Source organism: Atopomonas sediminilitoris (assembly GCF_022601735.1).
GTDB lineage: Bacteria > Pseudomonadota > Gammaproteobacteria > Pseudomonadales > Pseudomonadaceae > Atopomonas > Atopomonas sediminilitoris.
In genome coordinates this window covers 342,435-384,567 of sequence record NZ_JAKUMM010000004.1, presented here as the reverse complement: position 1 = coordinate 384,567, position 42,133 = coordinate 342,435, and the positions used below count along the sequence as shown (strand labels likewise).

Annotated in this window: 39 protein-coding genes (1 of these 39 running past the window's edge); 21 read left to right on the top strand and 18 right to left on the bottom strand. The window is 54.3% G+C overall.

From position 1 onward, the window contains the following. Window positions 1–1,858 precede the first annotated feature (1,858 nt). The 9 genes from MKI83_RS08430 to MKI83_RS08390 form a co-directional block, all read right to left on the bottom strand. Window positions 1,859–2,215, bottom strand: a complete 357-nt coding sequence (locus tag MKI83_RS08430; protein ID WP_241584863.1) for a hypothetical protein — start codon at window positions 2,213–2,215, stop codon at window positions 1,859–1,861. Between the two features lie 164 nt (window positions 2,216–2,379). After that, window positions 2,380–2,778 carry a hypothetical protein gene (locus MKI83_RS08425; RefSeq protein ID WP_241584862.1) on the bottom strand — a complete coding sequence of 133 codons (399 nt, stop codon included), beginning with the start codon at window positions 2,776–2,778 and terminating at the stop codon, window positions 2,380–2,382. Between the two features lie 87 nt (window positions 2,779–2,865). After that, a complete protein-coding gene (locus MKI83_RS08420) occupies window positions 2,866–3,189 on the bottom strand; it encodes a hypothetical protein (RefSeq protein WP_241584861.1) in 324 nt (107 codons plus the stop codon). 840 nt (window positions 3,190–4,029) lie between these two features. Further along, window positions 4,030–4,389: a lysozyme inhibitor LprI family protein gene (locus tag MKI83_RS08415; protein WP_241584860.1), complete on the bottom strand. Its 360-nt coding sequence runs from the start codon at window positions 4,387–4,389 to the stop codon at window positions 4,030–4,032. Between the two features lie 782 nt (window positions 4,390–5,171). Beyond that, the gene (locus MKI83_RS08410) at window positions 5,172–5,714 is read right to left on the bottom strand and encodes a HEPN domain-containing protein (RefSeq protein ID WP_241584859.1); all 543 of its coding nucleotides are present in this window, start codon (window positions 5,712–5,714) and stop codon (window positions 5,172–5,174) included. Window positions 5,715–6,146: 432 nt separating this feature from the next. Next, complete coding sequence (locus MKI83_RS08405; RefSeq protein WP_241584858.1) at window positions 6,147–6,509, bottom strand: hypothetical protein; 363 nt, start codon at window positions 6,507–6,509, stop codon at window positions 6,147–6,149. 447 nt (window positions 6,510–6,956) lie between these two features. Next, window positions 6,957–7,316 (bottom strand): DUF6966 domain-containing protein, encoded by a 360-nt coding sequence (locus MKI83_RS08400; RefSeq protein WP_241584857.1) that lies wholly within the window; start codon window positions 7,314–7,316, stop codon window positions 6,957–6,959. Window positions 7,317–8,048: 732 nt separating this feature from the next. Beyond that, window positions 8,049–8,720, bottom strand: a complete 672-nt coding sequence (locus MKI83_RS08395; RefSeq protein WP_241584856.1) for a hypothetical protein — start codon at window positions 8,718–8,720, stop codon at window positions 8,049–8,051. A 600-nt stretch (window positions 8,721–9,320) separates the two neighbouring features. Beyond that, complete coding sequence (locus MKI83_RS08390; protein WP_241584855.1) at window positions 9,321–9,638, bottom strand: hypothetical protein; 318 nt, start codon at window positions 9,636–9,638, stop codon at window positions 9,321–9,323. An 892-nt stretch (window positions 9,639–10,530) separates the two neighbouring features. Between MKI83_RS08390 and MKI83_RS08385 the strand changes: the two genes are divergently transcribed. From MKI83_RS08385 to hda, 5 genes are all read left to right on the top strand, one after another. After that, window positions 10,531–11,496, top strand: a complete 966-nt coding sequence (locus tag MKI83_RS08385; RefSeq protein ID WP_241584854.1) for an integron integrase — start codon at window positions 10,531–10,533, stop codon at window positions 11,494–11,496. A gap of 320 nt (window positions 11,497–11,816) precedes the next feature. Continuing rightward, window positions 11,817–12,869, top strand: coding sequence for a DUF2066 domain-containing protein (locus tag MKI83_RS08380; protein WP_241584852.1), 1,053 nt, complete (start codon window positions 11,817–11,819; stop codon window positions 12,867–12,869). Window positions 12,870–12,878: 9 nt separating this feature from the next. Next, complete coding sequence (locus tag MKI83_RS08375) at window positions 12,879–13,442, top strand: CDP-alcohol phosphatidyltransferase family protein (protein WP_241584850.1); 564 nt, start codon at window positions 12,879–12,881, stop codon at window positions 13,440–13,442. Then, window positions 13,439–14,527, top strand: a complete 1,089-nt coding sequence (locus MKI83_RS08370) for an AI-2E family transporter (protein WP_241584848.1) — start codon at window positions 13,439–13,441, stop codon at window positions 14,525–14,527. Before MKI83_RS08375 ends, MKI83_RS08370 begins: the two co-directional genes overlap by 4 nt. After that, the gene (gene hda / locus MKI83_RS08365; RefSeq protein WP_241584846.1) at window positions 14,527–15,231 is read left to right on the top strand and encodes a DnaA regulatory inactivator Hda; all 705 of its coding nucleotides are present in this window, start codon (window positions 14,527–14,529) and stop codon (window positions 15,229–15,231) included. The genes MKI83_RS08370 and hda overlap by 1 nt, the downstream gene beginning before the upstream one ends. 27 nt (window positions 15,232–15,258) lie before the next feature. On the opposite strand, the gene MKI83_RS08360 is transcribed toward hda, so the two are convergent. From MKI83_RS08360 to arsC, 3 genes are read right to left on the bottom strand one after another with little or no spacing between them, the layout of a single operon-like run. Then, window positions 15,259–15,621 carry a DUF2069 domain-containing protein gene (locus tag MKI83_RS08360; RefSeq protein WP_241584844.1) on the bottom strand — a complete coding sequence of 121 codons (363 nt, stop codon included), beginning with the start codon at window positions 15,619–15,621 and terminating at the stop codon, window positions 15,259–15,261. Then, entirely contained in the window at window positions 15,618–16,217 is a 600-nt protein-coding gene (gene wrbA, locus MKI83_RS08355) for an NAD(P)H:quinone oxidoreductase (RefSeq protein WP_370867371.1), read from the bottom strand. Before wrbA ends, MKI83_RS08360 begins: the two co-directional genes overlap by 4 nt. Continuing rightward, window positions 16,214–16,567, bottom strand: coding sequence for an arsenate reductase (glutaredoxin) (gene arsC, locus MKI83_RS08350; protein ID WP_241584842.1), 354 nt, complete (start codon window positions 16,565–16,567; stop codon window positions 16,214–16,216). The genes wrbA and arsC overlap by 4 nt, the downstream gene beginning before the upstream one ends. Before the next feature lie 91 nt (window positions 16,568–16,658). Between arsC and MKI83_RS08345 the strand changes: the two genes are divergently transcribed. Together MKI83_RS08345 and MKI83_RS08340 are read left to right on the top strand one after the other, a co-directional pair. After that, window positions 16,659–17,894, top strand: coding sequence for a YihY family inner membrane protein (locus tag MKI83_RS08345; protein WP_241584840.1), 1,236 nt, complete (start codon window positions 16,659–16,661; stop codon window positions 17,892–17,894). A 63-nt stretch (window positions 17,895–17,957) separates the two neighbouring features. Next, entirely contained in the window at window positions 17,958–18,170 is a 213-nt protein-coding gene (locus MKI83_RS08340; RefSeq protein ID WP_241584838.1) for a hypothetical protein, read from the top strand. A 17-nt stretch (window positions 18,171–18,187) separates the two neighbouring features. On the opposite strand, the gene MKI83_RS08335 is transcribed toward MKI83_RS08340, so the two are convergent. Then, entirely contained in the window at window positions 18,188–18,592 is a 405-nt protein-coding gene (locus MKI83_RS08335) for a hypothetical protein (protein ID WP_241584836.1), read from the bottom strand. A gap of 123 nt (window positions 18,593–18,715) precedes the next feature. Next, on the bottom strand, window positions 18,716–20,092 hold the full coding sequence (locus tag MKI83_RS08330; protein ID WP_241584834.1) for a PilZ domain-containing protein: 1,377 nt from the start codon (window positions 20,090–20,092) through the stop codon (window positions 18,716–18,718). On the opposite strand from MKI83_RS08330, the gene MKI83_RS08325 reads away from it, so the two are divergent. After that, a complete protein-coding gene (locus tag MKI83_RS08325; protein ID WP_306423239.1) occupies window positions 20,036–20,593 on the top strand; it encodes a TlpA family protein disulfide reductase in 558 nt (185 codons plus the stop codon). The genes MKI83_RS08330 and MKI83_RS08325 overlap by 57 nt on opposite strands. A gap of 2 nt (window positions 20,594–20,595) precedes the next feature. On the opposite strand, the gene MKI83_RS08320 is transcribed toward MKI83_RS08325, so the two are convergent. Together MKI83_RS08320 and MKI83_RS08315 are read right to left on the bottom strand one after the other, a co-directional pair. Beyond that, the gene (locus MKI83_RS08320) at window positions 20,596–21,534 is read right to left on the bottom strand and encodes a hypothetical protein (protein ID WP_241584830.1); all 939 of its coding nucleotides are present in this window, start codon (window positions 21,532–21,534) and stop codon (window positions 20,596–20,598) included. A gap of 5 nt (window positions 21,535–21,539) precedes the next feature. After that, a complete protein-coding gene (locus MKI83_RS08315) occupies window positions 21,540–23,255 on the bottom strand; it encodes a proline--tRNA ligase (protein ID WP_241584827.1) in 1,716 nt (571 codons plus the stop codon). A gap of 97 nt (window positions 23,256–23,352) precedes the next feature. Here MKI83_RS08315 and MKI83_RS08310 point away from each other — a divergent pair, with 97 nt between their 5' ends. The 6 genes from MKI83_RS08310 to creD all read left to right on the top strand — a co-directional run bounded on the left by MKI83_RS08310 (window position 23,353) and on the right by creD (window position 29,185). Next, window positions 23,353–23,769, top strand: a complete 417-nt coding sequence (locus MKI83_RS08310; protein WP_241584825.1) for a PaaI family thioesterase — start codon at window positions 23,353–23,355, stop codon at window positions 23,767–23,769. Between the two features lie 155 nt (window positions 23,770–23,924). Beyond that, window positions 23,925–24,668: a substrate-binding periplasmic protein gene (locus tag MKI83_RS08305; protein ID WP_241584823.1), complete on the top strand. Its 744-nt coding sequence runs from the start codon at window positions 23,925–23,927 to the stop codon at window positions 24,666–24,668. A gap of 90 nt (window positions 24,669–24,758) precedes the next feature. Then, complete coding sequence (locus MKI83_RS08300; RefSeq protein WP_241584822.1) at window positions 24,759–25,511, top strand: MgtC/SapB family protein; 753 nt, start codon at window positions 24,759–24,761, stop codon at window positions 25,509–25,511. 72 nt (window positions 25,512–25,583) lie between these two features. Next, a complete protein-coding gene (creB, locus tag MKI83_RS08295; protein WP_241584819.1) occupies window positions 25,584–26,273 on the top strand; it encodes a two-component system response regulator CreB in 690 nt (229 codons plus the stop codon). After that, window positions 26,273–27,715, top strand: a complete 1,443-nt coding sequence (creC, locus tag MKI83_RS08290; RefSeq protein ID WP_241584817.1) for a two-component system sensor histidine kinase CreC — start codon at window positions 26,273–26,275, stop codon at window positions 27,713–27,715. The genes creB and creC overlap by 1 nt, the downstream gene beginning before the upstream one ends. 108 nt (window positions 27,716–27,823) lie before the next feature. After that, window positions 27,824–29,185 carry a cell envelope integrity protein CreD gene (creD, locus tag MKI83_RS08285; RefSeq protein WP_241584815.1) on the top strand — a complete coding sequence of 454 codons (1,362 nt, stop codon included), beginning with the start codon at window positions 27,824–27,826 and terminating at the stop codon, window positions 29,183–29,185. Between the two features lie 226 nt (window positions 29,186–29,411). On the opposite strand, the gene MKI83_RS08280 is transcribed toward creD, so the two are convergent. Next, window positions 29,412–29,852: a universal stress protein gene (locus tag MKI83_RS08280; protein ID WP_241584814.1), complete on the bottom strand. Its 441-nt coding sequence runs from the start codon at window positions 29,850–29,852 to the stop codon at window positions 29,412–29,414. Window positions 29,853–29,894: 42 nt separating this feature from the next. On the opposite strand from MKI83_RS08280, the gene MKI83_RS08275 reads away from it, so the two are divergent. The 3 genes from MKI83_RS08275 (at window position 29,895) to fadA (ending at window position 34,013) form a co-directional block, all read left to right on the top strand. After that, a complete protein-coding gene (locus tag MKI83_RS08275; protein ID WP_241584812.1) occupies window positions 29,895–30,335 on the top strand; it encodes a hypothetical protein in 441 nt (146 codons plus the stop codon). Window positions 30,336–30,660: 325 nt separating this feature from the next. Beyond that, the gene (gene fadB / locus MKI83_RS08270; protein WP_241584810.1) at window positions 30,661–32,808 is read left to right on the top strand and encodes a fatty acid oxidation complex subunit alpha FadB; all 2,148 of its coding nucleotides are present in this window, start codon (window positions 30,661–30,663) and stop codon (window positions 32,806–32,808) included. Window positions 32,809–32,837: 29 nt separating this feature from the next. Further along, window positions 32,838–34,013 carry an acetyl-CoA C-acyltransferase FadA gene (fadA, locus tag MKI83_RS08265; protein ID WP_241584809.1) on the top strand — a complete coding sequence of 392 codons (1,176 nt, stop codon included), beginning with the start codon at window positions 32,838–32,840 and terminating at the stop codon, window positions 34,011–34,013. A gap of 70 nt (window positions 34,014–34,083) precedes the next feature. On the opposite strand, the gene MKI83_RS08260 is transcribed toward fadA, so the two are convergent. Continuing rightward, entirely contained in the window at window positions 34,084–35,889 is a 1,806-nt protein-coding gene (locus MKI83_RS08260) for an alpha-amylase (protein ID WP_241584808.1), read from the bottom strand. Window positions 35,890–36,148: 259 nt separating this feature from the next. Between MKI83_RS08260 and malE the strand changes: the two genes are divergently transcribed. From malE to malT, 4 genes are all read left to right on the top strand, one after another. Continuing rightward, the gene (gene malE / locus MKI83_RS08255) at window positions 36,149–37,336 is read left to right on the top strand and encodes a maltose/maltodextrin ABC transporter substrate-binding protein MalE (RefSeq protein ID WP_241584807.1); all 1,188 of its coding nucleotides are present in this window, start codon (window positions 36,149–36,151) and stop codon (window positions 37,334–37,336) included. Between the two features lie 66 nt (window positions 37,337–37,402). Then, entirely contained in the window at window positions 37,403–38,974 is a 1,572-nt protein-coding gene (malF, locus tag MKI83_RS08250; protein ID WP_370867370.1) for a maltose ABC transporter permease MalF, read from the top strand. An 11-nt stretch (window positions 38,975–38,985) separates the two neighbouring features. Next, the gene (malG, locus tag MKI83_RS08245) at window positions 38,986–39,876 is read left to right on the top strand and encodes a maltose ABC transporter permease MalG (protein WP_241584805.1); all 891 of its coding nucleotides are present in this window, start codon (window positions 38,986–38,988) and stop codon (window positions 39,874–39,876) included. A 134-nt stretch (window positions 39,877–40,010) separates the two neighbouring features. Continuing rightward, window positions 40,011–42,133, top strand: the 5' portion of a protein-coding gene (gene malT / locus MKI83_RS08240) for an HTH-type transcriptional regulator MalT (RefSeq protein WP_241584804.1). 622 nt of this gene lie beyond the right edge of the window; only the first 2,123 of its 2,745 coding nucleotides appear in the window; it begins with the start codon at window positions 40,011–40,013; its stop codon lies off the right edge, out of view.

Genomic DNA, 42,133 nt, shown 5'->3' with positions numbered 1-42,133 from the left:
ATTTCAAGCGCCCTAACGATTAAGCTAACGGGCTGACAAAAGCGCAGCTTTTGGCAGTCCAGCGAGTGAAACGAGCGACGTTGAGCGCATTGTTAGGATGCACAGTTGTAGCTGCGAAGCTACAGGCCACACCCAAACGAAATGGCGATTCACGCCGAAGCGTGCGGTTGGCTAAGTAGTTATTTGCGACTCGATCCATGCTGTCAAAACCTTCCTTTGCTTACCGCAAATAACCCGACGGCGAACCTGCAAACGGCACCGCGGGGCTTGAGCGAAGCAGCAAAACTAACGACAAAACAGCGCGCTGAAAAGCAGCGTGTGGCTGCGTTGTGGCGAGGTGTTTGATAACCACGATTCAAATGCGCCTAACGATTAAGCTAACGGGCCGACAAAAGCGCAGCTTTTGGCGGTCCAGCGAGTGAAACGAGCGGCGTTGAGCGCATTGTTAGGATGCGAAGTTGTGGCCGTGAAGCCGCAGGCAACACCCAAGCGGAAGGACTCAAAACGCCGAAGCGTGCGGTTGGCTAAGTAGTTATTTGCGACTCGATCCATGCTGTCAAAACCTTCCATTGTTTACCGCAAATAACTCGCTGGCGAACCTGCAAACGGCGCCGCCGAGCTTGAGCAAAACACCAAAGCTAACGACAAAACCGCGCGCTGAAAAGCGGCCTGTGGATTCGTTGTGGCGAGGTGTTGGATAACCACGATTCAAATGCGCCTAACGATTAAGCTAACGGGCTGACAAAAGCGCAGCTTTTGGCAGTCCAGCGAGTGAAACGAGCGGCGTTGAGCGCATTGTTAGGATGCGAAGTTGTAGCCGTGAAGCCGCAGGCAACACCCAAACGAAATGGCGATTCACGCCGAAGCGTGGGGTTGGCTAAGTAGTTATTTGCGACTCGATCCATGCTGCCAAAACCTTCCATTGTTTACCGCAAATAACCCGACGGCGAACCTGCAAACGACACCGCGGAGCTTGAGCAAAACACCAAAGCTAACGACAAAACAGCGCGCTGAAAAGTGGCCTGCGGCTGCGTTGTGGCTGGGTGCTTTATGACCACGAATTGAATGCGCCTAACGATTAAGCTAACGGGCTGACAAAAGCGCAGCTTTTGGCAGTCCAGCGAGTGAAACGAGCGGCGTTGAGCGCATTGTTAGGATGCGAAGTTGTAGCTGTGTGGCTACAGGCAACACCCAAACGAAATGGCGACACTCGCCGAAGCTGGCGGTTGGCTAAGCAGTTATTTGCGACTCGATCCATGCTGTCAAAACCTTCCATTGTTTACCGCAAATAACCCGTCGGCGAACCTGCAAACGGCACCGCGGAGCTTGAACGAAACACCAAAGCTAACGACAAAACAGCGTGCTGAAAAGCAGCGTGTGGATTCGTTGTGGTTGCATGGCTTACCAACACGATTTCAAGCGCCCTAACGATTAAGCTAACGGGCTGACAAAAGCGCAGCTTTTGGCAGTCCAGCGAGTGAAACGAGCGGCGTTGAGCGCATTGTTAGGATGCGGCGTTGTGGCCGTGAAGCCGCAGGCAACACCCAAGCGGAAGGACTCAAAACGCCGAAGCGGGCGATTGGCTAAGCAGTTATTTGCGACTCGATCCATGCTGTCAAAACCTTACATTGTTTACCGCAAATAACCCGCTGGCGAACCTACAAGCGGCACCGCGCGGGCAAAACAAAACACCAAAGCTAACGATAAAACAGCGTGCTGAAAAGCAGCGTGTGGACCCGTTGTGGTTGCATGGTTTGCCAACACGATTTCAAGCGCCCTAACGATTAAGCTAACGGGCGGCCAAAAGCGCAGCTTTTGGACGTCCAGCGAACGAAGTGAGCGACAGTTGAGCGCATTGTTATGCCATTTCTCGGACTGTCTTTGAGATTTCAGAAAATATACTGATATGAATCCCGAAATCGTTCTCTGCTAGCTCGGAGCGAATTTCTGAAACCTCATAGGCCTTGTATTTCTTGGCTAGTGGGCTGGAGAGCTCGCCGATGATGGGACGCTCAATCTCTTCAAATTGGTCGGCAGTGATGTCGTAAATTTCTTTACCTGATTTAAGCCAGAAATGCCGCCCATGCCCAGCTAACTCAGCCTTGACCATGAATATTTCTTTTTCAGGGTATTCATCAACCAGCACTTTGCCCAGAACAAGCGATGCTATTTCACAGCAGTTGCGCGGAAACATACTTAGAAAGGGAAGATCCAAACCCGCATGGTTTGCCTCAAGGAAATTTCTTGTTTTCTGGGCAAGGTTTTTCAGGGCGCAATCCTCTTTAAGGTATAACGTTTGGTTAAGGGGCGGCCAAAAGCGCAGCTTTTGGACGTCCCAGTGAGCGAAGCGAACGACTTGAACCGCTAGTTAGGTGCGACTCAGATGTATATTGATTCATTTGTGACAAAAACGTACCTGGCGTTTCTGTAGACGGGCTTGTCGCCGTAACCTTTGCCCAAAATATAGTTGTGACATTTTGGGCAGCGCGGAGCTGCCATGTAACGGAAATGGGCGCCACAAGAACATAGCGGAAAGTGTTTCTCTGTTTCTGCAAAGTATGGGAGAAGGTGCTTGTCATATTCCTGCCATCCTTTGTCGCCAGCCATAAGATTTGGAAATGCAACTCCGATTTTACTGTAAAAATCAGGATCTTTGATGAGCAATACATTTGGGCAGCGCTCACAATATACTGCCTCCATATCACTGAACCCTAAGTGATAAAGCTCGCCTGATACTTCGGATTTACAGCAGCTGCACTGCTGCGTGTGGTGAGTCATAGCAGCACCTAACGATAAGCTAACGGGCGGCCAAAAGCGCAGCTTTTGGACGTCCAGCGAGTGAAACGAGCGGCGTTGAGCGCATTGTTAGGCTGCACCTGCACGTTTGCTGTTTATTGCTGCGCCAATATATGCGCCGATAGCAATTAGTATCGGCGATGCGAAGTAGTATAGAAACCAAATGTTGGCAGAGTCTGGTGATTTTTCTTGAAGAATACTGAAAATGCCTATAGCTAGAAATAGGGCGTTTAAGCCAGAAAACCCTCCGATGGTGGTTTTCTTTGAGGCTTCAAAGTATGCGGAAATTCCGGCCCAAATCCAGTGCGGAATTGAGAACATTGTGTAGTAGATGGGTAGGCTGGAAATGATGCTGTGACTCTCGCCGAAAGCACCAAATAGTGCCAAGAGCACGTAGACTGCTGCGGGGATTATTAGATTCGCTACGTAGTACATGTGTTGCCTAACGATTAAGCTAACGGGCTGACAAAAGCGCAGCTTTTGGCAGTCCAGCGAACGAAGTGAGCGGCGTTGAGCGCATTGTTAGGATGCGAAGTTGTAGCCGTGAAGCTACAGGCAACACCCAAACGAAAAGGCCAAGAACGCCGAAGTGGAAGATGACCCAAGTAGTTATTTGCGACCCGATCCATGCTGTCAAAACCTTCCATTGTTTACCGCAAATAACCCGCCGGCGAACCTGCAAGCGGCGCCGCGGAGCTTAAGCAAAACACCAAAGCTAACGACAAAACAGCGCGCTGGAAAGCAGCGCGTGGGTTCGTTGTGGCTGGGTAGTTTATAGGCATTTTTCAAGCGCCCTAACGATTAAGCTAACGGGCTGACAAAAGCGCAGCTTTTGGCAGTCCAGCGAACGAAGTGAGCGGCGTTGAGCGCATTGTTAGGATGCGAAGTTGTAGCCGTGAAGCTACAGGCAACACCGAAACGAAAAGGCCAAAAGCGCCGAAGCGGGCGATGACCCAAGTAGTTATTTGCGACTCGATCCATGCTGTCAAAACCTTCCATTGTTTACCGCAAATAACCCGTCGGCGAACCAGCAAACGGCACCGCGGAGCTTGAGCAAAACACCAAAGCTAACGACAAAACAGTGCGCTGAAAAGCAGCGCGTGGGTTCGTTATGGCTGGGAAGTTTCTAGGCATTTTTCAAGCGCCCTAACGATTAAGCTAACGGGCTGACAAAAGCGCAGCTTTTGGCAGTCCAGCGAACGAAGTGAGCGGCGTTAAGCGCATTGTTAGAGGCTACCACCCGTATGTGTCAGTAGTTGCTTTTAACTGGTTTGCTAGGTTTACCATGCACTCTGACTCACGCACTGACTGCCATTGCCCTCCGTAGGTCTGGCTTACTGACTTGCAGAATAAATTTCTAAACTCCACCCAATGCTCCTTTGCCTTTTTGAGCTGCTGGGCTGGTTCTTTATTTGGCTCTGCTTCGGCTTCTGACAGGAGGCGATTGTAGCTTTCTTCCATTAACTGGTTCTGCTGCTGCCAAGAGGCATGCGCTTTCTCTGCATATTCCGCTTGTGATTCTGCGCTTGCATAACTGCTTGCGATAGATAGCCAGATAACAGACGCAAGAGCAGGGATTTGGCGATCAGGCATTTTTGCCTCTAACGATTAAGCTAACGGGCTGACAAAAGCGCAGCTTTTGGCAGTCCAGCGAACGAAGTGAGCGGCGTTGAGCGCATTGTTAGGATGCGACGTTGTAGCCGTGAGGCCGCAGGCAACACCCAAACGAAAAGGCCAAAAACGCCGAAGCGGGCGGTTGGCTAAGTAGTTATTTGCGACTCGATCCATGCTGTCAAAACCTTCCCATGCTTGCCGCAAATAACCCGCTGGCGAACCTGCAAACGGCACCGCGGAGCTTGAACGAAACACCAAAGCTAACGGCAAAACAGCGTGCTGAAAATCAGCGTGTGGTGTCGTTGTGGTTGCATGGTTTACCAACACGATTTCAAGCGCCCTAACGATTAAGCTAACGGGCTGCCAAAAGCGCAGCTTTTGGCAGTCCAGCGAGTGAAACGAGCGGCGTTGAGCGCATTGTTAGGATGCGAAGTTGTGGCTGTAAAGCTACAGGCAACACCCAAACGAAAAGGCCAAGAACGCCGAAGTGGAAGATGACCCAAGTAGTTATTTGCGACCCGATCCATGCTGTCAAAACCTTCCATTGTTTACCGCAAATAACCCGCCGGCGAACCTGCAAGCGGCGCCGCGGAGCTTAAGCAAAACACCAAAGCTAACGACAAAACAGCGCGCTGAAAAGCATCGTGTGGCTGCGTTGTGGCTGAGTGCTTTATGACCACGAATTGAATGCGCCTAACGTTTGGTTAAGGGGCGGGCTTTAGCCCGTCCCAGTGAGCGAAGCGAACGGTTTGAACCATTTGTTAGAGATTGCATTCCAGGTATGAGTCGGTTGCTTTTACCAGCTCTTTGATGAAACGTATGACTTTTTCGAGCTCGTCGCGCTTTATGAGGTGGGCCGCAGGGGAGCCATTGTTTATTGGCTTGGAGCGATGTACTGCATCACCTCTTTTGGATATCCACTCGTTCAGTGATTTCTTGGCTTTTTCTGGGTCGTTATTTGCCCAGTTCCAGCCTTGAGTGATATCGATGCCGAGATAGTCAAGGAATAAACGTTTTGTTTTATCTGATGTTGGGTTGTGGAACTGCTTAAGTTCTTGCTGCAGTTTCTTTTGAATGAACTCGCCGACATAGCTTCCTGCAACAGCTGCAAGTCTCTTGTTCATTGCCTCCGTTACACGATCTTCGACGTATGTTTCCCATGCCGTAAGCGCCATCACTAGTCCTGCACGCTTTAAAACCTCTGCATTAGGAGGTGGGGGATTGGCATTAATTGCGTCGAAGTGAGCCAAAAGCTCCTCTGCATCTCTTATTCCGTGCTCGAATGAAGCTTTGGCATGGGACATCTTGTGATCTCTAACGATTAAGCTAACGGGCCGACAAAAGCGCAGCTTTTGGCGGTCCAGCGAGTGAAACGAGCGGCGTTGAGCGCATTGTTAGGATGCGAAGTTGTGGCTGTGAAGCTACAGGCAGCACCCAAACGAAAAGGCGAAACGCACGCGGTGTAAAGACGAAACACGTAGTTATTTGCGACTCGATCCATGCTGTCAAAACCTTCCAATGCTTACCGCAAATAACCCGACGGCGAACCAGCAAACGGCACCGCGGAGCTTGAGCAAAACACCAAAGCTAACGACAAAACAGCGCGCTGAAAAGCGGCGTGTGGATTCGTTGTTGCTCGGTAGTTTCTAGGCATTTTTTAATGCGCCCTAACGTTTGGTTAAGGGGCCGGCTTTAGCCGGTCCCGAGCGAGCGAAGCGAGTGGCTTGAACCAATTGTTATGTTTCATCTCTCGGTTTTGTATCGATAATTATGACGTTTGTAGATTTGGGAAGGAATTTTTGGACTTCCGCAGCAGAGTAGCCTTTGGCATGTATTACCTCGCCGGTTTCTGTGTGAATTATTATTTCTCGGCTTTTTCTTGCTTCTATCCACGCCACAATGATTTTTGAGAGAGCACTCCAAGGCATTGCTTCTGAGAGAGCAGTGATAGTCTCGACTATGCCAGACGCTTGAGGCCTACCCGTGAACATATGGATCGGGCCATGGGGGATGTTAGCCTCGTCCAATGCAGCCAAGAATGAATCTCCGCCATGTTTAAATAATGTTAGGCGGATTGAGCTGTACTTTCCGTTGCTCATGCGTACTCCTTGGCTGGATTGAAACATAACGATTAAGCTAACGGGCTGACAAAAGCGCAGCTTTTGGCAGTCCAGCGAACGAAGTGAGCGGCGTTGAGCGCATTGTTAGGATGCGAAGTTGTAGCTGAGAAGCTACAGGCAACACCCAAGCGGAAGGACTCAAAGCGCCGAAGCGTGGGGTTGGCTAAGTAGTTATTTGCGACCCGATCCATGCTGTCAAAACCTTCCCTTGTTTACCGCAAATAACCCGCCGGCGAACCTACAAGCGGCACCGCGGATCTTGAACAAAACACCAAAGCTAACGGCAAAACAGCGTGCTGAAAAGCAGCGTGTGGCTGCGTTGTGGTTGCTTGGTTTACCAACACGATTTCAAGCGCCCTAACGATTAAGCTAAGGGGCGGGCTTTAGCCCGTCCCAGTGAGCGAAGCGAGCGATTTGAGCGCCTTGTTAGCCGTGACACACGCCAATAACCATCAGGTTTAAAGCATTTTTGTAGACAAGGCTAATTATGTTTTCTGGGTTACCGTATTTTTGATACCAAGCTGAAGACTCCTTGGTGTTCATGGGTGGCACATAATCATTAAAGCTACCCATGCCGCCAAATACATTTCGTACTGATATAGAAAACTCATTTAGTGAAGCCTGATCAAAACCATTGGCCAAAAAATGATCAGTGGTTTGCAGGCAACGCTCAAAGTGAGCCAACCAATAAGTTGGCTTGTCTAGACGAAGAAGTTCGCACAGCGGCATGAGTGCCTTCTGTAACTCTTCAAGTTGTTGTATGCGGACGCTGACTTCTATTGTCATGGCTAACGATTAAGCTAACGGGCTGACAAAAGCGCAGCTTTTGGCAGTCCAGCGAACGAAGTGAGCGGCGTTGAGCGCATTGTTAGGATGCGCAGTTGTAGCTGCGAAGCCACTGGCAACACCCAAACGAAATGGCGATTCACGTCGAAGCGTGGGGTTGGCTAAGTAGTTATTTGCGACTCGATCCATGCTGTCAAAACCTTCCATTGCTTACCGCAAATAACCCGTCGGCGAACCTGCAGGCGGCACTGCGGGGCTTGAACACAACACCAAAGCTAACGACAAAACAGCGTGGTGAAAAGTGGCCTGCGGCTGCGTTGTGGTTGCATGGTTTACCAACACGATTTCAAGCGCCCTAACGATTAAGCTAACGGGCTGACAAAAGCGCAGCTTTTGGCAGTCCAGCGAGTGAAACGAGCGGCGTTGAGCGCATTGTTAGGATGCGAAGTTGTAGCTGTGAAGCTACAGGCAACACCGAAATGAAAAGGCCAAAAGCGCCGAAGTGGAAGATGACTAAAGTAGTTATTTGCGACTCGATCCATGCTGTCAAAACCTCCCATGTTTACCGCAAATAACCCGCCGGCGAACCCACAAGCAGCACCGCACGGCTTGAACAAAACACCAAAGCTAACGACAAAACCTTGCGCTGAAAAGTGGCATGTGGCTGCGCTGTGGCTGGGTGCTTTATGACCACGAATTGAATGCGCCTAACGTTTGGTTAAGGGGCGGGCTTTAGCCCGTCCCAGTGAGCGAAGCGAGCGATTTGAACCAATTGTTATATTTTTTAATGCGATTTACTTTATCGATTTGTTCTATGGCTCTTTTAATCATGCTTTCAATATGTATGTACTTGTTGATTAGGTCGACTTTTACAATTTCTTGATTTTCCGTAGAAATATTTGAGTCAAAAGTCATGAAGAAATATTTTTCAGCTAGGGCTACTTCTGAGTTTAATATCTCGATTCGATTTTTCAATTCAAATATTTCTACTTGAAGATCTGATGAAAATAATGAAATCTCGGAGAGATGCATATTGACAAATAGGAGGGAGAATTTTTGTAAACTCAAACCTGTACCTTCGGGTTTGGCTTGATGGTGTATCATGGCTTGAAGCACTTCATCGCTAGACTCTAGCTGCAAACGGTAGAGTTTTAATATTGTGGGCTCTGCAGATTTAATTTTTTCATAATTTTCTAGCAGCCACTTGATAAGCTCTCGATCGTATGAGCCTGTTGTGTGGGAAATTGTATCGAGAGTTAGTATTAATCGTTCTTTAATGTGATTAATTTCTTTGGATATCCCTGAGTGCAAGTCATTTCTTTTATAGTATCTATAAATTCTACTTACAATCACTGGGCTAAGCATTCCTAGAAGCCATCCTAGAAAAATAGATGCTATGTCCAATAAACTCTCCTAAAAATATAACGATTAAGCTAACGGGCGGCCAAAAGCGCAGCTTTTGGACGTCCAGTGAGCGGAGCGAGCGGCGTTGAGCGCATTGTTAGGATGGCTCGTTGTGGCTGTGAAGCTACAGGCCAAACCCAAACGAAAAGGCCAAAAACGCCGAACTGATGACTTTCTAAAGTAGTTATTTGCGACTCGATCCATGCTGTCAAAACCTTCTGATGCTTACCGCAAATAACCCGCCGGCGAACCCACAGGCGGCGCCGAGAAACTGGCAGATAACCACAAAGCTAACGACAAAACAGCGCGCTGAAAAGCGGCGTGTGGATTCGTTGTGGCGGTGTGGTTTCTGAGCATTATGTGAAGCGCCCTAACGTTCAAGCTAAGGGGCGCTGCGCGGCTTTATGCGCAGCGTCCCGCTTGAGCGCAATGTTAGGCATTTGCTTTCTGCTTGCTTTTTTTATCGACCTCAGCTTGGCAGATTTTGCATATTCCGTTATGACCATCGGGCTTTGTCTTATTCCTATGGAAATCAGACAGGCTCTTCTCGACCTTGCACGATTGGCACGTTTTTCTTACCGTACTCTTCATTTCAACCCCCTACACAATTTCAGCTTTGAAAGGAATTACGCCTTTTCTCTGTGATTCAGCGAGATACATTCTAATGTCAACTTCTGACACGCCAATACGCTGGGCGATCTGCCTAGCGTCAATTTTCCCCTCTTCGCGGATCATCTCCAATGCAAATGCAGATGCTTGTTTCACTCGTTTAAGGTATTGATTTCCATAGTAGGTCAAGACGCCACCGCCAATAAGCATCATAAATCCCCCTCCTGCTGCGTCGTTTACCTCATTACTACCTATAAGCGCCAAAACACCCAGCACCATTAGAGCGATACCCCAAGCAAATCTTTTCATTCCATTTCTCCTTGCCCCGTTGAGTAAAAAACCGTCAAGCACCTGGGCGTAATGAGTGCCTAACGATTAAGCTAACGGGCTGACAAAAGCGCAGCTTTTGGCAGTCCAGCGAACGAAGTGAGCGGCGTTGAGCGCATTGTTAGGATGCGGCGTTGTGGCCGTGAAGCCGCAGGCAACACCCAAGCGGAAGGACTCAAAACGCCGAAGCGTGCGGTTGGCTAAGTAGTTATTTGCGACTTGATCCATGCTGTCAAAAACTTCCTTTGTTTACCGCAAATAACCCGCTGGCGAACCTGCAAACGGCACCGCGGAACTTGAACGAAACACCAAAGCTAACGGCAAAACAGCGCGCTGAAAAGCGGCGTGTGGCTGCGTTGTGGTGAGGTGCTTGATCAGCATGATTCAAATGCGCCTAACGTTTGGTTAAGGGGCGGGCTTTAGCCCGTCCCAGTGAGCGGAGCGAACGGTTTGAACCAGTTGTTATGCGTACATTCGTTAAGTATTTGTTATGCAAAAATAAACTTGATTATTAAAGTGAATTTCCGTCCCACTCATGTTTAGGGTCGGGTATAAATGTTAATCCCGAGCCTTCATTGTTTGATGCTGATACTAACCAGCCTCCTGGAACCTTGGTTCTATATATGTATGGACAAAATCCGCCATCACTTTTCATTGCTTCCCATATTAGGGTTGGTGAATTGCGTGAACCACTTGAGAATATTCCCATTAAATCCTCCGAGCTAGAATGTCGTATAACTATAAGTAGACGACAAAAGTGGGGTAATTTTTTCCGCCACTTGTGTCGCATAACGTTCCTTGTCAGTCGGTAATCTCTTGACTAGCCTTGATCTCGCGCGGTTAAACGCGACATTGATCAGGGAGTTTTTGCGACATGGATGACAAGCCTAAGCTGCTCGACTTGGTGCGCGAGCAGATCCGTCTGCGACACTATTCGATTCGTACCGAAACTGTCTACCTAGAGTGGATGCGGCGTTTCATTCGCTTCCATCAGTATCGCCATCCGCAAGAGATGGGCGGTCCAGAAGTTGAGGCGTTTTTGACCCATTTGGCGGTACGCCGTGATGTGGCCGCTGCCACGCAAAATCAGGCCTTGTCGGCGATTTTGTTCCTTTATCAGCAGGTGTTGAAACTTGAGCTGCCTTGGCTGGAGGGTGTGGTGCGCGCGCGGCGGCCTCAGCGGCTGCCGGTGGTGTTGACGCGTGAGGAGGTGGCGAATGTGTTGGCGCAGTTGGATGGCAGCGTGGGTTTGGTGGCGAGGCTTTTGTACGGCTCTGGTATGCGTTTGCTCGAGGCGCTGCGCTTGCGGGTTAAGGATGTGGATTTCAGTCGGCTTGAAATTGTGATTCGTGATGGCAAGGGGCAGAAGGACCGCATCACCATGTTGCCGGCTCGACTGGTGGCGCCTTTGCAGGAGCACTTGTTACGGGTTCGTTGCTTACATGAGCAGGATTTGGCGGCTGGGTTTGGAAACACTAAGTTGCCCAATGCGTTGGCGCGTAAGTATCCGAATGCGGGGCGCGAGTGGGGCTGGCAGTTTGTCTTCCCGTCTAAAAACCGCTCTGCCGATCCGCGCTCGGACGGTACGTTTCGCCATCATATTCATGAGAAAACGGTGCAGCGTGCAGTACGCAATGCAGTGCGCCGGGTGGGGCTGGCCAAGCCGGCAACCCCGCATACATTTCGCCATTCGTTTGCAACTCACCTGCTGGAGAGCGGTCAGGATATTCGCACGGTGCAGGAGTTGCTGGGGCATGCCGACGTGAAAACCACGCAAATCTATACCCATGTGCTGAATCGCGGTGGCTTTGCTGTGCGCAGTCCCTTGGATCGGGTGTGAGGTGTCGGCTTTGCGGCGGCATGCCTTGTTGATCTTACCCACCTGCCGTGGGCACCTCGTTAAGCGATAAATGACGACGAGGCGAATCCAAGTAAGACAAGTCAGCACCGTGAAAAACGTAGTTTGGTTATCACTTTGCATTAACCACCAAGGTGCTTTGCCAGCGGGGATCACCATACAACCTGTGAACTTTGCTTGTAGGTGTGCTGCGTGGCGGAATAGGCCAATCTTTAACGCATAAATGGTGTTGAATGCTTGCCCCCATCGCGGCGCGCTTTTAAGGTATGCCAGCTTTGTTACTCCGCCTAGGGTTTGTCGCCATGCCTCGCCTGTTCTGTGTGTTGCTGTTGTCCCTGTCGACCATGTTGGCGAGTGCCGCTGCTGTCGATAATTTGTATGACGTGAGTGAGCCGGTCGCCGGTCAACAAGCCGAGGAGCGTGATGCGGCGTTGTCGCGTGCGTTGGCGGTGTTGGTGCAGCGTCTCAGTGGTAGTCGCACAGCGCTGGATAACAGTGTGGTGCAAGAGGCGCTGAAGGCGCCGCAGGGTTTTGCTAATCAGTACGGTTATCGTGAGTTGCCGAATGGCTTGATGCTTGAGGCTGCGTTTAATCCACTCATGGTGGATAACCTTCTGCGGCAAGCGGGGGTTGCGGTGTGGGGCGCGAGCCGCCCAGCGGTTTTAACCTGGTGGTTAAATCAAGCCAGCGATGAAACCGTGGCTTTGGTGGGTGATGGTTCGGAGCAGGCCGCCAGCCTGCGTAATGGCGCGCAGTATGCTGGGCTGCCAATCAGCTTGCCGTTGGCTGATTTAGATGAGCAATTACTGGCCAGTCTTGAAACCGTGTCGGGGCAGCCACAAGGGCTAGAGGCGGCGTCACAGCGTTACACTTCTGACGCGCGTTTAGCCGTGGTGGCTAAACCCGTTGCGGCTGGCTTTGAAGCGCAATGGCAGGGTTGGATGGGAGAATGGCAGGTGCGCGGGAGTGCCTCTGGCGCTGATCAGATGGCCTTGTCGCGCGATGTGTACCAGCAGTTGGCAGCGCAGCTGGCTGCTCGCTTTGTCGTGGCTGATACAGCACAACAGGGCCAGTTTATGCTCGTGGTGCATGGCGTGACTGACTTAGGCCGTTATGCACAGCTTGAGCGTTTGCTGGAGCCGTTTAACCCTAAATTGCTAGGCGCTCAAGCTGATCGCATGAGTTATCAGCTGCAGGCGAGTCGTGAGCAACTGGCAGCGCAGTTAGGTCTGGCGGGCATCATTGCTGCGCCAGAGGCGCGCCCACAGGTTCAGCCTGGGGTTGATGCCAATGGTCAGCCAGTGCTGCCTGCTGCCGACAGTGCGGGTATGGCTGAACACTATCGCTGGCCCTAAGGAGCCTCTATGCCCCAGCGCTGGATGCGCCAGTTACCCAATGCTTTAACCATCATGCGCATGCTCTTGGTGGTGCCGATTGCATGGTTATTGTTGGCCGAGCGTTTCGGTCAGGCGTTGGGGTTGTTTGCCTTGGCGGGGGCGTCAGATGCGTTGGATGGTTTTTTAGCGCGACGTTTTGCTTGGACCAGCCGAGTGGGCGCGATGATTGATCCGCTGGCCGATAAATTACTGCTCGTCACCAGCTATCTGTGCCTCAGCATTACTCAGGTGATTCCGTGGTGGCTAACCGTGTTGGTGCTGGCTCGCGATACTTTTATTGTCACGGGCGTCATGCTCTATCGACATCTTGTGGGTGCATTGCGGATCGCGCCGACGGTGCTGGGTAAGTTATCAACCGTGATGCAAATACTTTTGGTGTTGGTCGCTTTGATTGAGCTGAGTGTGTGGGCAGCGTTCGCCGATTATCGACCCCTGCTGATTGTTGCCGTGGCGGTGTTGGCGATTTGCAGCGCAGCGCAGTATGGATGGCAAGGATGGCGACATTATCGACATGCGAGGACACTGGAATGACCGTTGCTAATCGCTGGCTTTGGCTCGCGGGGTTAGTCCTGCTAGGGTGGCTGATCGCGCAATTGCAGCCGATTCTGTCACCGTTTTTATTGGGTTTTTTGATTGCCTATTTAGGTGATCCTCTGGCCGATTGGTTGGAGGCTAAGGGCTTGGGCCGCACTTGGGCCGTTACCTTGGTGTTTGGCGTTTTTACCTTATTCATGCTGGTGGCGTTACTGGTCGTGCTGCCTTTGTTGGGCCGTCAGCTGGTCAAGTTGGCTGAGTTTTTACCGCAATTATTGGACTGGCTGCAAAGCCAAGGGCTGCCATGGGTGCAGTCGCAGTTGGGCTTGGCAGATGATTTTTGGCAGCTCGATCAGCTAAAGAAGACGCTGGTGAATCACTTGGGTGATGCCTCGGGCTTGATGAAAAACCTGCTCAAGGCCGCCAGTTCATCGGGCATGGCCGTGATGTTGATGATGGCTAACTTGGTGTTGGTGCCGGTGGTGAGCTTTTATTTGCTGCGCGACTGGGACGATGTGATGGCGCGTCTGCGCAGCCTGTTGCCGCGTCGGCAAGAAGGCGTGATTGTTGCGCTTGCCGGTGAGTGCCATGAAGTAATTGGCGCTTTTTTGCGCGGGCAGCTGCTGGTGATGTTGGCCTTGGGCACGGTATATGCGCTTGGGTTGATGCTGCTCGGTTTAGATCTGGGGCTCTTGATCGGCATGCTGGCTGGCTTGGCGAGTATTGTGCCGTACATGGGCTTTGCCGTGGGCATAGTCGCGGCGCTGGTGGCGACGCTGTTTCAGTTTGGTGTTGATCCGTACATGTTGCTGGGCGTCGTGGCGGTTTTTTCTGTTGGGCAAATGCTCGAGGGCATGTTGTTGACGCCGCTATTGGTGGGCGATCGCATTGGCTTGCACCCGGTGGCGGTAATCTTTGCCATCATGGCTGGCGGTCAGTTGTTTGGCTTTGTGGGCGTGTTGTTAGCCCTGCCAGTGGCTGCGGTGATCATGGTTTTGCTGCGTCATGTGCATGATTTATATAAACTTTCCGATCTTTACGGAAAGCCGGCGGAACCTGCTCCGCCTTCGCAAGAGTCTTGATGAAACCGGTTCAATTACCCTTAGGCGTTCGTCTGCGTGATGACGCTACCTTTGCCAACTTTTATCCCGGCATCAATGCCGCGGCACAAGGCTATGTGGAGCGCTTGTGTGAAAGCGATGCCGGCTGGGTAGAAAGCTTGGTTTACCTGTGGGGCGCACAAGGCGTCGGCCGGAGTCATTTGTTACAAGCTGCGTGTCATCGCCTTGAGCAGCAAGGCGTGCCGGCGTTGTATTTGCCGTTGGCAGAAGTGGCCGCCTTTGCACCCGATATGCTTGAGGGGCTGGAGCAGTTTGAGCTGGTTTGTTTGGACGGCTTAGAGTGCGTCACAGGCAATGAACAGTGGCAAGAAGCACTGTTCCATTTGTTTAATCGCCTGCGCGATGCCGGCAGACGACTGTTGATTGCGGCCGATGTTTCACCGCGCGAGTTGCCCTTAACCTTGGCCGATTTGCGCTCGCGCTTATCGCAAGCGTTGGTGTTTCAGGTGCATGAGTTGTCGGATGAGGACAAGTTGCGCGCCTTGCAGTTGCGCGCCTTTCGCCGTGGTCTGCAGATGCCTGAGGAAGTCGGGCGCTTCATTCTCACGCGAGCGGGGCGCAGTATGAATGCGCTGTTTGAGGTCTTGGAGAAGCTTGATCAAGCCTCTTTGCAAGCACAGCGCAAGTTGACCATTCCCTTCTTAAAAGAAGTGCTGGGCTGGTAGCCGGACGTCCCTGTCCGACGAGACCGCTTACAGTCCTAATGCGCGGCGCGCGCGCTGCATGTCGGCGCGGGCATACAGCATGGCGCTAATAAACACGGCTGTGGTGAGCAGCGCTTCACTGGTGCCTAGCCATAAGCGGCCGGGCTCAAAGGCGGTCGTTACGCCCTGAATAAAATACAGATTCAGTACAAAGCACAAACCCTGAAAGGCTTTGCGCCGTCCGGCGATGAGCCACGGTATAAAAATCAGCAGCGGCACAATGTGGACGCTGAGCACGGCAAAGGGGTTGCCGCCGTGCAAGTCGCGAATCAGCAGCACCCACACGCTTAAGAAGGCGAGCAGGGCGGCGAATAAGATCAGGGTGCTCCAGTACCAAGGGCGCGGATTCATGCTGGAGTCTCCAGTTGCAAGGCAAGACGTCCGACACGCTCACCAAGAGCGCGGCAGAGGCGTTTTTCGTGATCATCAATAGCGCGTTTGCCGTCTTGGCCGGCAAAGTGACTGGCGCCGTAGGGCGTGCCGCCACCGCGCGTTTCTAGAAGTGCGCTTTCGCTGTAGGGCAGTCCGCAGACCAGCATGCCGTGGTGTAACAAGGGCAACAGCATCGACAGTAAGGTGCTCTCTTGGCCGCCATGCAAGCTGGCGGTTGAGGTAAACACGGCCGCGGGCTTGCCGACCAGAGCGCCCGACAGCCATAAGCTACTGCTGCTGTCGATAAAGTGCTTGAGTGGCGCGGCCATGTTGCCAAACCGTGTCGGGCTGCCCAATACCAAGCCACTGGCGTGCTGCAGGTCATCTAACGTGGCAAAGACAGCACCGCTATCGGGCACTTCGGCCTGGCTGGCGTGGGTGTCGGGCGACACTTCGGGCACGCAGCGCAGGCGCGCTTCAATGCCTGTGGCCTCAACGCCGCGGGCAATCAGTTGCGCCATCTCGGCGGTTGCGCCGTGGCGACTGTAATACAGCACTAGAACATACGGGCTCACGCTAACAGCTCCAGCACACGCTCGGGCGGCCGGCCGATCACGGCGCGATCACCGGCGATAAAAATAGGGCGCTCGATCAGTTTGGGGTGCTCTGTCATGGCGGCGATCAGCGCTGCATCGCTGACGCTTGGGTCTGCCAGATTTAAGTTTTTGTAGGCCTCTTCCCCTGTGCGCAACAGCTCGCGTGGGCTGATCCCTAGTTTGATCAGCAGTGCGGCGATTGCCTTTGCGTCTAAAGGCTCATCGAGATAACGCACGATAGTGGGTTCAATGTTGTGTTGTTGCAGGATTTCCAAAGCGCCGCGTGATTTTGAGCAGCGTGGGTTATGCAAAAGCAGTAGATCAGACATGGCTAATTCGCGGTCGCAGTCATAACGGAGGACAGCTATTCTAGCCGCAAGCCGGCACGATGACGAAAGCCGGATCAGTTAAGGAGTGGCAATGCTGCAACGGATACGCGACGCCTGGGACTTTGTCGGCTTTGTGCTGGGCCGCTTTGTGGAAGATAAAGCCCTCGATAGTGCGGCTGCGCTGACTTACACCACCTTGTTTGCGGTGGTGCCGATTATGACCGTGACCTTCATTATGCTGGCTGCTGTGCCTGCATTTCAGGGCGCGGGTGAGGCAATCCAAGATTTCATCTTTCAAAACTTTGTGCCCTCAGCCGGCAGCGTGGTGCAGGAGTACCTGCGCGGCTTTGCTTCGCAAGCGCGTAATCTGACCTGGATTGGCGTGGCTGTGCTGGCGTTTACCGCTTTCATGATGTTGGTCACCATCGAGAAAGCCTTCAATGCGATTTGGCGAGTACAGCAGCCACGCCGTGGCGTATCTAGCTTTTTACTGTATTGGGCAATTTTGAGCTTGGGGCCTTTGTTGCTAGGCGCCGGTTTTGCGTTGAGCACCTATGTGACGTCACTGTCGATCTTGTCTGGGCCGGAGGCGCTGCCCGGTATCGCCACCTTGCTGCGTTTTGTGCCGTTTGTTCTCAGTGTGGGTGCGTTTACCTTGCTGTATTCGGCGGTGCCAAACGCGCGCGTTAAGGTCGGCCGTGCGCTGGTGGGGGCCTTGGTGACGGCGCTGCTGTTTGAGGCGGCGAAAGCGACTTTTGGTCTGTACGTGAAGATGTTTCCCAGCTTTCAGCTGATTTACGGCGCGTTTGCGGCCTTTCCTGTGTTTTTGCTCTGGATTTACCTGTCGTGGATCATCGTATTGCTCGGCGCTGAGCTGGTGTGTCACTTGAGTTCAAGCGGCGCTTGGCGGCGGATGTCTTTACCGCCTGTGCTGGTGTTGATGGGCGTTCTGCGGGTGTTTCACGAGGCGCAGCATCGTGGCTCAACCGTGCGTCTAAAAGACGTGCAGCGCGCTGGCTGGCCCTTACCCGAAGCGGACTGGGCGGATATGCTGGCGCTGTTACAAGCGCTGGATATGGTCTGCCGAACCAGCGACGGTGATTGGGTGCTGTGCCGTGATCTGGACCGTCTAAGCTTGTACGAGTTGGTGATTGCTTGTCCGTGGCCGTTGCCGGCGCCCGAGCAACTGCCCGAGACGTTAGAGCAAGATGCCTCATGGTATGACGCATTGCGTGTGGCCTTGGTGGCATTGCATGACGAGCGCGAGCGCGTTCTCTCGCCCAGCGTCGCCAGCTGGTTAGAGGGTGAGGTTAGCTCGCGTCATTGAATGAGTTAAAAGGCTGGCAGGTAGCTGGCACGACTTTGGCTTTAACGGAGAAGGAGTTTCCGTATGAGTGATGACATGAAAGCGGCAGATAAGGTAGTAGCCCTGAATCAACAATGCCCAGAGCAGGCGTTGCAGCGGCTAAATCGCATCACTGGATTGCACTTCCATAGCTTGCCTGAGTCATTGGTGAATCGCCCAGGTACGGCCGACAACGAGCCGTCCAGCACGGAAAGCACAAAGGGCGCGATGTCTCCATCGCGCCCTTTGTGTGGTTAACGCTGAGGCTGTGTGCGTTAGCTGGCGGCGTAAAGCTGCACTTGTGGCGTTTTGGCCAGCTCAACAGGCTGCACAAACAACTCCTCGATCAATACCTTTTGCAGCGTAATGCCGCTGCGCACTTGCACGCGCAGCTGGGTCAGGGCGCGGCGTACCGGCAGACGGGCAATGCCTGAAAGCATGACCTTGCCCTGTGCGTTTAGGCGGCCATGATCAATCTGCACTTCACGGGTTTGGCCGCCGTCTTGGTAACTCATCAATAGACTGATTTGTAGGTCGTTCAAGCCTGGCAGTTGTAGCCAGCTGGCAACGTTAAACTCGACCACCTTGCCCTCGTAGGGCGTTTGCAATACGCGAGCGCTGTTGATCATTTTTTCTGGGACATTGCCTAGGGTGTAGGCGGGGGTGCTGTTCTGAGTCATGGCCGAGTCTCACGCGCGGTTCAAGCTGTAGTGGGGCCAGTGTATGGCCTTTAAAGCGCGCAAAACTGTGCGTCACACCGCGAAATGATCGGTGTTGGGTGCGTGAAATGTTAAAAATGTGACCTAGAGCGTCAGTGGGTGGCGCGAGACCCAGCGAGTGCTATGCGTTGGCGTGGCGAGATGAATGGCTTGATTGGCGTGGTTTTCTAATTGCAGAAACACATCTTCCTGCAAGGTGAACTCACCGGCGTTGAGCCATAGGGTGTGCTCCCAATTTTGTCCCGGTTGCGGCGTGCTCAGCAGCAGCGCTTGATGCGCGCGGGTTTCCGGTGTGCGGCGGACTAAGCCAGCACGTACCGAGCCTTTGAGGTAGCGCAGGCCAACGTGAAGGGTTTGACTGTCTTGGTGGCGCCACTGCACCAGAGCGAGCACACGCAAGTTGCCGGTGGTCATCAAAACGAGCTGCCCGACGGGCATGTGCAGGCTGGCTGCAGCTAAACGTAGGCGCGCGCCACCCGGACTGGTGTCGCACAAGACGCCGTCAAGCAATGGGGATTGGCCGTTACCTAGCTGATTGTGGATGGCGTTAAGCCCCATGATGAGACTGCAGGGCGTTTCACGATCTTGTCGCTCGTGCTGTCTTTGTTCGCTGTTAAGCCAGTGCTTTTGTGCATGGATCAGTAGGCGATTTTGCTCATCGCTGCGCAGTGGCGCATGTTGCTTGGCCGTCACTAAGACGGCGGCCAAGTTAAGTTGACGCAAGCTCTGATCATGCTCGTCGATATCTTGCAGCTGGCGTTTGGGCCCCGTACCGCCCATGTCAACCCACGGGCCCGTGCTGATGTGCGGCGAAAAAGGCTCTAAACGCGCTTGGGCCGCCAGCGGTGCGAGCGCGGTAAACAGCTGATGCAGCTCGTGGCTAGATAAATGAAAGGGGCTAGACAGTGCCAGTAACAGTGCTTGCTGGTAGGCGCCGCGCAGGCTGCTGGCGGGCGTAGGGGTAAACGGTACAGATAAAGGCTCATCGAGGCATTCGCGATGCTCAGCCAATAGATAAATAAGGTGGCAGTCTCGCCATAGGCCGCTGTGTGGCTCTTGGTAGCGCTGCAGGTGGCGCAGGATGGACTGCACCAAAAACTGCATGATCATGAACAAACACCAAGCTAAGTGCGCTTGCGAAGGCTGTCGGCCTTGTAGAATTTGCAGCAACAAACGCTTGTAGCCGGTGGCAAGGTGCTCGCTCCAGTCCAGTAGCGTCTCATTGGGTGCGCGGTCATCTAGCTGGTGGCTGCGCTTGGCAAAGCGATCAGTGAGCTGTTGCAGCAGGCGCTGACGCTCCAGTAAGTTGAGTGGCGTTTGGTTGATTTCATGGGTGATTCGCGCCAAATTGCGGTCATCTTGCTCAGGCAATGCTTGTACCGCGTCCACCCACTCATTCAATGAATGCGGGTTGTGGGGCAACAGTTCCGGCACATCCAAGTGCAGGCTTTGCAAATTCATGCCCATCCCTCACTGATCGAACGACAGGCAGATTCCAGCATCATGCAGAAGCAATTCCTTGTAATCATATGGTTTGCATTAATAACGCTGGCAGGGTGTTCAGGCGAATCTGCCACTTTAAGTACAGGTAAGACGTTAACGGTTGCCAAGGCTGATGGCCAGTGGCTTGTAGTGAATTATTGGGCGCCGTGGTGTGGGCCGTGCCGCGCAGAAATTCCTGAGCTCAATGATTTGGCTGCTCAAGCACAGGGTTTTGAGGTCTTGGGCGTGCATTTTGATGATGCGCAAGGCGAGTTGTTGCTCTCTGATATGCGCCAGCTGCAGGTGCGGTTTCCGGTTTTATTGAGCGACCCTGCGCTGACGTGGGGGCAGGCCCGCCCGGCCGTTTTGCCCAGTACGTGGTTGGTGGATGGGCAGCGCACCGTGCGCAAAGTGCTCACGGGGCCGCAAACCGCCGAGGCGATTGCCTCGGCATTACGTGAGCAAGGCGTGCTTGAGTAGCTTTATTGATCGGCGCTTTGCTGCAGGGCTTCGATAAACGCTTGTTGTAACTCTGGGTCGTTGGCGGTCAGCGCGAGCAGGCTTTGCTCAAGGTTATTGGCCTCGTGCGTGAGGTTAAGTGCCTTTAAGCGCTGCACGCGATAAACCCATTCGTCGACCTCGTCCTCTTCGAGATCATCGAAGATTAGCTGGTGCGCTTCGCGCAGCGTTTGACTGAGGCCTTTGTCGAGCTGGAGAGTGCTCTGCGTACTGGTGTCATCCAGCGGGTCGGTGATGGTGAGGGTGAGCTTGCGTGCGCGACTAAAGTCAAAGCTGGCAAAGGGCTCTTGCAGCAAGTTAAGGGGCAGCACACCGTTTGCATCGGTGAGCAATTCCTGCTCGTTATACCCGTCAATGAGCACGCCTACGGGGCGCTCTGACCACGGCAGGTTGAGGGTTTCTACCCGTTGTTCTAGCTGCTTTTGTTCGAGGCGTTGAAGGCTTTGTTGAGCGCGGCTATTAGATTCAACGTTCATGGCAGGGTTGAGGCCGTCGAAGCCGTACTTCAGCCAATCACGCGTTACCGAAGTGGGGAGGCTGTCTAAGGTCAGCAGATTAACCACGTTAGCGCCAAGTCCTGCGACGATGGCCACGGCGCCCATCGGTACCTCATACAGTTCACGCCATGGTTGATAGGGCGTGTAGCGCTTTAAGTAACGTGTTTCTTCAAACTCGGTGACTTCAAAAGTCTTTTCTTCGCGCACACGGATATTGCGTTGCGGTAATGCCAGCGCTTCGCTTTGCCCTGCATCAATGCTCAGGCTGTGCTGTAACAGTTTGCGCTCGTAGCGTGACTCGATGTCTTTACGCTGCGGTAGCGGGTTGGCACAGCCGATCAGTGCGACGGCGAAGGTCGCACTGATCAGAGCTTGCAAGGTGAGGCGAGGGCGAAGTGCTGGCATAGGCATTAACGCTGAGTGCGATCCTTAAGCAGAGCGACAACACCGTCGATGGCGACTGTTTGAGCTTCGCTGTCGCGGCGGTTTTTGTATTCCAGCTGACCTTCATTGAGGCCGCGCTCGCTGATGACGATGCGGTGCGGAATGCCAATCAACTCCATGTCGGCAAACTTAACACCGGGGCTGGTTTTGCGGTCGCGATCGTCCAACAGGACTTCGTAACCGGCAGCCGTCAACTCGGCGTACAGCTGGTCGGTGGCGGCGCGCACGGCTTCGGTCTCGTACTTCAAGGGCACCAGTGCTACTTGGAAGGGCGCTAAGGCGTCGCTCCACAAAATGCCGCGCTCGTCGAAGTTTTGCTCGATGGCGGCAGCCACTACGCGGGTCACGCCGATGCCATAGCAGCCCATGGTCAAGACGATGGGTTTGCCGCTCTCGCCCAGCACCTGGCAATTCATGGCTTCGCTGTACTTGGTGCCGAGCTGGAAGATGTGCCCCACCTCGATACCACGCTTAATGCTCAGCGTGCCTTGGCCGTCTGGGCTGGGGTCGCCTTCGACGACGTTGCGTAGATCGGCGATCTCAGGCAACGGCAAGTCGCGCTCCCAGTTAATGCCGAAGTAGTGCTTGTCATCGCTGTTGGCGCCGGCGGCGAAGTCGCTCATCAGGGCCACGCTGCGATCGATGATGCAGGGAATGTTCAGGTTGACGGGGCCCAATGAGCCAGGGCCGGCGCCGATGGCGGCACGAATCTCAGCTTCGCTAGCAAACACCAGAGGGCTGGCGACTTGCGGCAGATTGGCCGCTTTGATTTCGTTCAGGCTGTGGTCGCCGCGCACGATCAAGGCAATCAATTGGCCTTTTTCGGTGCCGTGTACGACGAGCGTTTTCACGGTTTTGCTGATGGCTAACGCAAACTGCTCAACCAACTCGTCGATGGTTTTGGCGTTCGGGGTGTCGACCACGCGCATTGCTTCGCTGGCAGCACCGCGCTCCGTCTCTTGCGGCAGCGCTTCGGCTTTTTCGATGTTGGCCGCGTAATCAGAGGTATTGGAGAAGGCGATGTCGTCTTCTCCAGACTCAGCCAGCACATGAAACTCGTGCGAGCCAGTGCCGCCGATCGAGCCGGTGTCAGCTTGCACTGGACGAAAGCCAAGGCCTAGGCGGGTAAAAATATTGCAATAGGCTTGGTGCATGCGATCGTAAGTGATCTGCAGCGAGGCTTGATCGGCATGGAAGGAGTAGGCGTCCTTCATGATGAATTCGCGACCGCGCATCACGCCAAAACGTGGACGGATCTCGTCGCGGAATTTGGTTTGGATCTGATACATGTTGATCGGCAGCTGCTTATAGCTGTTGAGCTCGTTACGCATCAGGTCGGTGATGACCTCTTCGTGCGTAGGGCCTGCGCAAAAATCGCGTTGGTGGCGATCTTTCATGCGCAGCAGCTCAGGGCCGTATTGCTCCCAGCGACCGGACTCTTGCCACAGCTCAGCCGGCTGCACGCTCGGCATCAGCACTTCGAGAGCGCCAGCGGCGTTCATCTCTTCGCGCACGATGTTCTCTACTTTGCGCAGCACACGTAGGCCCAGAGGCAGCCAGGTGTACAGGCCAGAGGCGAGTTTGCGGATCATGCCGGCGCGTAGCATCAGCTGGTGACTAATCACCACCGCGTCGGAGGGAGTTTCCTTTAAGGTAGAAAGCAGATACTGACTGGTACGCATGTTTGGCCGTTTCGTCGGTTTCAGAGGGAAAAACAACGCGGCATTGTACGGCTCTCGCTAGCAACCGTACAGGTTGCCAATCTGATAGGAGAGGGCAATGACACAATTAACCGCCAGCATGGTCGAGCAAGTGATTCGCCAAGGCGTACCGATGGCAGAGGATATTGATCTAAAGGTCGAGCGCATCGATGCGCACTTTGCCCGCGCGCGCGTGCCTTTTCAGGCCAAGATGGTGCGTCCGGGCGGCACCTTGTCGGGGCCAGTGATTATGTCCTTGGCCGATGCGGCCATGTATGCGGTGGTGTTGGGGGCGTTGGGTAAGGTGGAAATGGCGGTGACTTCGCACCTCAATATCAATTTCTTAGCCAGACCAAAGCCTGAGGACTTGATCGCCGATGCGCGCATCATCAAATTAGGACGGCGTCAGGCGGTGTGTGAAGTGGTGCTGTTTTCTAGCTCGGATGAAGACAACCCCGTAGCACACGTCACCGGTGCGTATGCATTGCCTATGTGAGGCACCAACAGTGCTAAGCGCGCTCGATGGCGGCTTGTCTGTTAGCGTCGGGCGTTTATTGGCGTGTCTCAAAAAGCTGACAGCAAGGTGATTTCTTCTTGTATCGCCAGCAGCTACTCTTTAATTGCCTAGTCAAATCAGGGAGAGCACAAGGCATGAAGGCGCGTTTACTTAAGTGGTGTACCGCAGGCGTTGCTTTGTTCTGTCTGCCGGTTTTGGCAGAAGAGTTGCTCGTGGGTTTTGGCCCACACCGACCACCGTATGTTTTTGAAAACGAACCGCAAGGCTTGGAATACGAGTTATTTGTAGCCGCCGCCAGCGCGTCAGGCTTTGACGTAAAAGCACACTATGGCCCCACGCCACGTTTGGCGCTGATGTTTAATCAGCAGAAGCTCAGCGCCATGTCTTCGATGTTTCTGAGTGGTCAGCTGCACGGACACTTTACCGAGCCCTATGTAACCTACCAAGACATGGCCGTGGCTTTGGCTAAGCGCAATCTTGAGATCAAGACGGTTGCTGATTTGGAGCGTTACTCTGTCAGCAGTTTCAAAGATGCGCGGCGCTTACTGGGTGACGAGTTTGCCACCATGGTTCAGCGCAACCCTGCTTATCGAGAGGAGCCACGGCAAATCAACCGTAATCTGCTGTTATACGGCGAGCGGATTGATGTGGTTGTGGGGGATCCTTTGATTATTCAGTTTTTTAATCCACACATCGCCAAGCAGGTCGATACGCGGCAGCCCTTGCGTTGGTATCCGTTGTTTCAGCCGATCAATTTTCAAGCGGTTTTCCACACTAAGCAGCAGCGTGATCGCTTCAATGCGGGGTTGGCGGCGATTCGTAGCAATGGGCTTTACCAACGTATCGAGCAGCGCTACCGCAGTGCCTCGCTAAATTAAGTATTTGCGCAAGCTGCGCCTGCTAGGCGTGGCAGCTTAACGATGCTCAGCCATACTTCATGATAACGACGTTGTTATGGGAGTGGTTGTATGCATCCTTTGTCCCCTGAAATGCTGCTCGATTATTGGTCGCTGGATATGTTGCAGACCAATCTATTGATTGTGCTGCATTTGCTTGGCGCATTATTTCTCGGATGCATTGTTGGCTACGAGCGTGCCTATCGTGGGCGCGCCGCGGGGATGCGTACCTATGGTTTGGTGTGCATGGCTTCGGCGGCGTTGACCGTGCTGTCTGGTTTGTCGAGCACTTGGTACGGCGGACATGGCGTCACCTCACCCATGGGGGTTGACCCCACGCGGGTCATTCAAGGCGTAGTCACCGGCATCGGCTTTTTAGGTGCCGGGGTGATTATGAAAACCGGCCTTAACATCAGCGGCTTAACCACGGCCGCTTCTATCTGGGCTTCCTCGGCTATCGGCGTGTTGGTGGGCGTTGGCTTTTACACGTCAGCGCTCCTTATGGCATTGCTGGCTGCGGCCAGCATGATGGGGCTGGCGCGGCTGGAGATGCGCTTGCCACAGCGCCCGGCTATCGGGGTGCAGCTGTTGTTTGAACCGCAATTTGCGCCTAAAGAAGGCGAAATTCGGGCTTTTTTAATGGGCCACGGCTTTGATATGGCCATGGGGTCGGTGGCGGTGAGCTGCAAAGATGCTGCGATTGAGTGGCGTTTTGTGGCCGTGGCGCATTGTCGGCGCTGCGGCACGCCGATGATCGATTTGGCGCAAAATCTGCGCGAGCATCCAGGTGTGCACAGTTTCCATATTTCGCATGCGCGCAATTGATACCTGAGCTTGACCCATTGATCGTTTGCGGCCAGCCTGCAGCCTGATTGTTTAGATGGATTTTGCAGGTATATGGCCAAGTTGTTATTGGTAGAGGATGAGCCGGCGATTGCGGACACCTTGCTCTTCAGTCTGCGGCGCGAAGGGCATGAGGTTCAGTGGCTAACGTTGGCCGAGCCTGCACTGGCCTTGCTGAATAGCCAGTCGGTTGACTTGCTGATTTTAGATGTTGGCTTGCCCGATATTGATGGCTTTGAGGCCTGTCGGCGACTGCGGCGCTTTTCACAAGTGCCGGTGTTGTTTTTGACCGCGCTCGATAGTGAAATCGATCGTGTGGTGGGCTTCGAAATTGGCGCAGATGATTACGTGTGCAAGCCTTTTAGTCCGCGTGAAGTGGGTGCGCGCATAAGAGCAATCTTGAAGCGTATGGAATCTGTGGTTGCGCCAACCACGTTGCCGCACACTGCTGGGCCTTTCACCGTTAACGTTGAGCGGGTGCAAGTTCATTACCGTCAGCAGTTACTCAACTTAACCGCGCACGAATTTAAGCTGCTGCAAGCACTGTTGGCGCAGCCTGAGCGGGTATTTAGCCGCGAGCAACTGCTCGATGCCTTAGGTGTGCCAAGTGATGCAGGCTATGAGCGCAATATCGACAGTCATATCAAGGCCCTGCGCAGTAAATTGCGCGAGATTATTGCGACTACCGAGCCGATCAAGACGCACCGCGGGCTAGGTTATAGCTACCAGCCGAGCCAAGCCTGATGCGTTTGGGTATTCGTATTTTTGCCGTGTACTTCTTGTTCGTTGGTCTTGCGGGTTATTTTTTGCTCAACACGGTCAATGAAGAAATTCGTCCGGGGGTGCGTCAAAGCAGTGAAGAGACCCTTGTCGATACCGCGAACTTACTGGCCGAGCTACTGCGCGATGATTTGAAAGCAGGGCGGCTGCAACAGAGTCGTTTTGTTGATCTTCTGAAGGCCTATGGCGCGCGCCAGCCGCAGGCAACGATCTGGGGCATTGAAAAGCAGCGGGTCAATCATCGCGTCTATGTGACCGATGCTAAGGGCTTGGTGTTGCTTGACTCCAACGGGGCCGCCGTAGGCCAAGATTACTCTCGCTGGAATGATGTGTACCTGACCCTCAAGGGTGAGTATGGCGCGCGTTCAAGTCGTGAGGTAGCAGACGATCCGGATTCCTCGGTAATGTACGTCGCCGCGCCGATCAAAGACGGCGATACCATCATTGGCGTGGTCTCGGTGGCTAAGCCAAATCGCACCTTGCAGCCATATATCGTCCGTACCCAGCAGCGCCTAACCGTGTTGGCAGTAGGCTTGATTGTGCTGGGTTTGCTGATTGGCGCGGCATTGTCTTGGTGGTTGGCGCGGTCGTTGCGGCGTTTAGGTCGCTATGCCGATGCAGTCAGTGCGGGGGAGCGCATTCAGGCTCCTCAGTTTAAAGGGGGCGAGCTGGCGCATTTGACCAAAGCCCTTGTGCGGATGCGCGCAGAGTTGGATGGCAAACAGTACGTCGAACGCTATGTGCACACCCTAACGCATGAGTTAAAAAGCCCTTTGGCGGCCATCAAGGCATCGGGTGAATTGTTGCAAGAGCCGTTGCCGTACGAAGATCAGCAGCGTTTTGCCGATAACGTGGTCGCGCAAAGTGGGCGAATGCAACAGCTGATTGAGCGCTTGCTTAATTTGGCTTTGCTAGAGCAGCAACAAGCGTTAGTTGAGCCTGAAATCGTGTCGTTACACACCCTATGCCATGCCGTGGTTGAAGCGCAGCAAGCGAGAATTGACGCCGCCAGTATTACGCTGAGGCTGAGTATCGATGCGGGATTAGTCGTGCGGGCCGAGCGTTTGTTGCTCGAGCAGGCACTGCACAATCTGCTGGACAATGCGCTGGACTTCACTCCAGACGGCGGCCAAATCATCTGGCAGGCCACGCAATTGGGGCGCAATGTGGTGCTGGAATTGCTCAACCAAGGACCGTCAGTGCCCGACTATGCTTTGCCACGCTTACACGAGCGTTTTTACTCGTTGCCGCGCCCAAGCACAGGCGCTAAAAGCACCGGGCTTGGTTTGAACTTTGTGACTGAAGTGGCACACCTGCATGGTGGCCGCTTACAGATAAAAAATTGTACGCAGCCCTTTAGTGGCGTGGTTGCTGGTTTGGTGTTGCCGCTGCCCGCTTTAACCTAAGAGTTTGCGTGCTGTCAGGAAAACCATCTAAAAACCACACGCCCACCCTATTAGCCCCACACTCACACAACAGACTTTGCACTCCTACCGATTGCAAGGATTTGTCCTATGAGCCGCACACTGGGTTTTAAGGTGTTAACCATTGCGCTGTTGGCGCTGTTGCTGTTGATTCCGTTACTAATGATTGATGGCTTGGTTCAGGAGCGTCAACGACTGCGCTCGGGCGTTGAGAATGATATTGCTCGCTCTAGCAGTTATGCCCAACAAATAACCGGCCCCGTCTTAGTGGTGCCATATGTGGAAATTCAGCGCAGCTGGAAAACCGATCTACAAACGGGTGAGCGTTACGAAGATGTGCGCGAGATCGAGCGCAAGCTGTACTTCTTGCCGCAACGCTTGAATGTTAATGGCCAGCTGCAAAGTGAGGTCCGCGAGCGCGGTATTTACCAAGTACGTTTGTATCAAAGTAACAGCGCGATTACAGGGCACTATGTATTGCCGAAGCACTTGGGGCTAGCCGGCTCGATCGATCGCTATCGGCTAGGCAGGCCATTTCTAGCGGTTGGCATCAGCGATATTCGCGGCATCAGCAACCAGCTAACCGCGAAGGTCGATGGTCGTGCTTGGTCTTTCTTGCCGGGCACCAATACCTCGGTGCTTGCTTCGGGCGTGCATGCTCCTCTGCCTGCACTGACTTTGGGGGATGAGCACACACTCACCTTTGCATTTGATCTGCAACTACAAGGCACAGGCCATTTTAGCGTGGTGCCTGTAGGCGAGGAGACGCGGGTAAGCCTTAGCTCGGATTGGCCGCACCCAAGCTTTTCTGGGGAATACTTGCCCCGTGCGCGGGAAGTCACGCCGCATGGTTTTACCGCGCAGTGGCAAACCAGCTTTTTTGCTACCGATATGCAACAAGCTTTGCTTGATTGTCGTATGCGGCAAAAGTGTGGCGCTTTTCAAGGACGAGTGCTGAGTGTCAGCTTGATCGACCCTGTTGACCAATATCTCAAGACAGAGCGTGCGATGAAGTATGCGTTGCTGTTTATTGGGCTGACGTTTGCGGTGTTTTTCTTGTTCGAGGTGCTTAAGAGCTTGGCTATCCATCCTGTGCAATATGCTTTGGTGGGTCTGGCGCTGGCGTTTTTCTATTTGCTACTGCTCTCGCTTGCCGAGCATATGGCCTTTGCTAAGGCTTATCTGATTGCAGCGGCTGCGTGCATTGGCTTATTGGCGGTGTATAGCCACAGTGTGTTGCGTGATGCTTATCGAGCCATAGCCTTCAGCGCGTTGCTGGCAGGCTTGTATGGCATGTTGTATGTGCTGCTAAGTGCCGAGGATTTTGCTTTGTTGCTGGGTTCGGTGTTGGTGTTTGGCTTATTGGCGGCGTTTATGCTGTTGACGCGTAAGCTGGACTGGTACGCCGTTGGTCGCTTAAGTGATAACGCAAAGGCGGTGCAGCATGACTAAGCCAGTAAAGGCATTGCAGCTGTGTGATGGTTGGTCATTGCGTAAAGAGCGACAGCGGTTAAGGCAGTGGTTGTTGAGTCAGCAGCGCTATTGGCCATCACCATAAAGCCGATTGTAAACAGCGCGCTTGAGGGCGCGCTGTTTAGTTTGTGGGCACAACGCCTTGAAAAATTTGCGGCCCTTTGTTTTTGGGGCCGTGGAATGCCCTGTAGGAAGTAAGCCTTAATCAGTCTTCGCGATGTAGGCGCACGGCCAATACGTCGCACGGCGCCCCATGCAGCAAATCATTCGCGGTTGAACCTAACAGTAACGCCAGGCCATGCCGGCCGTGGCTGCCCACCACGATTAAGTCACACGCTAGCTCTTCTACTAAGCGGTGAATCTCGGCACGGGGTTGGCCGTAGGTCAGGTGCCAAGCGCTGCTTTGAATGCTGGGGTAGCGGTTACTGAAGCCCTTCAGATGTTCTTGAGCTTGCTCTTGTTGCTGCTGCTGAAGCAGCGATAAATCCATAGGAACCTCGCCGCTAAAGGCCATGGCCATGGGCTCGATGGCGTGACAAAGCGATAGGCGTGCCTTATGGGTTTGCGCCAGCGTGCTGGCGCGCTCCACCACTGCGTGACATTCTTCGCTCAAATCGACGGCTACCAAAATATGTTGGTAAGGCATGGTGTGGCCCTCATCAGTGTTTATCTTTATTAAGGATACGCCATGAATTGGACTTGGCTATGGGTAGTGCTTGGCTTGTTCCTGATTATCAGTCCGGCTTTTTGGTTGTTGCCATCGCGTCGGCAGAAGGGACAAATGGCGATGCGCCTTGCCGCCGGTCGGCAGGGTATTCGTGTGAGCATGGTACGGCCGGATTGGCCGCATTGGATGCTTGATCACGTCGCCAATGAAACGGCGCAATACACTTGGGTACGCAAGCGTGCGAGCCAGCCGCTTGTGCAGTTTTGGCAGGTGAGTGCGCAAGTCTGGCACAACAAATGGCGCGAGCCTCTAGAAGATCAAGACCTGCTTGCGCACCTGCAAACGCTACCTGCGGATGTGTGGAGTATCGAAATCGGCCCTGCAGCCGTGCAGTTAACTTGGGCTGAACGTGGCGAGGTGAGCGGGTTAGAGGCGGTTAGTCAGGTGTTAAAGTCGCTCTGACAAACAGGGCTGCAGGTCTTGAGATATCTTCTAAACTCTGTCGAGCCCTACGGGTACGTGGGTCTAAACACGGTTTTGTGACAAATCGTCGCGGTGTGGCTCGCGCCTTAAAGGTCAAGATTGACATTTGTGGGCTTTTCCCCGATGGTGTGCTCACCCAAATCAAACAAGCGTATGAATCGAGCGTTTGGTATGCGCTCATAGATTCAACGCCGCTAGGGTAAGCGAGCACTGGACGGTTGAATAACATCAACCAAGTGCCGTAGGACCATATAACACAGGGATGAACCTGGGTTTCACTCTTCCAACGCGTGGAGATCTGTTGATGATTTACGAAGGTAAAGCCATCACGGTTAAGCCTCTTGAGGATGGTATTGTCGAATTGAACTTCGACCTCAAGGGCGAGTCCGTCAACAAATTCAACCGACTGACGCTGTCTGAACTGCGTGCCGCAGTTGACACCGTCAAGTCTGACAGCTCAATCAAAGGCCTCGTGGTCACCAGTGCCAAAGACGTATTCATCGTCGGCGCTGACATCACTGAGTTCGTTGATAACTTCAAAATGGCCGATGAAGAGCTGATGGCTGGCAACCTCGAAGCCAACCAAATCTTCAGCGATTTTGAAGACCTGCCATTCCCCACAGTGGTTGCCATCAATGGCATCGCGCTGGGTGGCGGCTTCGAAATGTGCTTGGCCGGTGACTACCGCGTCATGTCCAGCAGCGCCAAAGTTGGCCTGCCGGAAGTTAAGCTGGGTATCTACCCAGGCTTCGGTGGCACCGTTCGTCTGCCACGTGTTGTCGGTGCCGACAACGCGGTTGAGTGGATTGCCTCGGGCAAAGAAAACCGTGCTGACGACGCCCTCAAAGCGGGTGCCGTAGACGCTGTGGTTGCACCGGCAATGCTGCACGCTGCCGCTGTTGACCTGGTGAAGCGCGCAATCTCTGGCGAGATGGACTACAAAGCCAAGCGTCAGCCTAAGCTGGAAAAGCTTAAGCTCAACGCGATGGAGCAAATGATGTGCTTCGAAACCGCCAAAGGTTTCGTTGCTGGTCAAGCGGGCCCGAACTATCCGGCGCCGGTTGAAGCCATCAAAACCATCCAAAAGGCTGCGAACTTCGGTCGCGACAAGGCCTTGGAAGTAGAAGCTAAAGGCTTCGTTAAGCTGGCCAAGACCACCGTTGCATCTAGCCTGATCGGCTTGTTCCTGAACGATCAGGAACTGAAGAAAAAAGCTAAGCAGTACGACGAACAAGCCGGTGATGTGAAACTGGCCGCCGTATTGGGTGCTGGCATCATGGGTGGCGGTATCGCCTATCAGTCTGCCGTTAAAGGCACACCGATCATGATGAAGGACATCCGCGAAGAAGCGCTGCAGTTGGGCTTGAACGAAGCCACCAAACTGCTGGATAAGCGCGTTTCTAAGGGCAAGCTCAGCGCCGTGAAAATGGCCGAAGCCCTGAACGCGATTCGCCCAACCCTGTCTTATGGCGATTTCGCCAATGTTGACATCGTGGTTGAAGCGGTTGTGGAAAACCCCAAGGTCAAGCAAGCCGTACTGGCCGAGCTAGAAGGTAACGTGAAGGAAGATGCCATTCTCACTTCCAACACTTCTACCATCTCGATCAGCCTGTTGGCACAAGCGCTGAAGCGTCCAGAAAACTTCTGCGGCATGCACTTCTTCAACCCAGTGCACATGATGCCGTTGGTAGAAGTGATCCGTGGTGAGAAGTCCGGCGCTAAAGCCGTGGCAACCACCGTGGCTTACGCGAAGAAGATGGGCAAGACCCCAGTCGTGGTTAATGACTGCCCGGGCTTCTTGGTTAACCGCGTTCTGTTCCCATACTTCGGCGGTTTCGCCAAGTTGGTGAGCTTGGGTGTGGACTTCCAGCGCGTTGACAAGATCATGGAACGCTTCGGTTGGCCCATGGGCCCTGCGTACCTGATGGACGTCGTCGGCATGGACACCGCTCACCACGCGCGTGACGTGATGGCTGAAGGCTTCCCAGATCGCATGAAGGAAGACAAGAAAACTGCGGTTGACGCTATGTACGAAGCCGAGCGCTTCGGCCAGAAGAACGCCAAAGGTTTCTACGTCTATGAAACTGACAAGCGTGGCAAGCCGAAGAAGGTTTCTGATCCGGCAGCCTACGAAATCCTTAAGCCAGTGGTGTACGAGCAGCGCGAGCTGAGCGACGAAGAAATCATCGAAATCATGATGGTTCCGCTGTGTTTGGAAACTATCCGCTGCCTGGAAGAGAACATCGTCGACAGCGCTGCTGACGCCGACATGGGCTTGATCTACGGCATTGGCTTCCCTCCCTTCCGCGGCGGCGCGCTGCGCTACGTCGACACCCTGGGTGTTGCCGAGTTCGTAGCCATGGCTGACAAGTACGCCGACTTCGGTGCCCTCTACCATCCGACCGCTAAGTTGCGTGAGATGGCTGAGAAGGGCGAGAAGTTCTTCGGTTAACGCGGACCAGTTGAGAGCGAGATAGATTTATGAGCTTCAATCCGAGAGACGTTGTCATTGTTGACTTCGGCCGCACCCCGATGGGGCGCTCCAAGGGTGGTATGCACCGCAACACCCGTGCCGAAGACATGTCTGCCCATTTGATCCGTGGCGTGCTGGACCGCAACCCTAAGGTTGACCCAGCTGAAGTCGAAGACGTGATCTGGGGCTGTGTAAACCAGACTCTGGAGCAGGGTTGGAACATCGCGCGCATGGCGTCGCTGATGACCCAAATCCCGCACACTGCAGCTGGCCAAACAGTAAGCCGCCTGTGTGGTTCTTCCATGAGCGCCCTGCACACTGCAGCGCAAGCCATCATGACCGGTAACGGTGATGTGTTTGTGGTCGGTGGTGTTGAGCACATGGGCCACGTTGGCATGATGCACGGTGTCGATCCAAACCCGCACATGTCGCTGTATGCGGCGAAAGCGTCGGGCATGATGGGTCTGACCGCTGAAATGCTGGGCAAAATGCATGGCATTAGCCGTGAAGCCCAAGATCAGTTCGGCTACCGCTCGCACAAGCTGGCTCATGAAGCCACGCAAAAGGGCTGGTTCAAGAACGAAATCATCCCGATGGAAGGTGTCGACGAGAACGGCTTCCTGAAGGTTTTCGACTTCGACGAAACCATCCGTCCTGAGACCACCGTTGAAAGCTTGGGCGCTCTGCGTCCGGCCTTTAACCCGAAGGGCGGTACTGTGACTGCGGGTACTTCCTCGCAAATCACCGACGGTGCTTCGTGCATGCTGGTGATGTCTGCACAGCGCGCTAAAGATCTGGGTCTGGAGCCTCTGGCTAAGATTCGTTCGATGGCCGTTGCTGGTGTAGATCCAGCCATCATGGGTTACGGCCCAGTTCCATCCACACAGAAGGCACTGAAGCGTGCTGGCCTGACCATCGACGACGTCGATCATGTCGAGCTGAACGAAGCCTTCGCTGCCCAAGCACTGCCGGTTCTGAAGGACCTGAAGTTGCTGGACAAGATGGAGCAGAAGGTCAACCTGCACGGCGGCGCGATCGCTCTGGGTCACCCCTTCGGTTGCTCAGGTGCGCGTATCTCCGGCACCTTGCTGAACGTGATGAAGCAACATGGCGGCACCATTGGTGTATCCACCATGTGCGTTGGCCTTGGCCAAGGCATCACCACCGTCTTCGAGCGTCTGTAATTAGCGCTGGTTGATGGGTAGAGAAACCCGCATCTTCGGATGCGGGTTTTTTTATGCCTCAGGATTTGTCTTAGCGGGCTTGCACCACGACCACTACGTCGTCGTCCAGCTGGCGCATAAACGCATAGGGTTGAGTAGCGAGTTGGCTGTGCTGGCCGGCGCCAACGGCGGGGTGGCGCATGCGAAATTGCCCCAGTGTTTGCCAGTGCTTGAGTAAGGCGGCGTGTGTGGGTTGGTTTAACTGCGCCCAGTTCATGTCAGAGCGCGTGCCTTGCTGAGGGTCGGAGCCGGATGGGCCGGCAGGGCGTGCCGTTTCATCGCCGTAGTAGATTTGCACAGTCCCAGGTGTCAGCAGTAGAGCCGCGGCTAAGCCTTGTTGGCGTTTGAGGTCTTGGCTTGTGGTGGTAACAAACAGCGACGTGTCATGGCTTGAGGCATAGCTCATAAAGTTGTGCGTTGGATTCTTCGCAAGGCGTGAGGCGTAATCGCGATAGCCTTGTTCGGCTTTGCGCAGGCACTGACTAGCGGGGCCGGCGATGTCTTGCTGAAAAGCAAAGTTGATGAGGGCGTCGAAACCGTTGTCTTGGTAGTGGCTTTCGTCAGGGCCGTGGCCGAATACTTCACCGACCATCCAAAAGTCGCTGCCAGCCATTGGGTCTGACGGGTTGGCTTGTGACCATTCGGTGCGAGCTTTGTCCGCGGCTTGCCGCAGGGCCAGCCAAGCGTCTGGCTCAACATGCTTGACTGTGTCGGCACGAAAACCATCGACGCCATAGTCACGCACCCATTGGCTAAGCCATGTCACTAAGTAGTCGCGCACGGTGTGGTTGGCTAAGGTTGTCGCGCCGGTATCGGCTTTGTTGCGCAAGAAAGCTGGCAGGGCGACGGCTTTGCTGGCTTCGGTTTTAAAGTCAGGTAAAAACGCCAGCGAGCCTTTAATCGGGTCGATCACCGCACTTGGTGGATTGTCATAGTCGGCAATGCCGGCGCGTACCCAGTCTTGGCCCCACCAGTTCGCCCAGTCGGGGTGATCGTAGTCGATCAGGTTGTGGTAAGCGTGCAGGTTTTCATGGCTTTGCGGTTGCCACTGCCGCCAGTTATCGGGCAAGTAGCGCTGCATCCCTTTACGCAAACCGCCAAAGTTAAGGCGTTGCATGTCGGCCAGTGTGGCGTAGCCGGGGTGGTTCATCACGATATCAAACAGCACCCGAATCCCTCGGGCGTGGGCTTGCTTGATCAGTGTGTGCAGGTCTTCGGGCGTGCCCATATTGGCGTCGAGTCGGGTGTAATCCAATGCGTAATAGCCGTGATACCCATAATGGCGGAAGTCGCCTTTATCGCCGCCGCCCACCCAGCCATGGATTTGCTCGTAGGGAGCGCTAATCCATAAGGCGTTAACGCCGAGCTGCTGTAAATAATCGAGCTTGCTGGTAAGGCCTGCTAAGTCGCCGCCATGAAAGGTACCAATTTCATCGTCGCCGTCGGGCTGGCGCCCATAGCTGTGGTCGTTGCTGGTATCGCCATTAGCAAAGCGGTCGGTCAGCGCGAAATACACAGTGGCGTTGCGCCAATTAAAGGGCGCGGCGCTTTTAGCAGGGCTCTGGTCGCGTTCGAGCAGAAACAAGCCATGCGCGTTGGTCGTAGGCGTTAGCGTGACTTTGCCGTGTTTAACGGTAAGTTTTTGTTGGCTGAACACTTCGCGCAGCTGAGTGCCGTGGCTGAAGGCCTGACTGACGTCGACAGTGATAGGCCTACTGTTCAGCGTTTGGCAGTCGCTGTGGCTAAACGGCTGATTGTCTGCGGCGAGCGTTGTGGGCGGGGTTGCGCAAGCGCAGAGGGTGAGGGCGAGGCGCATTGATCTCAGCGTCAGCTGCATGGCGTTGTCCTTGGTTTTGTTGTTTTATGCGCGTTATTAAACAGGGCTGTGTAGGCCGTTGTGCAGGCGTAGTGGCTGATGAGTGCAGGCTGGTAGGGGCGGACTACGCCTTTTTGCTACGCCCCGCACCCTAAGGGTGGGGATGATGTAGGGCTTGCGGGGCTGTTTGAGTATCCCTAAACGCGAAATCCATTGCAGTGCTGATGTGAGAACGCGCCAACGTTGTGGATCAACAATAAGAAGCCACGAGGGTAAACGAATGAACAAGAAGTTGTTGGGTGTTGCTGTGCTGGGTTTGGCAGCCACCATGAGTCTGCCACTGTCAGCCTATGCCGCCATTGAAGAAGGCAAGCTGGTCATCTGGATTAACGGCGACAAGGGCTATAACGGCCTTGCCAAGGTGGGCGAGAAGTTTACCGCCGACACTGGAATCAAAGTGGAAGTGGCGCATCCCGATAGCGCAACCGACAAGTTCCAGCAGGCCGCTGCCACGGGTAATGGGCCCGATATCTTTATTTGGGCGCACGATCGCTTCGGTGAATGGGCGCAGAGTGGTTTGATTAGTCCGATCAATCCCAGTGCCGCCACCAAAGAAAGCATCGCTGACTTTGCTTGGGAGGCGGTGAGCTTCAAAGGCAAGAGCTGGGGCTACCCGATCGCGGTGGAGGCCGTTGGCCTGATCTACAACAAAGCGCTGGTGCCGACACCGCCGAAAACCTTTGATGAGGTCATGGCGCTGAATGACAAGCTGGCCAAAGACGGCAAGCGCGCGATTTTGTGGGACTACAACAACACCTATTTCACTTGGCCGCTGCTGGCCGCCAATGGCGGCTATGTGTTTGAAAATAACGCCCAAGGCTACGACGTGAAAAACGTTGGCGTGAACAACGCAGGCGCCAAACAAGGCGCTGCGGTGCTTAAAGCTTTGGTGGACAAGGGTGTGATGCCTAAAGGCGCTGATTACAGCGTGATGGAAGCGGCCTTTAACAAAGGCGAGTCGGCGATGATGATCAGCGGCCCATGGGCTTGGTCGAACATCAAAAAAAGTGGCATCGACTTTGGTGTCGCGCCAATCCCCGCCGTGGGTGACAAAGTCAGCCGGCCGTTTACTGGGGTGATGGCCGCCGCTTTAAATGCTGCCAGTCCAAATCAAGCGCTGGCCACTGAGTTTCTGGAAAGTTACTTGTTGCAAGTTGATGGCCTAAAAACCGTCAACGCCGATGTGCCATTAGGTGCCGTGGCGAATAAGGCCTATATGCAAGAGTTGTCGAGCGACCCTTACATTCAAGCAACCTTTGACAATGCACAGCTGGGCCGGCCAATGCCGAACGTGCCTGAAATGGGCGCTTTCTGGTCCGCAATGGGGCCGGCGCTGTCTAACATCACCTCGGGCCGTCAGTCGGTGGATGAAGCACTGGACGACGCTGCCAAGCGTATCGCCAAGTAAAACCTGACTAGCGCCGGGGTAGCCCTCTCTACCCCGGCGCTAGTCTTTTATGAGGCTAAAACCAAAATGTTTGCCGTGAATGCTGCTGAGCGCGTAACTCCTACGATGATGAAATCAACAACACGATTGCCCATGGCCCAGTGGGGCAAGGGGTGCAAGTGGGGCCTGTGGTTCGCTTTTAATGCGCTGGCCTTGTATCTGGTGGTGGTGCTCTATGCCCAGCAACAGACCGCCTTTGCCCTGTTGGGTTTGGTGGTCACGGGTATTGCCAGTTTTGTGTTTATCAACAAACGCGCTTATGCGCATCGTTACACCTACCCGTCGGTGGCGGGTATGTTGGTGTTTGTGATTTTTCCGCTGCTGTACACCGTGGGTATCGGCTTTACCAACTACAGCGGCAGTAACCTGTTAAGCCTCAGTCAGGCGCAGGAATACCACCTTAAACAAACCTATGTCAGTGGTGCGCGGCATCCCTTTAGCTTGCATGACGGAGCAAGTGGTCAGCGGTTAAAGGTCACGATCGGCGATCAGGCGCTGGTTTCTGAGCCACTGAATGCCGAGTCAGCGGGTGACGGCGCCAGCGTACCGCTCATGCCAGCCAGCAACGTCACAGCACTAGGCGCGGCGCTACCGCTGCGTGATGTGATCGCTCAGCGCAAAGCCTTGGAAACATGGACGTTCATCGCGCCAAACGGTGTAGAGCTGCGCTTGTACGGCTTGCGTGAAGTGGCGACGGTAAAGCACCTCTACCGTTTGTTAGACAACGGTGATTTGCTCAATAACCGCTCGGGTGAGCGGCTGAACTTAGATCACCAGCAAGGCTTTTATGTCGACAGGCACGGCAATACAGTGGCGCCGGGCTTCACTGTGTATGCCGGTTGGAGCAACTTTGCGCGAGTGCTCAGCGATAAGAGTATCCGCGATCCGTTTTTGCAGATTTTTGCATGGACCGTGGTCTTTGCTGCTTTAACCGTGGTGTTCACCTTGGCGGTTGGTTTGGTGTTGGCCAGTTTGCTGCAGTGGGAATTGGTTCGCGGTAAGGCTTTCTATCGCATGATGCTGATCTTGCCGTATGCGGTGCCGGCGTTTATCTCGATCTTGGTGTTTAAGGGGTTGTTTAACCAAAACTTTGGTGAAATCAACCTGGTGCTCGACAGCTTATTTGGCTCGCGGCCTGACTGGTTCAGTGACCCGACGCTGGCGCGCAGCATGATTTTGATCGTCAACACGTGGCTGGGTTATCCCTACATGCTGCTGTTGTGCATGGGCTTACTGCAGGCGATTCCGCGCGACTTGTATGAAGCCTCGGCCATCGACGGTGCCAGTGCGCTGGATAACTTGCTGCGCATCACCTTGCCGCTGTTGATGAAGCCTTTGATGCCGCTGTTGATCGCAAGCTTTGCCTTTAACTTCAACAACTTCGTGTTGATCACTCTGCTCACGCAAGGCGCGCCGGACATCATCGGTGCCACCACGCCAGCGGGCACCACCGACTTGTTGGTGAGTTATACCTACCGCATCGCGTTTCAAGATTCCGGGCAGAACTTTGCCTTGGCTTCGGCGATTGCCACGCTGATTTTCATCTTGGTCGGCGCAATGGCCTGGCTCAACCTCAAACTCACCAAGGTTAAGGTTTAAGGAGTACGACAATGGCTATGGTTTATCCCAAGTCGACCCGCTATCGCGTGTGGTTTACGCATCTGACCTTATTGGGCTTTATTGCCTTGATCGTCTTCCCGTTGTTGATGGTGGTGTCGATTTCTTTTCGTGAGGGCAATTTCGCCACCGGCAGTTTGTTTCCGGATCAGCCAACCTTGGAGCATTGGTCGCTGGCGCTGGGGATTCCTTACACACAAGCGGATGGCACAGTGCTGCAGCCGCCATTCCCAGTGCTGACGTGGTTATGGAACTCGCTGAAAATTGCCTTTATCAGCTCGGTGCTGATCTTGATGTTGTCGACCACCAGTGCCTATGCCTTCGCGCGGCTGCGCTTTGCTGGCAAAGGGCCGATCTTAAAGGCCATGCTGATTTTTCAGATGTTCCCGCCGGTACTGACCTTGGTGGCGATCTATGCCTTGTTTGATCGCCTGGGCCAGCACATCAGTTGGCTTGGGGTGAACAGTCATGGCGCGGTGATCGTGGCGTCGCTCGGTGGCATGGCACTGCATATCTGGACGATCAAGGGCTATTTCGAAAGCATCGATGCTTCGCTTGAAGAAGCGGCCATTGTTGACGGTGCTACTACGTGGCAAGCCTTTGTGCACATTCTGCTGCCGATGAGCGTACCGATTTTGGCCGTGGTGTTTATCTTGGCCTTTATCACCAGCATCACCGAATACCCCATGGCCTCAGTGCTGTTGATGGATATCGACAAGCTCACTTTGTCGGTGGGCGCGCAGCAGTACTTGTATGAACAAAACTACCTGTGGGGCGACTTCGCCGCCGCGGCAGTGTTGTCGGGCCTGCCTATTACCGCCGTGTTTTTGTACTGTCAAAAATGGATTGTCGGTGGCCTGACTGCCGGCGGCGTCAAAGGCTAACGCGCGTATTGATCTAGCCCAACACGCCAGAGCGTGATGCTCTGGCGTGTATGTTGGTATAAAACCCGTAGACTCCAACGCTGCCCGCACTGCCAGAGCCGTCGCAGTGACATAACAACAAAGGGGAGAGCGATATGACATCTGCCATGCCAACGGTGCTGCCACTGATACCGGCCAAACTCAGCTTGCCGTACCTGCCGGAAGGGGTCATTCGGCGTCCGCGGTTTGATGAGTACCTCGAGCGCTTGGCGCACATCCGTTTGGTGGTGTTGCAGGCGGCCAGTGGCTTTGGCAAAACCACCCTTGCGTGTCAGTGGGCGCAAGACTATGCCGGGGCTACGGCGTGGTTAACCCTTGATGGCAGTGATAACGATCCCGTGCAGCTGGGTCGTTACTTGGTCAATGCCTTGCATAGCGAGCTCAGCCAAGGTTGCCCCAACACCCAAGCCTTAGCCGAGCAGGGCGCGTATTCATTGCCGGCATTGCTCACGCATTTGCTGGCGGAGCTGCCGCCCAGTCACGAGCCGCTGTTGTTGGTGTTGGATGAATTCGAAACCCTTCATCAGCCAGAAGTGATTGAAGGTTTGCGCTTGTTCCTCCGCCACATGCCGGTGTGGATGACCTTGTTGGTGTGCAGTCGCGGTCTGCCTGATTTGGGTGTGGCGCAATTGCGGGTTAAGCACCAGTTGCTGGCGCTGGATGCCAGTCACTTGGCGTTTGAAGATAACGAAGTGCAAGCCCTGCTGGAGGGTGGCTTAAGTTTTGCCGTTAACCGTGAGCAAGTAGAACGCCTCAATCGTCGGATTGGCGGTTGGCCATGCGCGTTGCAGCTGGCCTTGCAGGAGGTGCAAACCGGCCGTGGCATGGATGTGTTCTTAGACAGCCTACAGCTAGGCCACCCCTACATTCGTGATTACCTGCGCGAACAAGTGCTCAGTGAGTTGGATGCACCCACTGAGGACTTTTTATTTTCCACCTGTGTGCTGGAGCGCTTCAGTTCGGCGCTGGCCGACCGCTTAACCGCCAGCTGTAATGGCCGTGAAATGCTCGAGCAGCTTGAGCGCGCAGGGCTCTTTATCCAGGCGGTGGATAGCCTGCGTCAGTGGTTTACCTACCATCCGCTGTTTGCCACCTTTTTGCAGGGCGAGCTGCGCACCCATCGGCCTGCGCGTATCAACGAGCTGCACCTCGCCGCCGCCGCGGCGTTGCTGGAAGAGGGCATGCCGCAAGAAGCCGCCCGCCATGCGGTACAGGCCAAAGCCGCGGCGCAGGTCAAGGCCATCATTGATCAATATGGTCGCCAGTTTTACCGCCAAGGTTTGCTGGATTTGCTGCAAAGCTGCCTAGAAACCCTCAGTGATGACGAGATTGCCGGCTCTATCTTGCTCACCTTGCTGCAAGCGTGGGTGATGCAAAGCCAGTTCCGTTTTGATGAGGTCGAGCGTTGGCTTAAGGCCGGCGAGGCGGTGCAGCAGGAGCACTATTCGCCGCATGAGTGGGAGCGTATCGAAGCGGACTTTAAAGCCGTGCGCGCCCAAGTGGCGATGAACCAAGGGCAGCATCAGCGGGCCATCGAACTCGTGCGCGAGGCGCTCCGTTATGAGCCCATGACCATGCGCACCTCGCGTGTGGCGGCGATGTCCGTGTTGGCGGAAGCGCACTTTGTACAGGGCGATCTGCGTGAGGCGCAGGCCGAGCACGAGCAAGCGGAAAAGCGCGCCCGCGAGATTCATGCCTCACAGCCGGTACTGTGGAGTTTGGGCCAGCTATCGGAAATCGCCATGGCGCGCGGTCAGTTGCAAAAGGCCTACAACATTCAAGAACGCGCCCTGCAATACATCGAGCAAGAGCAGTTGCCTGCGACGCCGATTATGGAGTTTATCCATCGCGTGCGCGGCCAGTTGTTGTGGGAATGGCACCACCTCGATGCGGCCGAGCAGTGCGCGCTCCAAGGCATCGCGATTTTGGACCAAGTTGGCCAGCGCTGGTTTTTGCAGTGTTACGCCTTACTGGCGCGGGTCGCGTTTGCCCGTGGGCAGCAAGATGTGTGCGCCGACTACATCAATAAAATGCAAAGCATGTTGGCCGACGATAACTACCACATCGACTGGCTCGCCAATGCGCATGCGGTCATGCTGAATTTTTGGGAGTCCACCGAAGACGTTGAAGCGGTGCGCCGCTGGTTGACCAGCGCGCCGTCGCTGCGCCCCGGTAGCAATCATTTCACCCAGTGCAACGCCCGCAACCATGCACGGGC

What these genes read in the sequence shown, in the direction of transcription:
- MKI83_RS08425 (WP_241584862.1), bottom strand. Translation starts at nt 2,778, where the DNA reads ATGACTCACCACACGCAGCAGTGCAGCTGCTGTAAATCCGAAGTATCA.
- MKI83_RS08415 (WP_241584860.1), bottom strand. Translation starts at nt 4,389, where the DNA reads ATGCCTGATCGCCAAATCCCTGCTCTTGCGTCTGTTATCTGGCTATCT.
- MKI83_RS08410 (WP_241584859.1), bottom strand. Translation starts at nt 5,714, where the DNA reads ATGTCCCATGCCAAAGCTTCATTCGAGCACGGAATAAGAGATGCAGAG.
- MKI83_RS08405 (WP_241584858.1), bottom strand. Translation starts at nt 6,509, where the DNA reads ATGAGCAACGGAAAGTACAGCTCAATCCGCCTAACATTATTTAAACAT.
- MKI83_RS08400 (WP_241584857.1), bottom strand. Translation starts at nt 7,316, where the DNA reads ATGACAATAGAAGTCAGCGTCCGCATACAACAACTTGAAGAGTTACAG.
- MKI83_RS08390 (WP_241584855.1), bottom strand. Translation starts at nt 9,638, where the DNA reads ATGAAAAGATTTGCTTGGGGTATCGCTCTAATGGTGCTGGGTGTTTTG.
- MKI83_RS08385 (WP_241584854.1), top strand. Translation starts at nt 10,531, where the DNA reads ATGGATGACAAGCCTAAGCTGCTCGACTTGGTGCGCGAGCAGATCCGT.
- MKI83_RS08380 (WP_241584852.1), top strand. Translation starts at nt 11,817, where the DNA reads ATGCCTCGCCTGTTCTGTGTGTTGCTGTTGTCCCTGTCGACCATGTTG.
- MKI83_RS08375 (WP_241584850.1), top strand. Translation starts at nt 12,879, where the DNA reads ATGCCCCAGCGCTGGATGCGCCAGTTACCCAATGCTTTAACCATCATG.
- MKI83_RS08370 (WP_241584848.1), top strand. Translation starts at nt 13,439, where the DNA reads ATGACCGTTGCTAATCGCTGGCTTTGGCTCGCGGGGTTAGTCCTGCTA.
- hda (WP_241584846.1), top strand. Translation starts at nt 14,527, where the DNA reads ATGAAACCGGTTCAATTACCCTTAGGCGTTCGTCTGCGTGATGACGCT.
- MKI83_RS08360 (WP_241584844.1), bottom strand. Translation starts at nt 15,621, where the DNA reads ATGAATCCGCGCCCTTGGTACTGGAGCACCCTGATCTTATTCGCCGCC.
- arsC (WP_241584842.1), bottom strand. Translation starts at nt 16,567, where the DNA reads ATGTCTGATCTACTGCTTTTGCATAACCCACGCTGCTCAAAATCACGC.
- MKI83_RS08345 (WP_241584840.1), top strand. Translation starts at nt 16,659, where the DNA reads ATGCTGCAACGGATACGCGACGCCTGGGACTTTGTCGGCTTTGTGCTG.
- MKI83_RS08340 (WP_241584838.1), top strand. Translation starts at nt 17,958, where the DNA reads ATGAGTGATGACATGAAAGCGGCAGATAAGGTAGTAGCCCTGAATCAA.
- MKI83_RS08335 (WP_241584836.1), bottom strand. Translation starts at nt 18,592, where the DNA reads ATGACTCAGAACAGCACCCCCGCCTACACCCTAGGCAATGTCCCAGAA.
- MKI83_RS08325 (WP_306423239.1), top strand. Translation starts at nt 20,036, where the DNA reads ATGCGGGTTGTGGGGCAACAGTTCCGGCACATCCAAGTGCAGGCTTTG.
- MKI83_RS08330 (WP_241584834.1), bottom strand. Translation starts at nt 20,092, where the DNA reads ATGAATTTGCAAAGCCTGCACTTGGATGTGCCGGAACTGTTGCCCCAC.
- MKI83_RS08320 (WP_241584830.1), bottom strand. Translation starts at nt 21,534, where the DNA reads ATGCCAGCACTTCGCCCTCGCCTCACCTTGCAAGCTCTGATCAGTGCG.
- MKI83_RS08315 (WP_241584827.1), bottom strand. Translation starts at nt 23,255, where the DNA reads ATGCGTACCAGTCAGTATCTGCTTTCTACCTTAAAGGAAACTCCCTCC.
- MKI83_RS08310 (WP_241584825.1), top strand. Translation starts at nt 23,353, where the DNA reads ATGACACAATTAACCGCCAGCATGGTCGAGCAAGTGATTCGCCAAGGC.
- MKI83_RS08305 (WP_241584823.1), top strand. Translation starts at nt 23,925, where the DNA reads ATGAAGGCGCGTTTACTTAAGTGGTGTACCGCAGGCGTTGCTTTGTTC.
- MKI83_RS08300 (WP_241584822.1), top strand. Translation starts at nt 24,759, where the DNA reads ATGCATCCTTTGTCCCCTGAAATGCTGCTCGATTATTGGTCGCTGGAT.
- creB (WP_241584819.1), top strand. Translation starts at nt 25,584, where the DNA reads ATGGCCAAGTTGTTATTGGTAGAGGATGAGCCGGCGATTGCGGACACC.
- creC (WP_241584817.1), top strand. Translation starts at nt 26,273, where the DNA reads ATGCGTTTGGGTATTCGTATTTTTGCCGTGTACTTCTTGTTCGTTGGT.
- creD (WP_241584815.1), top strand. Translation starts at nt 27,824, where the DNA reads ATGAGCCGCACACTGGGTTTTAAGGTGTTAACCATTGCGCTGTTGGCG.
- MKI83_RS08280 (WP_241584814.1), bottom strand. Translation starts at nt 29,852, where the DNA reads ATGCCTTACCAACATATTTTGGTAGCCGTCGATTTGAGCGAAGAATGT.
- MKI83_RS08275 (WP_241584812.1), top strand. Translation starts at nt 29,895, where the DNA reads ATGAATTGGACTTGGCTATGGGTAGTGCTTGGCTTGTTCCTGATTATC.
- fadB (WP_241584810.1), top strand. Translation starts at nt 30,661, where the DNA reads ATGATTTACGAAGGTAAAGCCATCACGGTTAAGCCTCTTGAGGATGGT.
- fadA (WP_241584809.1), top strand. Translation starts at nt 32,838, where the DNA reads ATGAGCTTCAATCCGAGAGACGTTGTCATTGTTGACTTCGGCCGCACC.
- MKI83_RS08260 (WP_241584808.1), bottom strand. Translation starts at nt 35,889, where the DNA reads ATGCAGCTGACGCTGAGATCAATGCGCCTCGCCCTCACCCTCTGCGCT.
- malE (WP_241584807.1), top strand. Translation starts at nt 36,149, where the DNA reads ATGAACAAGAAGTTGTTGGGTGTTGCTGTGCTGGGTTTGGCAGCCACC.
- malF (WP_370867370.1), top strand. Translation starts at nt 37,403, where the DNA reads ATGTTTGCCGTGAATGCTGCTGAGCGCGTAACTCCTACGATGATGAAA.
- malG (WP_241584805.1), top strand. Translation starts at nt 38,986, where the DNA reads ATGGCTATGGTTTATCCCAAGTCGACCCGCTATCGCGTGTGGTTTACG.